This window comes from Streptomyces sp. NRRL S-87 (assembly GCF_000719335.1).
In the GTDB taxonomy this organism is placed as follows: domain Bacteria; phylum Actinomycetota; class Actinomycetes; order Streptomycetales; family Streptomycetaceae; genus Streptomyces.
Genome location: NZ_JOGB01000049.1, coordinates 1 through 56,445, shown reverse-complemented (window position 1 = coordinate 56,445; position 56,445 = coordinate 1). Strand labels below are relative to the sequence as shown.

General features: G+C 75.1%; 49 protein-coding genes and 1 pseudogene (1 of these 50 only partly in view). 11 read left to right on the top strand and 39 right to left on the bottom strand.

Annotated elements, in window-relative coordinates:
• Window positions 1-604, bottom strand: the 5' portion of a protein-coding gene (locus tag IF43_RS0126710) for a sigma factor-like helix-turn-helix DNA-binding protein (RefSeq protein ID WP_030205760.1). 326 nt of this gene lie to the left of the window's left edge; the window shows 604 of its 930 coding nt (coding positions 1-604); it begins with the start codon at window positions 602-604; its stop codon lies beyond the left edge, outside the window.
• Window positions 605-775: 171 nt separating this feature from the next.
• Here IF43_RS0126710 and IF43_RS0126705 point away from each other — a divergent pair, with 171 nt between their 5' ends.
• From IF43_RS0126705 to IF43_RS0126675, 6 genes are all read left to right on the top strand, one after another.
• Complete coding sequence (locus tag IF43_RS0126705) at window positions 776-1,105, top strand: ATP-binding protein (RefSeq protein WP_199922789.1); 330 nt, start codon at window positions 776-778, stop codon at window positions 1,103-1,105.
• A complete protein-coding gene (locus IF43_RS0126700; RefSeq protein WP_051796209.1) occupies window positions 1,102-3,027 on the top strand; it encodes a hypothetical protein in 1,926 nt (641 codons plus the stop codon). Before IF43_RS0126705 ends, IF43_RS0126700 begins: the two co-directional genes overlap by 4 nt.
• A gap of 139 nt (window positions 3,028-3,166) precedes the next feature.
• A complete protein-coding gene (locus IF43_RS0126695; RefSeq protein ID WP_030205753.1) occupies window positions 3,167-4,687 on the top strand; it encodes a glutamine synthetase family protein in 1,521 nt (506 codons plus the stop codon).
• A 115-nt stretch (window positions 4,688-4,802) separates the two neighbouring features.
• Window positions 4,803-6,089 carry an adenylosuccinate lyase gene (gene purB, locus IF43_RS0126690; protein WP_078910479.1) on the top strand — a complete coding sequence of 429 codons (1,287 nt, stop codon included), beginning with the start codon at window positions 4,803-4,805 and terminating at the stop codon, window positions 6,087-6,089.
• Window positions 6,090-6,169: 80 nt separating this feature from the next.
• A complete protein-coding gene (locus IF43_RS0126680; RefSeq protein WP_234332548.1) occupies window positions 6,170-7,672 on the top strand; it encodes a C45 family autoproteolytic acyltransferase/hydolase in 1,503 nt (500 codons plus the stop codon).
• 143 nt (window positions 7,673-7,815) lie between these two features.
• On the top strand, window positions 7,816-8,739 hold the full coding sequence (locus IF43_RS0126675) for a response regulator transcription factor (RefSeq protein ID WP_078910478.1): 924 nt from the start codon (window positions 7,816-7,818) through the stop codon (window positions 8,737-8,739).
• Window positions 8,740-8,894: 155 nt separating this feature from the next.
• Here the strand turns inward: IF43_RS0126675 and pcaB are convergent, their stop codons facing one another.
• From pcaB to IF43_RS0126615, 12 genes are all read right to left on the bottom strand, one after another.
• Window positions 8,895-10,337, bottom strand: a complete 1,443-nt coding sequence (gene pcaB / locus IF43_RS0126670; protein ID WP_051796206.1) for a 3-carboxy-cis,cis-muconate cycloisomerase — start codon at window positions 10,335-10,337, stop codon at window positions 8,895-8,897.
• On the bottom strand, window positions 10,334-12,346 hold the full coding sequence (locus tag IF43_RS0126665) for an FAD/NAD(P)-binding domain-containing protein (RefSeq protein WP_030205739.1): 2,013 nt from the start codon (window positions 12,344-12,346) through the stop codon (window positions 10,334-10,336). The genes pcaB and IF43_RS0126665 overlap by 4 nt, the downstream gene beginning before the upstream one ends.
• A gap of 302 nt (window positions 12,347-12,648) precedes the next feature.
• On the bottom strand, window positions 12,649-14,121 hold the full coding sequence (locus IF43_RS0126660) for an FAD-dependent monooxygenase (RefSeq protein ID WP_030205736.1): 1,473 nt from the start codon (window positions 14,119-14,121) through the stop codon (window positions 12,649-12,651).
• Window positions 14,122-14,275: 154 nt separating this feature from the next.
• Complete coding sequence (locus tag IF43_RS0126655) at window positions 14,276-15,754, bottom strand: FAD-dependent monooxygenase (protein WP_030205733.1); 1,479 nt, start codon at window positions 15,752-15,754, stop codon at window positions 14,276-14,278.
• An 81-nt stretch (window positions 15,755-15,835) separates the two neighbouring features.
• Entirely contained in the window at window positions 15,836-17,329 is a 1,494-nt protein-coding gene (locus IF43_RS0126650; RefSeq protein ID WP_078910477.1) for a nucleotide pyrophosphatase/phosphodiesterase family protein, read from the bottom strand.
• Window positions 17,326-18,495, bottom strand: coding sequence for a metabolite traffic protein EboE (eboE, locus tag IF43_RS0126645; RefSeq protein ID WP_030205729.1), 1,170 nt, complete (start codon window positions 18,493-18,495; stop codon window positions 17,326-17,328). The genes IF43_RS0126650 and eboE overlap by 4 nt, the downstream gene beginning before the upstream one ends.
• Window positions 18,496-18,498: 3 nt before the next feature.
• Window positions 18,499-19,467, bottom strand: coding sequence for a TatD family hydrolase (locus tag IF43_RS0126640; RefSeq protein WP_051796204.1), 969 nt, complete (start codon window positions 19,465-19,467; stop codon window positions 18,499-18,501).
• Between the two features lies 1 nt (window position 19,468).
• Complete coding sequence (locus tag IF43_RS0126635; protein ID WP_030205719.1) at window positions 19,469-20,056, bottom strand: EboA domain-containing protein; 588 nt, start codon at window positions 20,054-20,056, stop codon at window positions 19,469-19,471.
• Window positions 20,053-20,901: a sugar phosphate isomerase/epimerase gene (locus IF43_RS0126630; RefSeq protein WP_030205717.1), complete on the bottom strand. Its 849-nt coding sequence runs from the start codon at window positions 20,899-20,901 to the stop codon at window positions 20,053-20,055. Before IF43_RS0126630 ends, IF43_RS0126635 begins: the two co-directional genes overlap by 4 nt.
• A complete protein-coding gene (locus tag IF43_RS0126625; RefSeq protein WP_078910476.1) occupies window positions 20,898-22,289 on the bottom strand; it encodes an SCO3242 family prenyltransferase in 1,392 nt (463 codons plus the stop codon). Before IF43_RS0126625 ends, IF43_RS0126630 begins: the two co-directional genes overlap by 4 nt.
• Window positions 22,286-23,434, bottom strand: coding sequence for an inositol-3-phosphate synthase (locus IF43_RS0126620; protein WP_030205712.1), 1,149 nt, complete (start codon window positions 23,432-23,434; stop codon window positions 22,286-22,288). The genes IF43_RS0126625 and IF43_RS0126620 overlap by 4 nt, the downstream gene beginning before the upstream one ends.
• Window positions 23,435-23,852: 418 nt before the next feature.
• A complete protein-coding gene (locus IF43_RS0126615; RefSeq protein WP_030205709.1) occupies window positions 23,853-24,938 on the bottom strand; it encodes a ScyD/ScyE family protein in 1,086 nt (361 codons plus the stop codon).
• A 280-nt stretch (window positions 24,939-25,218) separates the two neighbouring features.
• On the opposite strand from IF43_RS0126615, the gene IF43_RS0126610 reads away from it, so the two are divergent.
• Window positions 25,219-26,304 (top strand): methyltransferase, encoded by a 1,086-nt coding sequence (locus tag IF43_RS0126610; RefSeq protein ID WP_078910475.1) that lies wholly within the window; start codon window positions 25,219-25,221, stop codon window positions 26,302-26,304.
• A gap of 266 nt (window positions 26,305-26,570) precedes the next feature.
• Here IF43_RS0126610 and IF43_RS0126605 read toward each other — a convergent pair whose 3' ends face one another.
• From IF43_RS0126605 to IF43_RS0126560, 10 genes are all read right to left on the bottom strand, one after another.
• Window positions 26,571-28,082 carry an FAD-dependent monooxygenase gene (locus IF43_RS0126605; protein WP_030205704.1) on the bottom strand — a complete coding sequence of 504 codons (1,512 nt, stop codon included), beginning with the start codon at window positions 28,080-28,082 and terminating at the stop codon, window positions 26,571-26,573.
• A 240-nt stretch (window positions 28,083-28,322) separates the two neighbouring features.
• A complete protein-coding gene (locus IF43_RS0126600) occupies window positions 28,323-29,849 on the bottom strand; it encodes an FAD-dependent oxidoreductase (protein WP_078910474.1) in 1,527 nt (508 codons plus the stop codon).
• A gap of 2 nt (window positions 29,850-29,851) precedes the next feature.
• Window positions 29,852-30,796 carry an aromatase/cyclase gene (locus IF43_RS0126595; RefSeq protein WP_030205695.1) on the bottom strand — a complete coding sequence of 315 codons (945 nt, stop codon included), beginning with the start codon at window positions 30,794-30,796 and terminating at the stop codon, window positions 29,852-29,854.
• A 50-nt stretch (window positions 30,797-30,846) separates the two neighbouring features.
• On the bottom strand, window positions 30,847-31,635 hold the full coding sequence (gene fabG / locus IF43_RS0126590) for a 3-oxoacyl-ACP reductase FabG (protein WP_030205692.1): 789 nt from the start codon (window positions 31,633-31,635) through the stop codon (window positions 30,847-30,849).
• 12 nt (window positions 31,636-31,647) lie between these two features.
• Complete coding sequence (locus IF43_RS0126585) at window positions 31,648-31,917, bottom strand: acyl carrier protein (protein ID WP_030205690.1); 270 nt, start codon at window positions 31,915-31,917, stop codon at window positions 31,648-31,650.
• Between the two features lie 109 nt (window positions 31,918-32,026).
• Window positions 32,027-33,241, bottom strand: coding sequence for a ketosynthase chain-length factor (locus tag IF43_RS0126580; RefSeq protein WP_030205687.1), 1,215 nt, complete (start codon window positions 33,239-33,241; stop codon window positions 32,027-32,029).
• Complete coding sequence (locus IF43_RS0126575) at window positions 33,238-34,509, bottom strand: beta-ketoacyl synthase (protein WP_030205685.1); 1,272 nt, start codon at window positions 34,507-34,509, stop codon at window positions 33,238-33,240. Before IF43_RS0126575 ends, IF43_RS0126580 begins: the two co-directional genes overlap by 4 nt.
• Window positions 34,506-34,835, bottom strand: coding sequence for a TcmI family type II polyketide cyclase (locus IF43_RS0126570; protein WP_030205682.1), 330 nt, complete (start codon window positions 34,833-34,835; stop codon window positions 34,506-34,508). Before IF43_RS0126570 ends, IF43_RS0126575 begins: the two co-directional genes overlap by 4 nt.
• 343 nt (window positions 34,836-35,178) lie before the next feature.
• On the bottom strand, window positions 35,179-35,877 hold the full coding sequence (locus IF43_RS0126565) for an antibiotic biosynthesis monooxygenase (protein ID WP_030205679.1): 699 nt from the start codon (window positions 35,875-35,877) through the stop codon (window positions 35,179-35,181).
• Between the two features lie 48 nt (window positions 35,878-35,925).
• A complete protein-coding gene (locus IF43_RS0126560) occupies window positions 35,926-37,398 on the bottom strand; it encodes an FAD-dependent monooxygenase (RefSeq protein ID WP_030205673.1) in 1,473 nt (490 codons plus the stop codon).
• A 166-nt stretch (window positions 37,399-37,564) separates the two neighbouring features.
• Here IF43_RS0126560 and IF43_RS0126555 point away from each other — a divergent pair, with 166 nt between their 5' ends.
• A complete protein-coding gene (locus tag IF43_RS0126555) occupies window positions 37,565-38,065 on the top strand; it encodes a nuclear transport factor 2 family protein (RefSeq protein ID WP_037890166.1) in 501 nt (166 codons plus the stop codon).
• Window positions 38,066-38,182: 117 nt separating this feature from the next.
• On the opposite strand, the gene IF43_RS0126550 is transcribed toward IF43_RS0126555, so the two are convergent.
• The 8 genes from IF43_RS0126550 to IF43_RS0126515 all read right to left on the bottom strand — a co-directional run bounded on the left by IF43_RS0126550 (window position 38,183) and on the right by IF43_RS0126515 (window position 46,520).
• A complete protein-coding gene (locus tag IF43_RS0126550) occupies window positions 38,183-38,611 on the bottom strand; it encodes a pyridoxamine 5'-phosphate oxidase family protein (protein ID WP_234332547.1) in 429 nt (142 codons plus the stop codon).
• Between the two features lie 135 nt (window positions 38,612-38,746).
• A complete protein-coding gene (locus IF43_RS0126545) occupies window positions 38,747-39,229 on the bottom strand; it encodes a hypothetical protein (RefSeq protein WP_030205666.1) in 483 nt (160 codons plus the stop codon).
• Between the two features lie 3 nt (window positions 39,230-39,232).
• A complete protein-coding gene (locus tag IF43_RS41810) occupies window positions 39,233-39,382 on the bottom strand; it encodes a hypothetical protein (RefSeq protein WP_158939503.1) in 150 nt (49 codons plus the stop codon).
• Window positions 39,383-39,416: 34 nt separating this feature from the next.
• Complete coding sequence (locus tag IF43_RS0126535; protein ID WP_051796201.1) at window positions 39,417-41,027, bottom strand: condensation domain-containing protein; 1,611 nt, start codon at window positions 41,025-41,027, stop codon at window positions 39,417-39,419.
• 184 nt (window positions 41,028-41,211) lie between these two features.
• Entirely contained in the window at window positions 41,212-42,021 is an 810-nt protein-coding gene (locus IF43_RS0126530; RefSeq protein WP_030205663.1) for a 4'-phosphopantetheinyl transferase superfamily protein, read from the bottom strand.
• 181 nt (window positions 42,022-42,202) lie between these two features.
• Window positions 42,203-44,008 carry an acyl-CoA dehydrogenase gene (locus IF43_RS0126525; RefSeq protein ID WP_051796199.1) on the bottom strand — a complete coding sequence of 602 codons (1,806 nt, stop codon included), beginning with the start codon at window positions 44,006-44,008 and terminating at the stop codon, window positions 42,203-42,205.
• A gap of 26 nt (window positions 44,009-44,034) precedes the next feature.
• On the bottom strand, window positions 44,035-44,988 hold the full coding sequence (locus IF43_RS0126520) for an aromatase/cyclase (RefSeq protein ID WP_030205650.1): 954 nt from the start codon (window positions 44,986-44,988) through the stop codon (window positions 44,035-44,037).
• A 353-nt stretch (window positions 44,989-45,341) separates the two neighbouring features.
• Entirely contained in the window at window positions 45,342-46,520 is a 1,179-nt protein-coding gene (locus IF43_RS0126515) for a hypothetical protein (protein ID WP_030205631.1), read from the bottom strand.
• Between the two features lie 379 nt (window positions 46,521-46,899).
• Between IF43_RS0126515 and IF43_RS0126510 the strand changes: the two genes are divergently transcribed.
• Complete coding sequence (locus tag IF43_RS0126510; protein ID WP_158939501.1) at window positions 46,900-47,133, top strand: DUF6059 family protein; 234 nt, start codon at window positions 46,900-46,902, stop codon at window positions 47,131-47,133.
• Between the two features lie 270 nt (window positions 47,134-47,403).
• Here the strand turns inward: IF43_RS0126510 and IF43_RS0126505 are convergent, their stop codons facing one another.
• From IF43_RS0126505 to IF43_RS0126485, 5 genes are all read right to left on the bottom strand, one after another.
• A complete protein-coding gene (locus IF43_RS0126505; protein ID WP_324605129.1) occupies window positions 47,404-47,718 on the bottom strand; it encodes an acyl carrier protein in 315 nt (104 codons plus the stop codon).
• Between the two features lie 100 nt (window positions 47,719-47,818).
• Window positions 47,819-49,063, bottom strand: coding sequence for a ketosynthase chain-length factor (locus IF43_RS0126500; RefSeq protein ID WP_037890172.1), 1,245 nt, complete (start codon window positions 49,061-49,063; stop codon window positions 47,819-47,821).
• 92 nt (window positions 49,064-49,155) lie between these two features.
• A complete protein-coding gene (locus IF43_RS0126495; RefSeq protein WP_030205618.1) occupies window positions 49,156-50,430 on the bottom strand; it encodes a beta-ketoacyl synthase in 1,275 nt (424 codons plus the stop codon).
• Window positions 50,427-51,245: a thioesterase II family protein gene (locus tag IF43_RS0126490; protein WP_063753400.1), complete on the bottom strand. Its 819-nt coding sequence runs from the start codon at window positions 51,243-51,245 to the stop codon at window positions 50,427-50,429. Before IF43_RS0126490 ends, IF43_RS0126495 begins: the two co-directional genes overlap by 4 nt.
• Window positions 51,246-51,506: 261 nt before the next feature.
• Complete coding sequence (locus IF43_RS0126485) at window positions 51,507-52,328, bottom strand: AfsR/SARP family transcriptional regulator (RefSeq protein WP_030205613.1); 822 nt, start codon at window positions 52,326-52,328, stop codon at window positions 51,507-51,509.
• A 305-nt stretch (window positions 52,329-52,633) separates the two neighbouring features.
• On the opposite strand from IF43_RS0126485, the gene IF43_RS0126480 reads away from it, so the two are divergent.
• On the top strand, window positions 52,634-52,861 hold the full coding sequence (locus IF43_RS0126480) for a hypothetical protein (protein WP_030205588.1): 228 nt from the start codon (window positions 52,634-52,636) through the stop codon (window positions 52,859-52,861).
• 174 nt (window positions 52,862-53,035) lie between these two features.
• Window positions 53,036-53,995 (top strand): AfsR/SARP family transcriptional regulator, encoded by a 960-nt coding sequence (locus tag IF43_RS0126475; RefSeq protein ID WP_030205583.1) that lies wholly within the window; start codon window positions 53,036-53,038, stop codon window positions 53,993-53,995.
• A 173-nt stretch (window positions 53,996-54,168) separates the two neighbouring features.
• Here the strand turns inward: IF43_RS0126475 and IF43_RS0126470 are convergent, their stop codons facing one another.
• From IF43_RS0126470 to IF43_RS39865, 3 genes and pseudogenes are all read right to left on the bottom strand, one after another.
• Window positions 54,169-54,999 carry an AfsR/SARP family transcriptional regulator gene (locus IF43_RS0126470; RefSeq protein ID WP_030205581.1) on the bottom strand — a complete coding sequence of 277 codons (831 nt, stop codon included), beginning with the start codon at window positions 54,997-54,999 and terminating at the stop codon, window positions 54,169-54,171.
• Window positions 55,000-55,528: 529 nt separating this feature from the next.
• Window positions 55,529-56,056: a TetR/AcrR family transcriptional regulator gene (locus tag IF43_RS43075; protein WP_267884802.1), complete on the bottom strand. Its 528-nt coding sequence runs from the start codon at window positions 56,054-56,056 to the stop codon at window positions 55,529-55,531.
• Window positions 56,057-56,111: 55 nt separating this feature from the next.
• Window positions 56,112-56,445 (bottom strand): annotated as a pseudogene (locus tag IF43_RS39865) (carboxyl transferase domain-containing protein); the annotation flags it as partial.

Genomic DNA, 56,445 nt, shown 5'->3' with positions numbered 1-56,445 from the left:
CGGTGAGGAAGGCCTCGACGACCTCGCGGTGCCGGTCGGGATCGGGGGTCGGTACGCCGCCGCGCACCCGCCGGCGGGCCCGGTCGGCCAGCCGCCGGGCGGCGGCGGGCGAGCGGTCGAGGATGCCGGCGAGCTCCTCGTAAGGGGTGCCGAAGACGTCGTGGAGGACGAGGGCGAGGCGTTCCGCGGGGTCGAGGCCATCGAGGACCACGAGCAGCGCCGCACCGACCGCGTCGGCCAGCCGGCCACGCGGACCCGGCCCGTCGGCGGACCCGGCCGGCTCCCCCGGACGAGCGTGCCCGCCCGGGTCCGGGGCCTCCTGCCCGGCCGGCGCGACGGCGTCCCAGGTCCCGCGCGGGGGGCTGTCCGCGGCGGCCGCGCGCCGCCGGTGCAGGGCGTCCAGGCACACCCGGACGACGACCGCGGTGAGCCAGCCCTCGACGTCGTCGGAGCCGCCGTCCGCGCGCGCGTCCGACACCCGCCGCCGCGCCCGCTCGAGGGCCCGGTCCGCCTCCGGCGCCGAGCCCAGCATCCGGTGGGCCGCCTCCCACAGGCGGCCCCGGTGCTTCTCGAAGAGCCCTGCGAGGAACTCCCGCTGGTCCATGTACCCACCTCTCGTTCCCGGTCCTCACCGCAGTGACGGAGCCGCCCGGTCGGATGTGACGCGCTCCAGCACGCCCCGACCGGGGTTCAGGAGTTGGTCGAGAGGACCCCAGGATGCTCGGAGCGTCCGTTCGAGCCGTCATCGACACGACGTCTAAGGGGTCCCATGCCCGTGGAAAACAACGCTTCGTCCGGTGCGCTGTCCGGGCGAGACCTGAGGATCGCCACGCGCAGCCGCGACAGCAACTGGAGCAAGCCCCCGCGCCGCATCGAGAAGTCCGAGTGCATCACCTGCGACACCTGTCTGCGCAGCTGTCCGGAGAAGTTCGGCGCGATCTTCGACCGCGGGCTCGACGTCGTGATCATCCCCGAGCTGTGCTCGGGCTGCCCCGTCTGCGTCCTCGAGTGCCCGGTCGACTGCATCTACGTCGACGAGGACTGGACGCCCACCGACGACGCGATGTGGAGCCACATCGCACTCACCGGGGAAGGTGCCTCATGACCGCGCCCGTAGACCGCGACGGCTCCCGCCGAGCCGCCAACGCCCGCAAGCGCCAGAGCCGGCGGCCCAGCCGCCTGGGCCTGGCGGCCGGCGCCACGCCCAAGCCGGACCGGGTGCGCGAGGAGGACGCCGGGTTCCCCGGGCTGCTGGCCCGGGTGTGGCGCAAGGCCTCGGCCGCCGCCGACCTGCGCTCGGCCCTGGACACCCTGCTCACGCTCGACGGGCACGTGCCCGCGGAGGTCCAGGCGGGCGGCCTGCGCACCGCGGACGCCGCCGCGCTGAAGGTCGTCGCCGGCCTGTCCGGGGACGACCGGGACCCGGCCGGGGCGGTCGCGGACGCCGCGGAGCGCACCGCGTTCCTCGGCGAGATCGGCCTGACCACCGGCGGCCGGGTCGTCGTCCGCGTCCCGTCCCAGCAGCCGCTCGCCAAGCAGCACACGCTGGTCGCCGGCGTCCTGCGGGTTCCGTGGACCCAGGGCCACCTGGAGGCCTACCGGCGCGAGGTGACGGCGGCTCAGGAGCGGTTCGCCCGGTACGCGGCCGACAGCCGCCGCTGGCTGGCGGAGCAGGGCGAGGAGGGCCGCGCGGCGCTGCTGGCGCAGCTGACCGAGGCCGCTCAGCGCACCGCCCCGTTCATGCTCTACATCGAGGACAAGCAGTACACGAACTTCCGCGACACCAACACGGTCGTGGGCAAGACGCTGTGGCCGGGGCACCCGGACTGCGTGTTCGGCAGCCTGTCCGGCCTGCCGCTGGAGCTGTGGTCGGACCACGACGCCCTGCTGGTCGTGGGCATCACCCTGCTCATCCGCTCGGCCGGGTACGGCCGCATCGAGGAGGCCAACGGCTCGCAGCTCACCCCGGACAACGTGGGCCGCCTGCTGGAGCACACCCGCCGCAACTACAACGGCGCGCTGGGCGGGGAGCGGATCCCCGCGGCCGGTCCCGACGCCGGCATCGACGCGCTGATGGACCTGGCCGCGGCCCTGGGCGCGCACCGCCCCGAGGTGGCCCGCACCGTCCAGCTGTACCGCGAGATCCACGGCGCCCTGATCCACAAGGTGGAGAAGGTCGCGGCCCCGTACGGTGAGGTGGCCGCGGACCGGGACCGCCAGGTCACCGAGCACCTGCGCGCCGCGCTGCCCGTGGTCGGCGACCGGCTGGCCGAGCTGCGGCTCGCCGACGACGCCGACCCGGCCTGGCTGGCCCGGCCGTACGGCGGGTTCGGCACCGGTCTGGAGGCGGTGGTGTACGAGGCGGTCGCCGCGACCACCGCCGCGTTCAAGGCCGACTTCTCGATGAGCCGCGGCATCCGGTCGCTGCCCGAGCTGGTCCGCGCACTGCGCGCGGAGGCCTGGGACGAGATCACCACCTGGGGCATCACGGACTTCTTCTGCTGCGTGGTCCCCGCACCGGAGGCCCGGCGGCACTACGGCGACTCGCTCGCCACGCTCGCCGACACCGCCTGGGCGATGTCCTCGCGCATGCAGTACAACTCCTGGCACTTCATCGCCGGCAACCTGCCGCGGACCCAGAAGGTCCTGGAGCGCGACCACTTCGTGCCGCCCACCATCCCCGACATCGCCCACTTCTCCGACCAGCACCACCACGGGCACGTCAACAACATGGTGCGCTTCACGATCCGCAGCCCCCAGGCGGTCGAGGTGTGCGGCCGGCCCTTCAACGGGTTCATGGACCTGCGCATCGTCCGCGCCGACGGCGAGCCGTACACCGAGCAGGAGATGCTCGCGGCGCACCAGGTGGCCGCCTTCATCGCCCGGATGACGCAGCAGGCGGCCGTGCTCGCCGAGCAGGGGGAGCAGGCGGAGGTGACGGCCTTCGACTCCGGCTGGCACTGGACGTCCGTCACCGGCACCCCGGTCGAGCGCGCCGGTACGGAGCCGGCCCGGCCCCGCATCTAGCGGGCGTCCGGCGGGTCAGGTCAGGGCCCGGCCCCGACCCCGCCGGACACCCCCCGGTCGACGCCCCGGCGGCCCGGCCGGCGCGACTCCCCTCCCTGTCGGCCCCCGTCGACCCCCTGACGAAAGGACGCTCCCCGTCATGTACTCCAGGTCATGGTCGACCCCCGCCGCGGAGGGCAGCGTCGGGAGCCCCGCGTTCGTCGCCGAGCACGGGCTCTGGGACGAGGCCCGGCTGGCGGCCGCCGAGCGGATCGAGGCGGGGCTGGACGGGATCGACTTCGTCCGCCTGGTGTGGGGCGACCCGCACGGCCTGGTGCGCTCCAAGACGCTGACCGCCCGCACCTTCCGCGGCGTGCTGCGCAACGGCATGAACTACAGCCCCGGCCCGTTCCTGAAGGACACCGCCTGCACCACCGCGGTGGACTACCGCGGCGAGCACGGCATCGGCGTCGAGGAGATCGCCGGCCTGGGCAACTTCGTGCTGGTGCCCGACCCGCTGACCTTCCTGGAGCTGCCCGGCGAGGGGGCGCGTACCGCCTGGGTGATCGGCGACGAGTACCTGCGCGACGGCAGGCCCCACCCGCTGTCCTCGCGGCACGTGCTGCACCGGGTGCTGGACCGGTACGCCGCCCGCGGTCTGGCGCCCGTACTCGGCCTGGAGGTCGAGTGGTACCTGGCGCGCCGCCTGGACGACGAGCCGGGCAACGAGGGCAACGGCTTCGGCCTGCAGGGCCCGGCCCCGCGGGTGGCCGCGATGAACGCGGGCTACCAGTTCAACCTGGACGCCGCGTACGACACGGTCGCCCCGGTCACCGACCCGCTGGCCCTCGCCCTGCTCGGCCTGGGGCTGCCGGTGCGGTCGATGGAGCACGAGATGGGCCCCGGGCAGGTGGAGACCACGTTCGACCCCATGTCGGCCCTGGACACGGCGGACGCCATGCTGTTCTTCCGCGTCTTCACCAAGCGCTGGTGCGCGGCCCGGGGCCTGCACGCCTCGTTCATGTCGCAGCCGGCGATCGCCGGGGCGGACCCGAGCGGCTGGCACCTGAACCAGTCCGTCCTGGAGACCGCCACCGGCCGCAACGTCTTCAGCGCCGAGGGCCTCTCGGTGGGGCTCTCCCCCACCAGCAAGGCGTACGCCGAGGGCCTGCGGGACTGGCTGCGCGACCTGTTCCTGCTGTCGGTGCCCACGGTCAACGGCTACCAGCGGCTCGGCACGCAGCACGCCCTGTCCCCGACCCGGGTGGACCTGAGCCTGGAGTCGCGTACGGCCATGCTGCGCGTGGTCGGCTCGGGGGCCGGCGCGCACATCGAGAACCGCATCGGCGAGCCGAGCGCGAACCCGTACCTGAACATCGCGGCCCAGTTGTTCGCCGGCCTGGAGGGCCTGGAGGGCCTGGAGGGCTCGGCCGGACCTGGCGCCGGCCCGGCCGGGGGCCGGGAGCCCGGCCGCGACATCGTGCCGCAGTCGCTGCGCGAGGCCCTGGAGGCGTTCACGGCGGGCCGGGCCGCCCGGCTGCTGGGCGAACCGCTGGCCGCCTGCCTGGCCAAGCTCAAGGAGAGCGAGGTGCGCCGGTACGAGGCCTGGGCCCGGCACGCCGCGCCGGTGCCGGGACAGGTCACCGAATGGGAGCAGCGCGAGTACTTCGCGGCCTTCTGACACCCCGCGACCCCCGTCGCGCGGGGTGGGCGCGCGCCGCCGCCCCACCGTCCGCCACCCCGCACGGTGGCCGCCCCGCCGGCCACCACCACCACAAACCGACGAAGGCTGTCCCATGATTCCTCGTTTCACCCTGCCCGAGATGGCGAGCCTCTTCTCGGACGAGTACCGGTACGAGACCTACGTCCGCGTGGAGATCCTCGCGACCGAGGCACAGGTGCGGCTCGACCGCGTACCCGCCGAGGTCCTCGACGACATGCGCGCGGCCAAGACCCCGCTGCCGTCCCGGGTCGTGGAGATCCAGAAGGAGCGGGACCACGAGGTGCTCTCGTTCCTCACCGCCTACACGGAGCAGATGCCGGAGTCCTCGGCCCGCTGGGTGCACCTGGGGATGACCAGCTACGACCTGGTCGACACGGCCCTCGGCTTCACCCTGGCGCAGGCCTGCGACGTCCTCCTCTCCGCCGGGCGGCGGCTGCGCTCGGTGCTGGTCGAGCGGGCCTTCGAGCACTGGGACACCGTCATGGTGGGCCGCACCCACGGCGTGCACGCCGAACCCACCACCTTCGGCCACAAGCTGGGCGGCTACGCGTTCGCCGTCGAGCGGTCCCTGGAGCGGCTGGTGGCCGCCCGCGAGGCGGTCGCGGTGGGCACGGTCTCCGGCGCGGTGGGCACGTACTCGCTCATCGACCCGGCCGTCGAGGAGTACGTGTGCGCGCAGCTGGGCCTGGGCGTGGAGCCCTCCCCCAGCCAGGTCGTCTCCCGCGACCGGCACGCGCAGCTGCTGCAGGCGGTGGCCGCGCTGGGCGCCTGCATCGAGCAGATCGCGCTGGAACTGCGGCTGCTGCAGCGCACCGAGGTGCGCGAGGTGGAGGAGCAGCGGGTGGAGGCGTACCAGGGCTCCAGCGCCATGCCGCACAAGGCCAACCCGACCGGCAGCGAGCTGCTGTGCGGACTGGCGCGGCTGCTGCGCGGGTACGCGAACATGGCGCTGGAGAACGTGGCGCTGTGGCACGAGCGGGACCTGGCCCACCAGGCGGTGGAGAAGGTCCTGCTGCCCGACGCGATGACCGTGGCGCACTTCCAGACGGTCAAGGCCGCCGAGATCCTGGAGAACCTGCGGGTCAACCCGGACCACATGCGCAACTCGCTGGCCGCCACCCACGGCCTGGTGTGCTCCTCGTCGGTGCTGGTGGAGCTCCTGGAGGCGGGCGTCGAGCGCGACCAGGCGTACCGCGCGGTGCAGTCGGCGGCCCGGAAGACCGCCGAGTACGGGCAGAACTTCGGCGAGGCGCTGGCCGAGGAGGGCATCGAGACCAGCCCCCGGACGCCCGAGGACTTCCTCGTCAACCACGGTGTGGTGCACACCCGGTTGGAGCAGCTTCGCAAGCTGGCTGAGTGATCACCGAGTGCTCTTGGAACGGTCTCCCCGGCCGTCCACACTGACCTTCTGTCCGCTACTCGCCCACACGGAGCCCCCCTATGAGCTGGTCCGAGAAAGTCGCCACCACCCTGGAGAACGAGCACGTCCTGCTGACCCCGATCAGCGAGGACGACCGTGAGGGCGTCCGCGCGGTGGCCCTGGACCCGGAGATCTGGCGCTACTTCACGGTGGTCGTCGGCGACGACGCCGACTTCGAGACGTTCTTCGACTCCAACCTCGCCGAGCACGCGGCCGGCCGCCGCGCCGTCTACGTGATCCGGGACCGGCAGAGCGGCCGGATCGCCGGCAGCATGAGCCTGCTGAGCTTCGCCGAGAAGGACCGCCGGCCGCAAGGGGCTGCGCAACATCGGCGCCACCGAGGAGGGCACCCTGCGCTCCTTCAACTACATGCCGGGCGGCCGCCGCCGCGACGCGGTCTTCTACAGCATCCTGCGCGCCGAGTGGCCGCAGGTGCTCGCCGCCCTCTCCCAAGGCCCGAAGAAGGCGGCCACCCCCGCATGAGCGTCGCGTACGTCAAGGCCGTCGGCACCCCCTTCGAGCTGGGGCACGCCCACGGGACGGCCCTCGCCGGCCCGCTGCGGGCGTTCCTCGACGACGGCCTGGCCCGGCTGGCCCACCTCACCGACACGCCGCTGACGTTCACCGGGCTGCTCCCGTCGATCTCCGCGTACCGGGCGGCGATCACGGCGGCGGTCCCGGACCTGGCCGAGGAGGTGGCGGGGCTGGCGGCGGGGGCCGGGATCTCCGAGGACGAGGCGTGGCTGCTGCAGCTGCGCCGCGAGGTGATGGGCTACACCGGGGTGCCCACCGCCGGTGACTGCACGTCCTACGCGCGCACCGGGCCGGCCGCCCGGCCGGTGCTGGCGCAGACGGTGGACCTCAACGCGGACATCGACAGCCACATCGCGGTGCTGTCGCTGGCCCGCGCGGGGGCGCCGCGCCGGGTGACGGTGCTCAGCTTCGCGGGCCTGCTCGGCTACCTGGGCATGAACAGCGACGGGCTGGCCATCGGGCTGAACCTCGTCACCGACGGCCAGTGGCGGCCGGGCGTCACCCCCTACCTGGCCATCCGCCACCTGCTGGACGGTGCCGGGAGCGTGGACGAGGCCCTGGAGATGCTGGCCGGGCTCACCCTGTCCAGCTCGCGCAACCTGGTGCTGTGCGACCGGCGGCGCGCGGTGTACGCCGAGGTGTGCGGGACCGAGCTGCGGGTGACCGAGCCCGCCGCGCGGGAGGCCGTGCACACCAACCACTACCTGCACGAGGACTTCACCCCGCTCGACCGGCAGTCGGCGCCCGACCGGGTCAACTCCGACGAGCGGCTGGAGGCCGTGGCCAAGGGGCTGGCCGGACTCGGCCCGCAGGCCGCCCCGGAGGAGCACTTCGCCGTACTGTCCCGGCCGCCGGTGTGCATCGCCGCCCACGGGGACTTCCGCCTGGAGCGGACCGTGGCCTCCGTGGTCATGCTGCCCGGGGCGGGCGAGCTGCACCTGCGGGCGGGCGACCCCAACCACAGCGCCACCGAGGTGTTCGCGGTGTAGCGCGGGTGCCGGCCGCGGACCGGACCGGCGGACGGCCCGGCACCCGTGGACGGGCGCTGCACCAGGATTCGACCACGTGCCGCTAGCGTCGGGGCGGGAGGCGTCCGGACCGGTCCGGACCCGCCACGACCCCCGGGGGAGGCATGAGTCAGGTTCAGGCGCAGGTACTGCCGGAGCACCAGACGTCCGCTCCGCACCCCGAGCACGAGGGGACGCGGGCCCGCCCGCTGGTCCGGGAGGTGCGGCCGAGCCCCCGATCCCCCGGGCCGTGGCCCCCCGGCCAGCACGTGCTCGGCCAGCGGAGCCCCGTCCCGGGCGCCCCCGTCCCGGGCGCCCCCGGGCCGACGTCGCTGCGCGACGTCCTGGGCGGGGCCGCCCCCCGTCCGGCGCCCGCGGTCTCCGGGCGCCGCATCCTGGTCGTGGGCGCCGACGCCGGGGACGGGCTGTCGAACCAGCTGCGCCGGCACGGCCACACCTGCACCAGGGCGGCCCACGGCGGCGCGGCCCTGCAGGCCTACGGCAGTGCCGACCTCGTCCTGCTCGACCTCGAACTGCCGGACCTGGACGGGCTGGAGGTGTGCCGGGCGATCCGGTCGGTCAGCCGGGTGCCGCTCATCATCGTCACCTCGCGCGAGTCCGAGATCGACTGCGTGCTCGGACTCCAGGCGGGCGCGGACGACTACGTCACCAGGCCCTTCGGGATCCGCGAGCTGATGGCCCGGATCGAGGCCGTCATGCGCCGCGTGCAGTGGCAGCCGGCCGCCACCGCGGGCCCGGTCCAGGAGATCCTCCGGCACGGCCGGCTGCGCATCGACGTGGGCTCCCGCGAGGTGACCGTCGACGGCGCGCCGGTCACCCTCACGCGCAAGGAGTTCGACCTGCTGTGCCTGCTGGCGCAGCATCCCGACGCCGTCGTCCCGCGCCGGCAGCTGCTCCAGCAGGTGTGGGGCGACTCCTGGTCGCGCCGCACCGTGGACACCCACGTGAGCAGCGTGCGCGGCAAGCTGGGCGACCCCGGCTGGATCGTCACCGTCCGCGGCGTCGGCTTCCGCCTCGGCACCGTCTGACACCCTGCCCCAGCCCAAAGTTCCAGCCTAAAGTTTCAGCCCCGGCCCCAGCCCAAGCCCCGGCCCCCCTGCACCGGGTCCCCGATCGGGCACGGCCCCGCCGCCGCGGGCGTCGCCGGTCCCGTGACGGGCCGGCGACGCCCGCGATCGCGTCCTCAGACCACGCAGGCGGTGCGGCCCACCGTCTTCCTGGGCACCGGCGCCGAGCCGGCCAGCGCCCGGTCGACCAGCGGGCCGGCCGTACCGGTGTATCCGGCCGGGTCGAGCAGTCCGGTCAGCTCCGCGGGCGTGAGCACCCCCCGCAGCGCCTCGGACTCCGCCAGTACGGCGGCCAGCGGGCGGGCGGTCTCGGCGGCCCGCAGCGAGGCCCGGGTCAGCAGTTCCTTCGCGGCCGCCTTGCCCAGCCTCGGGGCGAGCACGGCGGAGACCCGCTCGGAGACGAGCTGCCCGCCGGTGGCCGCGAGGTTGCCGGCCATCCGCTCGGGGCACACGGTGAGCCCGCGGACCAGCTCCACGGCGGTGTGCGCGGCCCCGCCGGTCAGCCGCAGCGCCTCGCGCAGCGGCTGCCACTCGGCGTGCCAGACCCCCGCCGACCGCTCGTCCTCGTGCGGCAGGCACTGCGCGAGGACGGCGGCCAGCGCCGGCACCTGGAGGGCGGCGGAGCGGATCAGCGTCGACAGCACCGGGTTGCGCTTGTGCGGCATCGCCGAGGAGGCGCCCCGCCCGGCCACCGCCGGCTCGGCCACCTCCCCGATCTCGGTGCGGGCCAGCACCAGCACGTCGGCGGCGATCTTCCCCAGCGCCCCTGCGGTGTGCGCGAGGGCCGCGCCCAGGTCGGCGACCGGCGTGCGCAGCGCGTGCCAGGGGAGCACCGGTGCGGCCAGCCCGGTCTCGTCCGCGAAGGCGGCCACGAGGTCGGCGAGCACGGCCGCCGGGTCGGCGTCGTCGCCCGCGTACTGGAGGTAGCCGGCCAGCGTGCCGGCCGCGCCGCCCAGGGAGACCGGCAGGCCGCCCCGGGCCAGGCGCTCCAGCCGCTCGGCGGACTCCAGGACCAGCTGGCGCCAGCCCGCCGCCTTCAGCCCGAAGGTGGTGGGGACGGCGTGCAGGGCGAGGGTGCGTCCCGCCATCACCGTGTCCCGGTGCTCGGCCGCCAGGACGGCGAGGGCCTCGGCCACCGCCCTGAGGTCCGCGACGATCAGCCGCAGGGCCCGGGTCGCCACCAGCATCGCGCCGGTGTCGAAGACGTCCTGGCTGGTGGAGCCGCGGTGCACGTACTCGGCCGCCTCCGGGGAGCGGGCCGCGACCCGGGCGGTGAGCGCCGCGACCAGTCCCACCACCGGATTGGCGGTCTCCCGCGAGGCCAGCGCCAGCGCCCTGGTGTCGAAGTCCGAGGCCCGGGCGGCGGCGGTGATCGCGGCGGCCGCCGCGGGCGGGACCGTGCCGCACCGCGCCTGGGCGCGGGCCAGCGCGGCCTCGGCGTCGAGCATCGCCTGCACCCATGCGTCGTCCGCGACGGCGGCCTCGACGGGGGTGCCGGCCCGGACCGGGGACAGCAGCCCCGTGTCCGGGCCCGCGGGGCGGTCGGCGGCCCGGCTCACGCGATCGCCCCCGCGCCCGCGTTGCCGGACAGCGCCCGCCCCGCCGCGACCGCCGGCGCCCCGGGCAGCCGCAGCGCGGGGCGCAGCTCCGGCAGTTCCAGCACCGCCGCCGCGATGGCGTCGGAGTCCTCCAGCGTCACCGAGCCCACGCCCGGCCGGATGCCGGCCGCGGTCACCCAGTGCACGGCCTCGGTGGGCACCCCGTACGCGAACCGCCTGGGGTGCGGCACCCCCTGGCCGTCGAGCAGGTGGTACGGGCGTTCCGACACGGCCAGGCCGCCGGTCTCGTACGACGAGCCGTCCGCGCCCGCGACGCGGTGGGTCCGGGCCTGACCGGTGCTCAGCAGCCGGGCCATCAGCGGATCGGCGGTGCGCCGCAGGTCGATCTCCGGCAGCCGGGCCTCGATCAGCACCGTGGCCCGCACCCGCAGTTCGGCGATGTCCGGTGAGGTGCCGACGAAGGCCGGGCCCGCGGGGTCGAGGGCGTCGGCAGCCACGTGCAGCCCCGGACCGGTCACGTCGAGGACGCCCGCGTCGATCAGGGCGGCCATCTCCTCGATGCGGGAGGCCGGCGGACCGATCGACAGGTAGGCGTTGAGCGGCGTGTACCAGCGGTCGAGCTCGTCGCGGTGGGAGTCGGCGTCGAGGCCGCCGTGGTCGATCGCCAGGCGCAGCTCGTTGCGCAGGTCCCGCAGCAGGTCCAGGGCGGCCTTGAACGGGCCGCTGACGTTGCCCTCCCGGGCCCGGCGCACGTCCTCGTCGAGGTAGCCGCGCAGCCAGCCGCGGAAGGAGGCCAGGTCCCTGAAGGTCCGTTCGCCGTACGGCCGGGCGACCGTGTCCCAGTCCCAGCGCTCGTCGTCGCCGATACCGGCCGCGGTGAGCAGCGCGTCCTCGGCGCCGCCCTCACCGGCCCGCAGGAACGCCTCCGCGAAGGCGGCCACCGCGGCCGGTTCGGCGCGCCGCGCGAGCAGCGTCTCGTAGTAGACGGTGCGCACTTCCTTGGAGACCAGGGGCCACAGTTCGGTGCCGAAGCGGATCGGCTCCCCGTCCCGCACCCGGGCGCGCAGTGCCGCCACGAAGTCGGTGGTCAGCAGCCGCGGGTGGTAGCGGCCGTGCGCGCCCTTCTCGTTCTCGCCGCGCGCCTGGTACGGCACGCCGCGGCGGGAGCCCGCGTACAGCCGCGGCTCGCGGCCCGAGGGGCGGTAGACCAGACGGCCGTCGACGCGCTCGAACAGCCCGCCGCGGGCGTGCGTGAACAGCGCCATGTAGTCGAAGAAGTTCAGGCCGAGGCCGCGCAGCAGCACCGTCTCGCCGGGGGCGACGCCTGACAGGTCGACGTCCGCCGGGTTGCTCGGCGCGACGTAGGTCAGCCCGTGCCGGTCGGCGTACGCGGCGAACTCCCGCTCCGTGTGGGTCGGCCGCACCTGCACGTGGCCCTGCGCGAGCACCACCGCGCCCAGGCCCGTCAGCCGGGTGCCGTCCTCCAGGAGCACGGTCTGCGCCCCGCCGGGGCCCGCACCCGGCTCGGCGTCCTCGAGGGCCACGGCGCGCGAGGCGTGCACGCGGACGGTGGTGTGCGCGGCCGCGCTGGCGGTCACCCGGCCGAACACCCAGGTCAGGTACTGGCCGTACAGGGCGCGGGTGGGGTACGTGTCCGGGCCCAGGTCCCGGGCCTCGGCGAGGGTCTCGTCGTCGTACGGCAGGCCCGCGCCGGGCGTCAGCGCGCTGGGGCCCAGCGCCTTGGCCCACTGGTACAGGCTCGGGCCCTCCTCCAGCGGCCCTTCGATGGCGACGCTGGCATCGGTGTAGACCGTGACCTGACAGGCGACGGTGTTCATCAGGAGGTGCCGGGACTGGGAAGGCCGCCAGACCCGGCCGGAGCCCGGTGGGTCCGGTTCCACGACGTGCACGGTCAGCTGGTCCCAACGGGGGGACTTCCGCTCCTGCGCACAGAGCCGTTCCAGTACGGACAGCCCGCGGGGTCCGGCGCCGACAAGGCACACTTCCATACGTCCGCTGCTCACGAAGCACTCCGCTCAGGAGACGGGGGACGGCTGGACCGCGGCGCCGCCGCGTCGGCCCCGCCGGTGTGCCGGCCCGGCCTGCTCCCCGGGGGTCAGGGTGGTGTCCGCCCACGGTCGGTCCCGCCGCTCAACCAGGGCTCGGATCTGGGTGGAAGACCCGTCCTGGACCGGTGTGGGGCGCCTTCCCGGCCGCTCGGACACGTGTACGGCCCCGGAACGCGCGCGAGCACCCCCCGCGGGGCGCGGGGGGTGCTCGCGGGCCGGGCCCGGCGGAGTCGTCGGACGTCTCAGACGGCGCCGAACCAGCGCTCCAGCGCCTCCTGCAGGCCGGCCTCGTCCGGGGCGGCCCAGGCGATGTAGCCGTCGGGGCGGACCAGCAGCGCGTGCGGGGCGTCCTGCGCCTCCGCCTCGCCCTCGGCCCAGTCGCCGGTGACGGTGTCCACCCGGTCGCTCCAGCGCGCCGCGGTGGCGCGCAACGCGTCGGAGTCGGCCGCCGCGGGGGTCACGAACAGCACGCCGCGGGCCGGCTTGAGCAGGTCCCGCACGGTGGCGGGGCTGCCGTCGGTGAGCTTGAGCGGGGTGTCGGGGCGCAGCCGCAGGCCGAGCCGCGGGTGGCTGCCGGAGCCCATGTCGTAGCGGACGTCGAGGCCGGAGACCTGGCCGGCCAGGTGGCGGGCCACCGGGACGTCCTGGACGAGCTCCTGGATGACCGCGCGCAGCGGCTCCATCTCCTCGCCGGAGAGGTAGAGCTTGGTCTGGGCGCGGGTGTTGCGCATGAGCAGCTCCCCGACCGGGTGCCGCTCGGACTGGAAGGTGTCGAGCAGGCCCTCGGGCGCCCAGCCGTTGACGGCGGCCGCCAGCTTCCAGCCGAGGTTGACCGCGTCCTGCACGCCCACGCTCATGCCCTGCGCGCCGGCCGGCATGTGGATGTGGGTGGCGTCGCCGGCCAGGAAGATGCGGCCCTTGCGGTACTGGGCGGCCTGGCGGGTGGTGTCGGTGAAGGAGCTGATCCAGCGGACCTCGGCGTCGTGCAGGCGCTCGCCGGTCATGTCCTGCCAGGCGTCGGCGATGGTCTCGAACGTCAGGCCGCTCTTGTCCTCCGGCGGGCGCAGCGACTCGTTGTGGATGACGATCCGGTGGACGCCGTCCTCCAGGTTGAAGGCCATGACCATGCCGCCGGGCACGCGCTCGCCGATCGGGCGCTGGCGTACGTTCGCGCCGACGATGTCGGCCATGTACATCCCGCGGGTGGGCTCCCAGCCGGGGAAGTCGATGCCGGCGAGGCGGCGGACGATGCTGCGGGCCCCGTCACAGCCGATCAGGTAGCCCGCGCTCTCCTCGCCGCGGCCGGCGGGGCCCTCGTACTCGACGACGACGCCGTCCTCGGTCTCGCGGAAGCCGAGCACCTCGTGCTCGCGGCGGATCTCGACGCCCAGCTCCGTCAGCCAGCCCTCGAGGATCTCCTCGGTGCGGTACTGCGGGATGCCGCGGACGCTGAAGTGGTTGTCGTCCAGCTTCGAGAAGTCGATGTGGACGCCGCCGAAGTGGCCCTGGGCCCATTCGACGTCGCCGAAGCGCTCCAGCAGGCCGCGCTGGTCGAAGACCTCGGCCGCGCGCCGGGTGAAGCCCACGCCGCGGGACTCGCCGCTGGGCGCGGGGAGCTTCTCGAAGACGACGACGTCCACGCCGCCCAGTTTCAGTTCGCCGGCGAGCATCAGCCCGACCGGCCCGGCGCCGACGATGATCGCGCCCTTTGCCATGTCCTACTCCTCAAACATCAAAGCCGCCGCGCATGGGCAGCGCCGGGTCGGCGGTGGTCGCGTACGTGTGGCGGGACCCGAGCCCGGCAGGGGGACGGTCGCGTCGGCGACCGTCCCCCTGCCGGGTGGGGCGGGGGTGTCGTGCGGCGGGCCGTCAGGCGGCCGCGGGCGTCCCGAACCAGCGGGTGAGGGCGGCTTCGAGGTCGCCGCCGGCCGGCGCCGCCCAGGCGATGTAGCCGTCGGGGCGGACCAGCACCGCCTGCGGGGCGTCCTGGTGGTCGGCCTCCTGGTCGGCCCAGGCGCCGGTGACGACGTCCACGCGGCCGGCCCAGCGGGCGGCGAGCTCGGCCGGGCCGCCGTCGCCGTCCGTGACGACGAGCAGGCCGCGGCCTCCGTGCAGCAGCTCGGCGACCCTGGTGCGGGTGCCGTCGGCGAGCTCGAGGGCCCGGTGCGGGGCCAGGCGCAGGCCCAGCGAGGGGTGCCCCTCGGCGCCCATGTCGTACCTGATGTGCAGGCCGGAGACGCGGCCGGCGAGCCGCCGGGCGGCCTCGGGCAGGGTGACGAGTTCGCGCACGACGGCGCGCAGCGGTTCCATCTCCTCGCCGGCGAGGTACAGCATCGACATGGCGTGCACGTCGCGCATCAGCTGCTCGCCGATCGGGTGGCGCTCGGCGTGGTAGGTGTCGAGCAGGGACTCGGGGGCCCGGTCCCCGAGCACGGCGGCGAGCTTCCACCCGAGGTTGACGGCGTCCTGGAGGCCGACGCTGACGCCCTGGGCGCCGAGCGGGGCGTGGTCGTGGGCGGCGTCGCCGGCGAGGAAGACGCGGCCCTTGCGGTACTGGGCGGCCAGGCCGGTGGCGTTGGTCAGGGCGCACATCCAGGAGGCGGAGGCGCCGTGGATGTCCTCGCCGGTCAGGCGCTGCCAGGCGTCGGCGAGCTCCGAGAACTCCAGCTCGCCCTCGCCGTGGTGCGGGCGGACGCCGGCCTCGTGGATGACGATGCGGTCCACACCCGGCTCCAGGGTGACGGACAGCACCATGCCGCCGCCCTCGATGCGCTCGCCGATGGGCCGCATGCGCACGTTCGCGCCGACGACGTCGGCCAGGTACATGCCGCGGGTGGCCTCGTCGCCGGGGAAGTCGATGTCGGCCAGGGTGCGCACGGTGGACTTGCCGCCGTCGCAGCCGACGACGTACGTGGCGGTGGCCTCGGTGTACCCGTCGGGGCCCTGGAAGCCGAGGACGACGCCGTCCTCGGTCTCGGCCAGGGTGGTCAGCTGGTAGCCGCGGCGCACCTCGACGCCGAGCTCGGCGACCCAGTTGCCGAGCGCCTCCTCGGTGACGGACTGGGCCAGGCCCATGACGCCGAAGTGGCTCTCCTCCAGGAGCGAGAAGTCGATGCGGACACCGCCGTAGTGGCCCTGCTTGCCCCAGCGGATGTCGCCGAGCCTTTCGAGCAGTCCGCGCTGGTCGAGGACCTCCGCGGTACGGCTGGTGAACCCGAGGCCGCGCGACTCGCCGCTGGGGGCGGGCAGCTTGTCGTAGACGACGACGTCCGCGCCGCCGAGCCGCAGCTCACCCGCGAGCATCAGACCGACCGGTCCGGCGCCCACGATGATCGCGCTCTTTGCCATGTCGATTCCTCCATACAGACGATTGGTCACCAGGGAAGAGCAGGGGGGTCGAAGGGCGGTGCAGCGGGACCGCAGGATCGCTCAAGCGATCCTTGAGGTCCGCCCCTCTCCGCGCGCCGGCCGCCCGTGCGCGGCGGGTGCCGGGCCCGCCGCGGCGAGGTCGAGCAGCAGCGTCTTGACGTCGGTGGCCGCGACCGTGCCGGCGATGGCGCCGGGGGCGGAGCACAGCAGCACCGGCCCGTCGGCGGGGTCGGCGGGCAGCAGGCCGTGGCTGCCGCGCACCGGTGCCGGGTCCAGCGGCACCACGGCCATGCGGTAGCGCATGCCGAGCTTCTTGCGCGCCAGCGCCGTGGCGGCGGTCAGGCGTACGTACGGGTCCTCGGGGTCCGTGAACAGCTCGGCGGGGTCGTACCCGGGCTTGCGGTGGATCTCGACGAGCCGGGCGAAGTCGGGGGCGCGGTCGTCGTCGAGCCAGTAGTAGTACGTGAACCAGGCGTCGGGCTCGGCGAGTGCGACGAGTTCCCCGGAGCGGGGGTGGTCCAGGCCGTGGCTCCGCTTGCCCTCCTCGTCGAGCAGCCGCGCCAGGCCCGGCAGTCCGGTGAGGGCCTCGCGGACGGCGGGCAGGTCCTCGGGGCGGCGCACGTAGACGTGGGCGATCTGGTGGTCGGCGACGGCGAAGGCGCGCGAGGCGTGCGGGTCGAGGTACTCCATGCCGTCCTGGGTGTGGACCTCCAGGAGGCCGGCCCGGCGCAGCGCCCGGTTGACGTCGACGGGGCGGCGGGCGTTCGTGATGCCGTACTCGGAGAGGGCGACCACGGTGCGGCCCTGCGCGCGGGCGTCGGCCAGCAGCGGCGCCAGGGCGGCGTCGAGGTCCGCCGCGGCGCGGTGGGAGCGCGGGTCGTCGGGGCCGAAGCGCTGGAGGTCGTAGTCCAGGTGGGGCAGGTAGGCGAGGGTGAGGTCGGGGTCGCGGGTGGCCATGACGAGCCGGGTGGCGTCGATGATCCACCGCGAGGACGGCAGGCCGGCCCCGGGTCCCCAGTAGGTGAAGAGGGGGAAGGTGCCCAGGCGTTCGGTCAGTTCGCCGTGCAGGGCGGCGGGGCGGGTGTAGCAGTCGGGTTCCTTGCGGCCGTCGGCGTAGTAGACGGGGCGGGGCGTGACGGTCCAGTCCACGTCGGCGCCCATCGCGTACCACCAGCAGATGTTGGCGACGGTGTAGCCGGGGTGGCGGCGGCGGGCGGCGTCCCAGACCCGCTCCCCCTCGATGAGCCGGTGGCTCTGCCGCCACAGCAGCACCTCGCCGAGCTCGCGGAAGTACCAGCCGTTGCCGACGATGCCGTGCTCGGCGGGGGTGGTGCCGGTCAGGAACGTGGCCTGGACGGAGCAGGTGACGGCGGGCAGCACGGTCGAGAGGGCCGCCCGGGAGCCGTCCGCGGCGAGGGCGGCGAGGTGCGGCATGTGCGCCAGCAGGCGGGGCGTGAGGCCGACGACGTCCAGGACGAGGAGCGGGACGGGCCGCTCGGGCGCGGGGGCCGTCGGGGTGCCGGTGTCCGCCGGGGCGGCAGGGGCGGTGGTCATGGCAGCTCTTTCAGGCCGTGGGCCGTCAGCAGGTCGCGGGCGACGGCGAGTTCGGCGGCGATGCCGTCGGCGAGGTCGTCCGCGGTGTGCGGGCGCAGCGCGGGCGGCAGGGCCTGCCAGGTGTAGGTCTCCACCTCCAGGTGCCGGGTGAGCGGGCGCTCGCCGCCGACCAGGTGCTCCAGCGCCTCGTCCAGGACGGGCAGGGTGGCGGTCAGGGGCGCGGCGGGGGCCGCGTGCAGCGGTACGTGGAAGTGGGCGCGCCAGGGCCCGGTCTCGGGCAGCACCCCGCCGGCCAGCACGGGCCCGAGGTCGTCGGTGCCCCACAGCCCGTCGGCGGCGCGGGTGCGGGTCTGGTGCAGGAACCGGGGCTCGTCGAAGCCCGCGAGGGCCTCGCGCACCTCGGGCCGGTCGGGGTGCTCGGCGTGCAGGGCGGCCGACAGCTGGCTCTTGACGACCGGGACGCCGGCGGCGGCCAGGGCGGCGAGCGCGGGGCCCGGCTCCTCGAAGGAGGTGGCCAGGTGGCAGGTGTCCACGCAGACGCCGATCCGGTCGTGGCCGATCGCGCGCAGCGGCGCGATGGCGTCCGCGGTGGTCTCGACGGCGCAGCCGGGTTCGGGCTCCAGGGCGATGCGCACGGAGCGGCCGGTGGCCTCGGCGAGGTCGTCGAGGCGGTGGCCGAGCTCGGTCAGGGCGGCCCGGGCGCGGGCAGCGCGTTCGTCGTCGTACACGGTGCGCCAGGCCAGCGGGAGGGTGGAGACGGTGCCCTCGTCGGCGTCCTCCGGCAACAGGGCGGCGAGGATCCGGGCGAGGGCGAGGGTGTACGCGTACCGGTCGGGGTGGGCCCAGTCGGGGTGGTAGACGCGGTACTTGACCTGCTCGGCCCCGAAGCCCTGGTACGGGAAGCCGTTGAGGGTGACGACCTCCAGGCCCCGGCGGTCGAGCTCGGCGCGCAGGGCGGCGAGGGCGCGGGGGTCGGCGTCGAGGCTGCGGGCGGCGTCCACCGCCAGCCACAGCCCGATGCCGAGCCGCTCCCGGCCCAGCCGGCGGCGTACCGGCTCGCAGTACGCGCGCAGCTGGGCGAGGACGCCGTCGAGGGTCTCGGCGGGGTGCACGTTGGTGCAGTACGCGAGGTGGACGGTGGTGCCGTCGTGATGGCGGAAGCGCATGGGCTACACCCGGGCCGGGGCGGGGGCGGGCCGGCCGGCGGCGGACCCGGCCGCCTCGCGCGGGGGCGCGGCGGACGCGGCTCCCGCGGTGGCCTCCGGGGCGTCCTCCGGGGCGTCCTTCGGCGCGCCGCGCAGGATCGAGTTGCCCTCGTGGGTGGCGTCCGGGGCGGCCACCGGGGTGCCCGGCCCGAGCCGGCCGCTGAGCGCGTAGAAGGCCACGGGGTTGCGCCACAGCACCCGGTCCACGGTGTCCTCGTCGAATCCGGCCGCCAGCATCGCCTCGCCGACCTTCCGGGTCTTCAGCGGGTCGCTCCTGCCCCAGTCGGCGGCCGAGTTCACGAGCACCTTCTCCGGGCCGTACTCCTTCAGGACGGCGACCATGCGCTCCTCGTCCATCTTGGTGTCGGGGTAGACGGAGAAGCCGAGCCAGGCGCCGCTGTCCTTCGCCTCCTTGACGGTGGCCTCGTTCAGGTGGTCCAGCAGGGCGTGCCCGACGTCGAGGGCGGAGGCGCGCACCACGTCGATCGTGCGGCGCAGCCCCGCGAGCTTGTCGCGGTGCGGGGTGTGCACGAGGGCGGGCAGGCCGTGGTCGGCGGCGAGCTGGAGCTGGCGCTCCATGGCCGTGTCCTCGGCGGCCGTCATCGAGTCGTACCCGATCTCGCCGACCGCGACGACCTGGTCCTTGACGAGGAAGCGGTCCAGCTCGTCGAGGACCGGGGTGCACCGCGGGTCGTTGGCCTCCTTGGGGTTGAGCGCGATGGTGCAGTAGTGGGCGATGCCGTACTGGGCGGCGCGGAACGGCTCCCAGCCGAGGAGCGCGTCGAAGTAGTCGTAGAAGGACTCGGGCGACGTGCGGGGCTGGCCCAGCCAGAAGGACGGCTCGACGACGGCGCGCACCCCGGCGGCGGACATGGCCTCGTAGTCGTCGGTGGTGCGCGAGGTCATGTGGATGTGTGGGTCGAAGATGCGCACGTTACTGCTCCTCGGTCAGGGCAAGGGCGCGGCGCAGGTCGGCGGGGACCGTGCGGCCGGCGGCGGTGCGTTCGGCGGCGTAGTCGGTGAGCATGCGGGCCAGTTCGGCGTCGCCGCGGGCCCGGTCCGCCAGGGCGGCGACGGCGGCGAGGGGGACGCCGGTGAAGAGGCACTTGAGGACGGCGTGCCGCCAGGCGTGGGCCGTCAGGTGGCGGGCGGCGTACGGGCCGACGGCGGCGGCCACCAGACGGGTGTCGTTGGCGCGCAGCGCGTCCTCCACCAGCGGCACCCCGTGGGCGGGGTCGAGGTCGAGGTGCGGCAGGGCGCGCAGGACGGCGCGCCGCTCGGCGGCGGTGCCCTGGCGGTAGAGGCGGACGACGGTGTCGTCGGCGGGTCCGACGGCCAGCAGGAGCAGGATGCGGGCCTCGTCGGGGGCGCCGGTGCGGCGGCCGGCCTCGGCGAAGCGCCGCTCCCAGGCCGCGTCGGCGCGGGCGGCCGCCAGCCAGGCGCGGCCGTCGGCGTCGAGGGCGGCGGCGAGCGTTTCGGGCTCGGGGTGGCCGGCGCCGGTCGTGGGAGCGGGGGCGGTCATCGGGTGCCTCCGTTTCGCAGGAACCGCACCGAGCGCGCGGCGAGTTCGGGGCCGGCGTGGGAGTGGCGGGGCAGCTCGACCACGGTCAGCCCCTGGTAGCCGCAGTCGGCCAGGGCCGCCAGGACCGGCGGGAAGTCGATCTCGCCCTCGCCGAAGGGCAGGTGCTCGTGGACGCCGCGGCGCATGTCCTCGATCTGCACGTGCCGCAGCCAGGGCGCGGCCTCGCGCACGCAGTCGGCGGGGGACGCCGGCTCCAGGCACTGGCAGTGCCCGATGTCGAGGGTCAGGCCGAGCGGCGCCGGGCCGCCGAGGTCGGCGCGCAGCCGGTGGAAGTCGGCGAGGCTTTCGAGGAGGTGGCCGGGCTCGGGCTCGACGGCGAGCGGGACGCCGGCCTCCTCGGCGGCGTCGAGGACCACGCCGAGGCCGTCCGCGAGCCGCTTCCAGCCGTCGTCGGCGCTCTCGCCCGCCGGCAGGATCCCGCTGAAGCAGTGCACCGCGTGCGCACCGAGGTCGGCGGCGATCCGCACCGCCCGCACCAGCATCCGGATCCGGGACCAGCGGTCGTCGGCGTCGGCCTCGAGCAGGGTCGGGCCGTGCTTGCGGCGCGGGTCGAGCACGTAGCGGGCACCCGTCTCGACGGTGACCGCGAGCCCGAGTTCGCCGAGGCGGCGGGCGACGCGGGAGGTACGGGCGGCGACGTCGGGGGCGCAGGGGTCGAGGTGCATGTGGTCGAGGGTCAGCCCGACGCCGTCGTAGCCGAGGTCGGCGAGGAGGGCGAGGGCGTCCTCGAGGCGCAGGTCGGTGAGCCCGTTGGTGCCGTACCCGAGGCGGAGTCCGTGGGTCACGTGGTGCTCACCTTCCGCGCGAGCCGCGCGGCGACGGGCGCGAGCGCGACGGTGGCGACCCCGGCGAGGGGCGCCCCGGCGCCCGCCATGAGCGCCGCCTGGAGCGGGATCATCGCCCGGATGCCGCCTCCGACGGCCCGCTGGGTGAGCACGGGCGACGGGTTGAGCACGGCGTGCCCGAGCGGCTTCGCGAACCCGCGCCAGTACCCGGCCGCCATCCCGACCCGTACCAGGTCGCCGAGCCCGTAGCGGTCCGGCCGCCCGATGCCCCCGGACACCGGGGCGGCCACCGCCGGGCGGACCGCCGCACCCGGCCGACCGGCTCCGGCTCCGGCTCCGGCTCCGGCTCCGGCTCCGACGGACGGGGACGCGGCCGGCTCGGAGGCGGCCGGGGTCCGGCGCCCGTGCGGACCGCGGCCGAGGAGGGCGGCCAGCAGCGTGGTGGCGGCCAGCGCGGCGAGCGGGGCGGCGGTGGAGCCGCCCTCGGCCTCGCGGCGGGAGACCTGGGTGACGGCGTACGTGTGCCCGCCGAGCAGCAGCGCCGGGCGCAGGGCCGGACGTACGGTGCCCGCCGAGGCCGCCGCGCCGAGCAGCAGGTCCAGGGAGCGGGCGGCGGCCATGGCCGCGGGGCCCGCCGGGGTGTGCTTGAGCCTGACGTCGTAGGCCCACACGGTGACGGCCAGCGGCGCTGCGACGGCCAGCGCGGGCCTGCCGGCCCGGGCCGCCAGGGCGAGGCCCGCCGCGGTGAGCGCGCCGGCAGCGGCGAGGGCGGCGCCGGGCCGGACGCGCCCCGAGGGCAGCGGGCGGTGCGGGCGGGCGACGGCGTCCTCGTCGCGGTCGGCCCAGTCGTTGAGGGCCATCCCCGCCTCGTACAGGCACAGGGAGGCGGCGACGGCCAGACCGGTGCGGCGGCCGGGCCGTACCCCGGCGGCCGCCGCACCGGCGAGTGCGTCCCCGGGCACGGTGAACACGGCCGGCAGGCGGAGCAGTTCCGCCCACGCCCGCAGCCGGCCCGTCGGGGAGGGGCGGCCCGCCGGGGCGGCCGCCGGCCGGAACGCGGCCGCGGGTACGGCGGCCCGCCGGGTGCCGGCGTCCTCGGCGTCCGCCGGGACCGGGGCGGGCCGACCGCGGCGGACGGGAGCGGTCCCAGCGCCGCCCCCGTCCGCCGCGGCCGGCCCGAACCCCAGCCGCTCGGCCCACACCCGCACGTCGGCCGGGGCCGCGGCGGGGGCCGGGGCGGGGGCCGGGGCGGCCGCGGGGCCGGGGGCCGCCCAGGACCGCAGGCGCGCCCGGGCGGCCGCGCCGAGCCGGTCCGCCCAGGCGCGCGGCGCCGGGTGGAGGGCCCGGGGCCGGTGGCGGGCCGGGGCGGGGACGGTGGGGGCGGTCATCGCCGGGCCGCCGCGGATACGCCCGCCAGACGCCCGGCGAAGCCGAGCAGGGCCGCGTACTGCTCCGCCAGGGCGGCCGCGGAGTCGCCGTCCGGGTCCTTGAAGTAGAAGCCGAGTTCGGGGCGCGGGCCCGACAGCCCGAGCTCGTGGGCGCGGGCCACCAGCCGGGCCAGGTCCAGCACCAGCGGCGCGGCGAGCGCCGAGTCGCAGCCCTGCCAGATCGTCTGCAGCACCATCCGGGTGCCGAGGAACCCGTCGAAGGCCACGTGGTCCCAGGCCGTCTTCCAGTCGCCCAGCGCGGGCACGTCGTCGATGTGCACCTCGCCCTCCGGCGCGGTGCCGAGGTTGTCGGCGAGCACCCGCTCCTTGCCGGCGTTCTTCGCGGCCGCCGCGGCCGGGTCGGCCAGCGCCGCCCCGTCGCCGCCGCCCAGCAGGTTCGTACCGGACCAGGCCCGGACCTCCAGGGCCCGCTGGTGGAACATCGGCGCGAGCACGGCCCGCAGCAGCGTCTGCCCGGTCTTGCCGTCGCGCCCGGTGTACGGCAGGCCGGAGGAGCGCGCGGCCTCGGCGAGCACCCGGTGGTGCATGCCCACCGAGGGCGTGAAGTTCACGTAGCCGCAGCCGGCCTGCAGGGCGGCGGCCGCGTACTTGGTGCTGGCCGGCAGGACCTCCTCGTCCGCGACCGGCTCGGTGGTGGCGACGTTCACCACGACGACCCGGGCGACCCCCGTCTCGCGGGCGAACGCGCGGATGTCCCGGGCGAAGGACTTGATCAGCGTCTCGCAGTCGCGCTCCTCGCCCGGCACCGGCCCGCCGGGGCGGATCCGCTCGTCGGCGGCGGCCAGTTCGGCGCGCACCGCGTCGGGCAGCCAGTGCGGCAGCACGCCCTGCCCGGCGAGCTCCTCCGCGCGCTTGGGCAGCGGGGTGGTCACGACGTCGTGGCCGCCGAACACCAGGGAGGACAGCGGCGGCAGGCCGGTCCCGGCGAAGGCCTCGGTCTCGGTGACCAGGCCGGTGGGGGCCACCAGCCCGGCGGAGACGGCGGCGCAGCCCGCCACGACCGTGGTGGCGACAGAGCCGCGGGCCCCGACCAGCCACACACCGGTCCGGGCACCGGCAACGGGGGTCTCGGTGTGAAGGGACACGGACAGCCTCCAGGGACGGACGTCGTACTGCGCACGGGGATGCCAGGCCAAGGATGCCGAGTGCTCCGTCCCGAACGGCCCCCGCTCCGGCCCGAGTCGAGCGGCCGCCGAGCCGCTCCCAGCCGGAGGCCGACCCGCACGGCGCACGGCATCCGTGCGACGCCCCCGGTGCGTACGACGTCCTGCACGACCGCCCTGCGACGGCCCGCACCGTCCCCGTACGAAGGCCCGCACCGTCCCCGTACGAAGATCCGCACCGTCCCCGTGCGACGGGCGCGCGCCCCCCCCGGCAACGGCCCGCACGGTCCCCGTACGAGCCCGCGCGGGCGGCCCGGGACGGCCGACGGCCCCGCCGGTCCGGGGACCGGCGGGGCCGTCGGGCCGCGTGCCGGACGGCGGCGGCTCCGGCGCGCAGGCGTCAGTAGCGCACGCGCACCAGCTTGCCGTCGCCGCTCACGGAGTTGATGGTCACGTAGGTGCGGCCCCACGGGTCGACCTCGAGCCCGGTCGGCGTGGTGAGCTGGTCACCCGTGTTGATCTCGGTGACCTGCTTGGTGTCCGTGTCGATCTTGGCGAGGTAGCCCGGCGTCGGCCCGGTCGGCCCGAAGCCGCGGGTGTAGGACAGCGCGAGCAGGTTGCCGTCCGGCGTGACCTCGAGGTCGATCAGGTTGGTCAGCCCGGTGACGAGCAGCTCCGGCTTCCGGCCCGGCTCGATCTTGAAGATGCGGGCGGCACCCGGGCGCATGCCGGGCATGTCGGCGACGTAGACCGTGCCGGTCCACCGGTCCTTGGCGATGCCGGTCGGGACGCCCTCGACGCTCTGGCCGTTGACCTCGGCCTTCGGCCACACGGCCACGGTGGAGGTGGTGCCGTCCTGCCTGGCGCGCACGACCGTGTTGGCGCCGGCGTCGGTGAAGAGGTAGTCCGAGCCGCTGCGGACGAAGGCCCACGGGTTGGCGTGGATCTCGGCGCCGTCGGGGTTCAGCCGGGTCTCGTGGTCGACGAGGTCGACGAGGACCTTGCCGTCGCGCGTGCGGAAGAGGGTGCCCAGGGTGTTCGAGCCGGCGCCGAGCGCGGCGCGGGACTCGTTGGTGCCGCCGAGGTTGCTCAGGACGGTGTAGCCGCCGGCCGGGTCCGGCACGGCCTGGACCGGACCGGAGGCGATGACGGGCGTGCCGGGGGCGGCGCCGACGGCGGTGGAGGCGAGGCCCGACACGACGCGGCCCTTGAAGCCGCCCTTGACCTTGTAGATGGCGCCGGTGGTGCCCAGGCACTTCTCGCCCGCGGCGCAGCCCGGCTTGCCCGCGCCGGACTCGGCGACGAGCAGGGAGCCGTCCCAGGTGTAGGTGATGTCGCGCGGGTTGGCCAGGCCGGTGGCGATGACCTCGAGGGTCGCCTCGGGGGTGCCCTCCGCGTGCGCCGGCGCGGCGATCAGCGGGGCGGCGGCGACGGCCGCGGCGGCCGCCGCCAGGGCCGCCTTCTTCCAGTTCTTGCCTGACGTCATTTCTCTCCCTCGCCGTGTGTCGCGCGCTCCCCCCTTTTTCTCGGGAGCAGGCTCGAAACCTGCGCCACAGTAAGCGAGAAATTCGGGCCGCAGAACCGTGGAATTCCCGGGGGGACGGAAAGGCGAGCAGAACTCCAGGGGCGCACGAGCGGCGGATCCCGGCTCCAGGTATGCCCGAGTCGCGTTCCAGGGCCGGTCCATCGGATTTCCTTACCGTGGCGGGACGGGTCCCTTCCGGCGGTTGGGACAGAATTCGCGCTTTCTGCCATGGAGGAAAGACATGCCCGCTTTGCCGCCCCCCGAAGTCGTCCGCGCCGCGGAGAAGACCCGGGCGGATCTGCAGAAGCAGGTCCGGGAGCTGGCCCCGCCCCCGTTCGCGCTGCTCGAGCTGGCCATGGGCTCCATGGTGACCCAGGCCCTGTACGCCGCCGCCGAACTGCGTGTGGCCGAGGCCCTGCAGGCCGGTCCGCGGGCGATCGAGGACCTGGCGGCGGAGGTGGGCGCGGACGCCGAGGCGCTCGGCCGGGTGCTGCGCCTGCTCGCCTCCCAGGGCGTGTTCACCCGCCAGGACGACGGCCTGTGGGCGCTGACGCCGATGGCCGACGCGCTGCGCGCCGACCACCCCGTGACGATGCGCGACATCTGTGTGCTGATGGGCCACCCGACGCACTGGGACGACTGGAACGGCTTCCTGGACGCGGTGCGGACCGGCGAGCCGAGCCTGCCGAAGCGGCGCGGCATGGGCGCCTTCGAATACCTCATGCAGAACCCGGAATACGGTGCGGTGTTCATCGGCGGAATGGGGAACATGTCCGCCACCGAGACCGCGCCGGTCGTGGCCGCGTACGACTTCTCGCAGTTCGGCACGGTCCTGGACTTCTGTGGCGCCAACGGCGCGCTGCTGGCCGGCATCCTCAACAGCGCGCCGGAGACCAGGGGCATCCTCTCGGACCCGCGCGTCGCCGGGAACGGCGCCGCGGAGTTCCTGGCGTCGCAGGGCGTCGCGGACCGCGTGACCCTGGCCGACGGCGACCTGTTCGAGCCGATGCCGTCGGGCGCGGACGCCTACGTCCTCAAGCACATCGTGCACGACTGGCCGGAGGAGCAGGCGCTGCAGATCCTCCGGAACGTGCGCGCCGCGATCAAGCCGGGCGGCAAGCTGCTGCTGGTCGAGATGGTGGTCCCGGAGGAGGGCGACGCGCCGCACTCCGGCAAGCTCGTCGACCTGTGGCTGCTGCTGCTCGTGGGCGGCAAGGAGCGCACCCGGTCGCAGTACGCGGAGCTGGTGGCGAAGGCCGGCTTCAAGCTGGAGCGGGTCGTGGAGACCGCCGCGGCCGTGTCGGTCGTCGAGGCCGTCGCGGTCTGACGCACCGCCCCCGAGCGGCCCCGGTTCCGTGTTTCCCCCGACGCGGAGCCGGGGCTTTCCGCGTGCCCGCCCCGGGTACGTCGCCCCCGCCCGCCCCGGGTACGTCGCCCCGCGCGCCCCGTGTACGCCGCCGCGCCCGCCCCGCGCCCGCGCCCCGCGCCGCGCGCCCCGCGGTGGGACGGAATGCCGGTGCCGCGGCCGCGCACGCCGCAGCCCCCGCCCCGCCGTCCGTCGGCGGGGCGGGGGCTGCGGTGCCCCTGAGGAGGTCAGGCGGAAGCCGCTCCCAGCCACCGCTCCAGCGCGGCCGCGAGTCCCCGCTCGGGCTCCCCCGCCCAGGCCACGTACCCGTCGGGGCGGACCAGCAGCGCGGGCACGCCGGCCAGTACGTCCGGGCCGTCGACCGGCTTGGCGGCCACGGTGTGCACGTCGAGGCGGCCCTGCCAGCCGGCCGCCGTACGGCGCACGTCGGCGTCGTCGGCGAAGTCGAGCAGCACCGCCCGGCCCGGGTGCAGCAGCCGCGCGATGCGCTGCTCGCCGTCGGCGCCGACCAGCAGCCGCGGCGGCATCCGGCGGCCGACCAGCGGGTGGGCGTCCTCGCCGGTGCCGAAGTCGTAGCGGATGTCGAGGTGGCTGACCGCGCCGGCCAGGTGCCGCTTGACGTCGTCGTACCGGACCAGCTCGGCGAACAGCTCGCGCAGCGGGTCCGACTCCGCGCCGCCGAGGAAGACGATCCCCTGGGCACGGGTGTTGGCCAGCAGGCGGCGGCCGACGGGCCACCGCTCGGCGTGGTAGGTGTCCAGCAGCGCCTCCGGGGCGTCGCCGCGGACCACGGCCGCCAGCTTCCAGCCGAGGTTGGCCGCGTCCTGCACGCCGGTGCTCAGGCCCTGGCCGCCGGCCGGCAGGTGGATGTGCGCCGCGTCGCCGGCCACGAACACCCGGCCCCGCCGGTACTCGGAGGCCTGCCGGGTGGCGTTGGTGAAGGAGGACACCCAGTCGGCGCCGCCGTGCGAGATGTCCTCGCCGGTGATGGACTTCCAGGCCTCCGCGACCTCCTCGAAGGTGACGGTCCGCTCGCGGTCGTGGGCGGGGGTGCCGTCGGGGCAGACGATGATCCGGTCCACGCCCTCGGCGAGCGGGGCGGCCATCACCATGCCGTTGTTGAGGCGCTCGCCGAGGAACCGCGGCCGCAGGGAGCAGCCGGTGACGTCGGCGAGGTACATGCCCTGGGTGGCGTCGGTGCCGGGGAACTCGAAGCCGGCCGCCCTGCGGACGCGGCTGGCGCCGCCGTCGGCACCCACCAGGTAGGCGGCGCGCAGCCGCTGCTCCTCGCCCTCGGGCGTACGGACGGTGATCTCGGCGTGGTCCCCGTCGAGGAAGCCGTCGGCGAGGGAGACGAACTCCCAGCCGCGCCGGATGTCGGCGCCGAGCTCGACGGCCCAGCCCTCCAGCACGGCCTCGGTCTCCCCCTGCGGGATGCCGCGGGCGCCGAAGTGGGCGTCCTCGAGGACGGTGAAGTCGAACTGGGCCCCGCCGAAGTGCCCCACGGGGCTGGTGGCGAGGGTCTCGCCCTGGCCGAACCGGGGCAGCAGCCCGCGCTCGTCGAACACCTCCATGGCACGGGCGGTGAAGCCCAGGCCACGGGACTGACCGGTCGGCGCCGCCAGCTTCTCGATCACGACGACGCGGGCTCCGCCCAGGCGCAGCTCGCCGGCGAGCATCAGGCCGGTCGGGCCGGCGCCGACGACGATGACGTCGGTGTCCGCCGCTGTCCCTTCCATGGGTTGTCCTTCCTGGCAGTGGGGATCACTGGGGACTGGCTTGTGTGTGGGTGTGCGGGGGGGTGTGGAGGTAGGGGTGCGGACGTACGCGTGGGCACGCACGGGTGGGACGCGCTCGTGGGGGTACGTGGGGCTGTACGCGTGAGGGCGTGCTCGTGGGACGCGTACGCGTCCCCGGTCCGGGTGGGCGCCCGGCCGGCGTCCGGTGAACGGCCGGGCGCCCGGACCCGGACCCGGCCCTCAGGGGGTCGGTTGGCGGGCCGGTCCGAACCAGCGCTCGAGTGCTTCGACCAGCCCGCCCTCGTCCCGGCCCACCCAGGCCACGTGGCCGTCGGGCCGTACGAGCAGGGCCCCCGGCTCACCGGGGAGCGAGCCGGGCTCGGGGTCGCCGGCGACCGCGGTGACCCGGTCGGTCCAGCCGTCGGGCACCCGTACGCCGGTCCCGGCCAGGTCGAGCAGCAGGCCGCCGCGGGCCCGCAGCAGCACGGCGGTGCTGCCGCGCTCGCGCCCGCCGGACCGCACGACGGTGTGCGGCAGCCGGGCACCGAGCAGCGGGTGGGCGGGGCCGGGCACCGGGTAGCGCACGTCGAGCGCGCTGATCATCCCGGCCAGGTGGGCCCGTGCCTCCTCCAGCCCGATGAGCTCGACCACGAGCGCGCGCAGCGGCTCCACCTCGGGGCCGCCGAGCAGCAGCAGGGCCTGGGCCTGGATGTTCGCCAGGACCCGGCGGCCGACCGCGTGCCGCTCCTCGTGGTAGGTGTCGAGGAGGCTCTCGGGAGCCAGCCCGCGCACGGTGAGCGCGAGCTTCCAGCCGAGGTTGAAGGCGTCCTGGAGGCCGAGGTTGAGGGCCTGGCCGCCGACCGGCATCTGCCGGTGGGCGGCGTCCCCCGCGAACAGGACGCGCCCGTGCCGGTAGGAGGCGAGCTGCCGGGAGGTGTCGCCGAAGGAGTTCACCCACAGCGGGGTACCGCCGCTGATGTCCTCTCCGGTGACCCGCTTCCAGACGGTGGCGACCTCCTCGAACGAGGCGTCCGCGGTGCGCGGGCGGGCCGTCGAGCCGAACTCGTGGACCATGACGCGGGTGATGCCCTTGTCGTTGCGCCACGCGATGGCCAGCCCCCGCTCCAGGCGCTGGAAGCGCCGGTCGGGGATGTCGATGCCCTCGACGTCGGCCCGCAGCAGCTCCCGGCCGGCGTCGTGGCCGGGGAAGTCCACCCCGGTCAGCCGCCGTACGGTGCTGTCCTCGCCGTCGCAGGCGACGAGGTAGCGGGCGCGCAGCCGCAGGACTCCGTCCCGTCCGACGGCCTCGGCCTCGACGTGCTCGCCGACCTCGCCGACGGCGACCAGTTCGTGGCCGCACCGGATGTCGACGCCGCGCGAGATCGCCCACTCCTCCAGGACCGCCTCGGTCTTGGTCTGCGGCACCTTCCACTGGCCCGGGTGGGTGCTGGGCAGGCTGAGGTCGAGCGGGAGACCGCCGAAGTGGCCGCGCGGCTCGTTGGGCGGCGTGCCGATGTCGGGCAGCAGCTCCCGCGCGTCGAGGATCTCCATGGTGCGGGCGTGCAGCGTGGAGGCCCGGGACTCGGTGGAGGGGGCCCTGCGCTTCTCGACCACGACCACGTCCACGCCGCCGCGGGCGAGTTCGGCGGCGAGCATCAGGCCGACGGGGCCGGCCCCGACGACCAGGACCTCGGTGTCGAGCCGGTCCGGGCGGCCCGCGCCGCCCGGTGCCGGTCCGCCACCGCCCGCTGCAAGGTCGGGCGCCATGTTCAGGAGGCCTTCGACTCGGCGTAGGCCTTCGCGTGCGCGAGGGTGGCGCAGCTGTTGGTGGACAGCGCCGTGTGCACGTACGCGCGGGCGTCGGCCACGGTGGCCTCGTCCCCGAGGATGCGCGCGATGTTCTCCGTGTTGAGGGTGACGGTGTGCTGCGAGGAGGCGGCGACACCCTCCTCGTTCTCGACGAAGGTCCACTCGCCGGTGTGCAGGGTCATCAGCGCCGGCAGGGTGACCTGCTTGTAGGCGATCTTGTCGTGGGGGAAGACGACCCGGTACGACTTGGTGGTGTGCACCGAGCCGTCCTTGGCGCGGGTGTCCATCTCCAGCTCCTGCAGGCCCGGGGTGTCCTCCGCGAGGCGCACCACGGCCACGTGCGGGAGCCGCTCGGCCCACAGCTGGGCCTCGTTGATGAAGTCGAACACGTCCTTGGCGGAGCCCGCGACCTGGACGGTGTCGGTGAACGAGAAGGTCAGCTCCTCGGTCTCCGCGGCGTGCGCCGCCTCGACGTTGACCTTGAGGGCGGCCAGCTCGGAGGTGCTGTTCTTGTCCACCGCCCGCTCGATCCACAGCAGGTCGTGCGGGTCGTCGTTGATGGCGCTGTAGTCGTGCAGCAGCCGGACGCGGGACTCCGCCTCGCCGAGCGGCTCGATGATCCAGGTGCCGCCCATGTGCTTGACGGGCTCCGCCGGGACCTCCTGGCGGAAGGTGATGCGCAGGCCCTCCTGGTCCAGGGTGCGGCGCGAGGTCCAGTTCTTCGGCTGGCCGTTGGCGGTCGCCCAGATCCGGATCTTCTCCTCGGCGCCCTCGGCCTCGACCCGGTCCACGTGGATGGTGGGCGGGAAGATGCGCGGCCAGTTGGTCACGTCCGCGAGCAACTGGTACACGGCGGCGGCCGGGGCCCCGATGGTGATCTCGTGCTCGACCTCACGCGTGGTCATGGCGGGTTCTCCTCAAGTGGTGTTCGGTGGGCGCGTGGGGGCGGGCCCTGCTAGAAGTTGCCGAGGCCGCCGCAGACGTTGAGCGCCTGGGACGTGATGGAGGCGGCGGTGTCCGAAGCCAGGTAGCCGACCAGTCCGGCGACCTCCTCCGGGGTGGAGTAGCGGCCGAGCGGGATCTTCGCCTGGAACTTCTCGAGGATGGCGTCCTCGGAGGTGTCGTAGGCGGCCGCGTAGCCCTGGCGCACGCGCTGGGCCATCGGCGTCTCGACGTAGCCGGGGCAGACCGCGTTGACGGTGATGCCGGTCGGGGCCAGCTCGTTGCCGAGGGCCTTGGTGAAGCCGACGACGCCGTGCTTGGAGGCCGAGTACGGGGCGCCGAGGACCACGCCCTGCTTGCCCGCGGTGGAGGCGATGTTGATGATCCGGCCGCGGTCCTTGGCACGCATCCCGCCGACCGTCAGGGCGGCGCGGGTGACGCGGAAGACGCTGTTGAGGTTGGTGTCGATCACGTCGTCCCACAGCTCGTCCGCGATGTCGGCGGTGGGGCCGCCGCCGGAGCGGCCGGCGTTGTTGACGACGACGTCGACGGAGCCGAAGCGGTCGACCGCGCCCTGGACCCAGGCGTCGACGGACGCGGTGTCGCGGACGTCGACGACCCCGCCGTCCACGTCCAGGCCCTCGGCCTGGAGCTCCTTGACGGTCTCGGCGATGTTGTCGGCGTTGCGGGCGCCGACGTACACCTGGTGGCCCTGCTGGGCCAGCAGTCGCGCCGAGGCGAGGCCGATGCCGCTGGTGCCGCCCGTGACGAGGGCGACCCGGGTGGTGGTGTGCTGCGTCATGTCCGGATCTCCTCAGGCGGCCGGGGCCGGAACGAGCTGGGTGTTGACGACCTCTATGAAGGCCCGCGGGGTGTTGGCGTCGTTGACGGCCTCCTCGTCGAGGGAGATGCCGTACTCGCGCTCGATGAGGCTGCCGGCCTCCAGCAGCGCGAGGGACTCGTAGCCGAGCACGTCGAACTCGGTGTCGAGGATGTCGCCGTCCAGGTCGACGCCCTCGGCCACACCCGCGGCCTCCTGCAGGATGCGCTTGAGGTCGTCGAGCGTGAACGCCTTGGTGGCCATGGTGGAAGTCCTTTTCATCCGTGAGCTGGTGTGGGTTCGGTGGGCGCGTGCGGCGCCGCGCCGCCGGCCGCGCGGGCGACGGGACCCGGGCGGCCGGTCGGCGGCACGGCTAGTCGGCGGCGCGGACGACCATGGCGGAGTTGAAGCCGCCGCTGCCGCGGGCCAGGACGAGGGCGGTGCGCACCTCGGCCTTGCGCGGCTGGCCGAGGACCAGGTCCAGCGGGTAGTCCGGACACGGGTCGACGTGCACGGTCGGCGGGATGACCCCGTCGCGGATCGAGAAGAACGCTGCGGCCAGGTCCAGCGGCGAGGCTCCCGAGTACAGGCGGCCCGTCATGGTCTTGGGCACGGTCACCGGGACGGCGCGCGGTCCGAAGACGGCGCTGATCGCCTCGGCCTCGATCCGGTCCAGGGTCGGGTCTCCGGCACCGTCGGCGAAGACCACGTCCACGTCGCTGGAGGGCACCCCGGCGTCGGCCAGCGCGATCTGGATCGCCTTGCGCAGGCCCGGCTCGCGGCCGCTGCCCGGCTTGGGGTCGATCGTCGCGCCGTAGCCTGCGATCTCGCCGTAGATGTGCGCGCCGCGGGCGCGGGCCGCGTCGGCGTCCTCGGCGATGAGGATCGCGCCGCCCTCGCCGGGGACGTAGCCGCGGGCCTCGCGGTCGAAGGGCAGGTAGGCGCGGGTGGGCTCGTCGCTGGTGCTGAGCTTGCCCGTGGACAGCTGCGCCACCCAGCCCCAGGTGCAGACCGAGGCGTCGATGCCGCCGGTGACGATCAGCGAGGTGCCCTTGCGGATCTGGCGGCGGGCCTGGGCGACCGCGTCGAGACCGCCGGCACCCTCGCTGACGACGACGCCGGCGGGGCCCTTCATCCCGTTGCGGATCGAGATCTGGCCGCTGTTGACGGCGTAGAACCAGGCGAAGGACTGGTACGCCGAGACGTACTGGCTGCCGCGGGCCCACAGGCTCTGCAGCTCGCCCTGGCCGAACTCGAAGCCGCCGGCCGCGGACGCCGTGATGACGCCCATGTCGAACTCGGGCTGCTCCTTGGGGTCGACGCCCGCGTCCGCCAGTGCCCAGTCCGTGGCCACCAGCGCGAGCCGGGTGACCCGGTCGGTCTGCGGCAGCAGGCGGCTGGGCAGGTGGTCCTCGGCGACGAAGCCGGGGATCTCGCCGGCCAGCTTGGCCGGGTAGCCGGCCGGGTCGAAGCGGGTGATCCGGCCGATGCCGTTCTTCGCGCCCAGGGTCGCGTTCCAGTAGTCCTCGGCACCGAGCCCGTTGGGGGAGGCGATGCCCAGGCCGGTGACCACCACCGACGTGGTCATACGAGGCTCCTTTCGGGACTGGCCAGCACCATGGCGCTCTGGAAGCCGCCGAATCCGCTGCCGACCGTGAGGACCGCGTCGACGAGCTGGTCGCGCGCGGTGACGGGGACGTAGTCGAGGTCGCACTCGGGGTCGGGCGTGGTGAGGTTGGCCGTCGGGGGCACGACGTCGTACTCCATGGCCAGCGCCGACGCGGCGATCTCGATGGAACCGATGGCGCCGAGCGAGTGCCCGACCATCGACTTGATGGAGCTGACCGGCGTGCGGTACGCGTGGTCGCCGAGGCTCCGCTTGAACGCGGCCGTCTCGTGGCGGTCGTTCTGCTTGGTCCCCGAGCCGTGCGCGTTGATGTAGTCGATGGCCTCGGGGTTGAGCCGGGCCTCGGCGAGCGCGAGGTTGATCGCCTCGGACATCTCGACGCCGTCGGGCCGCAGGCCCGTCATGTGGTACGCGTTGGAGCGGGTGGCGTAGCCGGCGATCTCCGCGTAGATGTGGGCGCCGCGCTTCTTGGCGCTCTCCAGCTCCTCCAGGACGAAGAAGGCGGTGCCCTCGCCCAGGACGAAGCCGTTGCGGGTGCCGTCGAAGGGCCGGGAGGCGCGCTCGGGCTCGTCGAACCGCGGGGTGGTCGCCTTGATCGCGTCGAAGCAGGCCATGGTGATCGGCGAGATCGGCGCGTCGGACGAACCGGCGATCACCACGTCGGCGGTGCCCTCGCGCACCAGCTCGATGGCGTAGCCCACCGAGTCGATGCCGGAGGTGCAGCCGGTGGAGACCACGGTGGAGGGGCCCTCGGCACCGACGGCCCAGGCGACCTCGGCCGCGAAGGAGCTCGGCACCATGTAGTCGTACAGGTGCGGCACCGCGTAGGCGTGGTCGACCAGGTCGAGCCGGCCGCCGTCGGAGACGACCCGGTACTCCTGGTCGAGGCCCATCGTGGCGCCGACGGCGCTGCCGACGGTGACGCCGATGCGGTGCGGGTCGTACCCGGCGAGGTCGATGCCGCTGTCGGCGACCGCACCGCGCGAGGCGACGACCGCGAACTGCGCGGCCCGGTCCAGGCGGCGCACCTCCTGCGGGGTCAGGCCGTGCGCGTGCGGGTCGAAGTCGACCTCGGCGGCCACCCGGGAGCGGAACTGCGCCGGGTCGAAGAACGTGATGCCGCGCGTGGCCGTACGGCCCTCGCTCAGCAGGTTCCAGAACTTCTCCTTGCCGACACCGCCGGGCGCGATCACCTCGATTCCGGTGATGACTACGCGTCGCCGGTTCACGCCTTCGCCTCCCAGTTGTAGAAGCGCTGCGCCATGGCGTCGGCCGGCGAGCGCCAGGTCTTGGGGTCGTAGGCCTCGATGAAGGGCTTGAGGTCCTCGCTGATCTGGACGAAGCGCGAATCGGACTTCGCCTGCTCGATCAGCTCGCCCCCGTTGTCCTCGTCGAAGTCCTGGAGGTGGAAGTACAGGCCCCGGTACGAGAACAGCTGGCGGCGGCGCGTCCCCATCCTGTGAGGCATTTCCGTCGCGTCGAAGTCGGAGAACAGCTTGGCCACATCGGTGGCGGATGCCGCTGCCATCCGGGCGACAATCAGCGTGCTGTGCATACGGTGTAGCTCCTCAGCGGTTGCGTGGGAGGGGATCGCGGTCAGGCCGAGGCCTTGGGATTCCGTGGCCGAAAGTGCATTCGCCAGCCACCTCGACGGTCCCGCATGCCGATAGGGCCACGCCCGGAGGATTCTCGAATTCCACCGGAGCGGGACGGCGCGGCGCCCGCCGAACGCTTCGGCGGAAGGGTTCGTGCACGCGGCCGGGCCCCGGGGCGTACGCGGTACGCGGCGGCGCGGGCGGGTGCGCGGGACGCCCGGCCCCCGAAGCGGGGAGCCGGGCGTCCGGGGCGTGTGCGGCAGCGGCGTGTGCCGGCGGTCGCGCCGTGGCCGGCGCGCCGGATCACTCGCCGGCAGCGCGGGTGTGCACCACCTTGTAGGTGTTGGTGGTCGGGGCGCCCTCGATCACGGCGCGGAGCCGGCCCACGGCGGCCTTGCGGGCCTCGGAGTGCTGCTCCGGGTCCTGGTCGCGGAAGGCCTCGAAGGCCTCCTTGCTGTCCCACTGCGAGTACGTGACGACGAAGGTGCCGTCGAGGCCGCGGGCCCGCAGGCCCTTGAGCACGACGTTCGACCGGAAGCCCGGGAAGTCCTTGATGAACTCCTGGCCGGCGCCCAGGGCGTCGACGGCCTCGTCCTGCCCGTCGGCGGTGACCGTGAAGACGGTGATGCTGGTGTAGTCGTCGCGGTGCGGGCCGATCTCGACCTTGCCGCCGAGCTCGTCGGAGGTCAGCACGTAGACGACCTCGTTCTGCAGGAGCCGGATCGAGGTGGTGATCTCGGAGAAGACCGGCATGGTGCGGTGCTTGAACTCGTCGCCCTCGTAGCGCTTCTCCAGGTCCTCGCCGCTGCGCCACTGGATGAAGTTCGCGGTGCCCGGCGCGTCGACGCCGGCGTGGACGGTCGAGGACATCCAGCCCTCGTACGTCGCCGCGTTGACGATCTTCGTCATCTCCTCGATCAGCTTGTCCTGGTTCTCGGGCTTGTCGGTCGTGAAGAGGTTGAGGACGGTGAGGTGGTTGTCCTCGACGGAGATGAAAGGCATTCTTCTTCGCTTCCTTTGAAAAGTGGGACGAGACCGGACGGAGCGCGCTTACTTGGCGGGACCGAACCAGTGGGAGAGGGCGTCGGTGAGGCCTTCGGAGCCGGTGCCGAGGGGCGCGACCCAGGCCACGTAGCCGTCGGGGCGGACGAGGATGGCGTCCACCGGTGCGGCGCAGTCGGGGTGGTCGGCGCGGAGCACGTCGACGCGGTCGGCCCAGCCGGCGGCCGCGTCGCGCAGGCCGAGGCCGTCGCCGAGTTCCAGGACCACGGCCCGCCCCGCCGCCAGCAGCGCGAAGGCGGAGGTCTTCTCCCCGTCGACGACCAGCTCGCGGTCGGGCAGGCGGCGGCCGAGCAGGGGGTGTTCGCCCGGGACCGTCGCGTGGCGGATGTCCAGGCCGGTCACCATGCCGACCAGGTGGCGGCGGACCGACTCGTGGTTCTCGACCAGTTCGGTGAAGACCTCGCGCAGCGGGGTGATGTCGTCCCCGCCGAGGTAGAGGATGCGCTGGGCGAGCGTGTTGGTCAGGATGCGGGCGCCGACCGGGTGGCGCTCGGCGTGGTAGGTGTCGAGCAGGCCCTCGGGGGCCTGGCCCTTGACGTCCAGGGCCAGCTTCCAGCCGAGGTTGACCGCGTCCTGGACGCCCGCGCTCATGCCCTGCGCGCCGATGGGCAGGTGGATGTGCGCGGCGTCGCCGGCCAGGAAGATCCGGCCGCGCCGGTACTCGGCCGCCTGGCGGGAGTTGTCGGTGGTGGAGCTGACCCACAGCGGGGTGGCGCCGGAGATGTCCTCGCCGGTCAGGCGCTGCCAGGCCTCGACGACCTCGTCGAAGGTGATCGGTCCGTCGGCGGTGCGCAGCGGCTGGGCACTGTCGAAGTAGATGACGCGGGCGCGGTCCGGCCCCATGGGGATGACCATGACCATGCCGCCGGGGACGCGCTCGCCGCTGAAGCGCGGGCGCAGCTGGACACCGGCGACGTCCGCGAAGCGCAGCTCGATGGCCGGCTCGGTACCGGGGAAGTCGATGCCGGCGAGCTTGCGCACGGCGCTGCGGGCCCCGTCGGCGCCCACGACGTGGCGGGCGCGCAGGGTCACGGTGCCGTCCGGGGTCACGCCGGTCACGGTGACGCCGTCCGCGTCCTGCTCCAGACCGACGACGTCGACACCGCGGCGGACCTCGGCGCCCAGCTCCCGGGCCCAGCCGCCGAGGACGCCCTCGGTACGGGCCTGCGGGATGCCGCGGGCGCCGTACGACCCGCCCTCCAGCACCTGGTAGTCGAGCGGAACGCCGCCGAAGTGGCCGACGGGAATGACACCGACCTCACCGAAACGGGATATCAGGCCGCGCTGAGCGAATTCCTCGATGGTACGCGCCGAGAATCCGAGGGCGCGGGATTCTCGAATGGGCTCCGCGAGCTTGTCAAGGACCACGACGGAGACTCCGTTGAGCCTCAATTCGCCCGCGAGCATGAGTCCGGTGGGACCGGCTCCCACGACAACGACGTCCGTATCAAAGGTGCTCATCTGCCCTCTTCCCACTGGTGTGCGCCCAGTATCGCGAGGGCCGGATCAGGGCGTAAATAGCGAGCTGTACAGGCCTTTGAAAAGCAATGACAGAAAAAGGTCCGCTACGTCAGATCTTTGTCAGGCGGGGTTGCCCGCACGGGTACGCGCGGGCGCATTCTCGGGCATGACCTCCACTCACACCCCCGCCGGTTCCGCCACCGGCGCCGCGGCGGAGACCGCGGCGGAGTCCCGGGCCCTCGTCGCGTCCCTGTTCGACCGCTACCTGCTCTCGCTCGACGACGAGGAACTCGACGACGCCTGGGCCGCGGAGCTCTTCACCCCGGACGCCGTCGTCGCCTTCCCGCCGATGAGCCGCCACCAGGGCGCCGAGGGCATGGCGGAGTTCCACCGCACCGCCCTCTCGGCCTTCGCCGCCACCCAGCACCTGGGCTCCCCCGCCCTGGTCGTCCTCGACGGCGACCGGGCGACGCTGCGGGCCAACATGCTGTCCACGCACGTGCACCACCCCTACCACGCCCGCCCGCAGGGCGACCTGCCCCCGCTGTTCGCCACCGGCACGTTCGTCGACGGCGAGGCCCGGCTGACCCCCGAGGGCTGGCGGCTGACGCTGCTGTCCTTCCGCCTGCTGTGGGCGGACGGCACCCCGCCCCCGAAGGGCGCGTGAGGCCCGGGGGCCGGGGCGCCCGGGGAGGGGACGGAACGCGACGCGCGCGGCGGCGCCGGGAGGAGGCTCCCGGCGCCGCCGCGCGCGTGCTGTCCGCGGGCCGCGTCCGGGACCCGGTCAGGCGTTGAGGCTGAGCACCCGGTCCACCTCGATCTCGATGACCACCCGGCCGGGCGGGTTCGGCGGCGCCGACCAGTACCGCTCGGTGTACCGCCGGACGCCCTCGGCCACCCGCGCCGGGTCCGACACGACGGTGCCGGTGCCCTCCAGCGTGACCCAGGTGAACCCGTGCACCTGGCACAGCGCGACCCGGCCGCCCGGGGCCGCGAGCAGGTTCCTGGCCTTGCGCGAGGACGCCACCGTCATGACCCGGACGAGGCCGGCGGCCGCGTCCCAGGTGAACCGTACGGGCGCCATGTGGAGCGTCCCGTCGGGCCGGACGGTGGTGAGCGCGGCCACGTGCTGGGGGGCGGCGAGGAACTCCTCGACCGAGGCGGACACCTCGGGTCCGCGGCCCTGCTTCGACAGCGACATCGTGCGGGTCATCCTTTCCTCTGAGCTCATCGGGGCCTGGGGGTGTCCGGCCGCCTTGGGGGGTGTCCGGCCGGTCAGGGCCGGGCCCGGCTCGTCGCGCCCCACGCCGAGGACCGCCCGGGCCTCACGGCGAGGACCGCCCGGGCCTCACGGCGAAGACCAGGAGAAGGGCGACCAGGCCGAGGCGGGCACCCGGGAGGACGCGTCGTGGTGGGCGGCCCCCGCCACCGCGGTGACGGCGCCGGCCCCCTCGGCGGCGCCCGACCGGGCGGCGACCACGGCCGGCGGCGCAGCCGTCGGAGTCCGGCCCCGCACGATGCGCCACGCGACCCGGCGCAGCCGGGCGGTGGCCACGCGCAGGGCCACGACGGCCTGTTCCACCGGCGGGAGGGCCGGGTACGCGCCGCCCGCCGGGTACGCCCCGCCGACCGGATGCCCGGTCCCGGACGGCCGGTCCGCAGCGCCCGGGTGCGCCGCACGGGCCTGGAAGGCCGGGTACGCCCTGCCCGCCTGGAACGCCGCGTACGCCGGCCGGGTCACCGGCCCGCGTCCGGCGCCGTGCAGCGCCTCCCGCGGCAGGAAGACGAGGTGGCCGACGAACGCCTCCGCCGGCGGGGACAGCTGGGACATCGGCTAGTCGATGCCGCGGACGAAGGTGAAGGACTCGGCGTTGTCCTCGTCGTCCGCCCCGGCCAGCCACAGCGGCGGGGCCGTGCCCACGGGGACCAGCCCGAAAACGGCCGTCTCGATCTCGCGATGCTCCTCGGTGTACATGGGACACATGGGCGACTCCTTCACGGTGTGGTCGCCCACGCTGTCAAGATCTGCTCGACATCGGCTCGACAGCGGCTCGCCCGCCGATCGAGTGCGTCCGCAGGCGGGCGCCCGTCTCGGCGGCCGGGCGGCGCCGCACGGCGATCCGCGGCAGCGCGTGGCCGGCGAGCTCGGCGAGCACCTCGGCGACCGTGGTCCGCTCGTCCGTGCGCGGCAGCACCGTCAGCAGGCGCACGCAGTGCCCGACCAGCCGACGCGCGTCGGCGGCCGAGATCCGGGCCCGGTCGTGCAGCGCGCTCAGGGTCAGCCCGCCGTCCGGCTCGCGGTGCGCGAACAGGGCCACCGGGAACGCGGTGTGCACCCCGCTCGCCCTCGGCGGGTCCACCCGTACGCCGCCGGCGGCCAGCTCGGTACGCGCCTCCGGCTCCCGGTGCGGCGCGCTCTCGACCGCGACGATGCTCTCCAGCAGCCGGCCGCCGCGGGTGGCGCGGCCGGTCCACTCGTGGATCTGGCCGGCCGAGACCCACTCGTACGCGGCCATGTCGAGGGCCCGGTCGCGCAGCCCGGTCAGCAGCTGCAGGAACCGCACCCCCGGATCGACCTGCACCGACATCGGCAGGCAGTTGCGCAGCGGGCCCGGCAGCCGCTCGACGGCGTCCAGGGCGATCCCGCGCCCCGAGACGGTCACGCCGAAGCCGACCTGCGCGGGACCGGACGCCCCCGTGGCGCGGTAGAGCAGCAGCGCCCACACGGCCTGCAGCGCGGTGGAGTCGGGCAGCGCCTGGGCGGCGGCCCAGCGGTGCAGCCGGTCGGCCTCGACGGCGGTCAGGCGCGCCTCGGCGCGCCCGCAGCCGCTCTCGAGGGTGTCGGGTCCCGGCGCGGCGGGCAGCACGGCGGGGGTCCCGGCCGGCACGGTCCGGGTCCAGAACTCCCGGGCGGGGCCCGGGTCCTGGCGGCTGAGCCACAGGGACCAGTCCCGCAGGTCGGGGCGCCGCTCCTGGCCCGGCAGGGCGCCGCCGGCCAGGTACGCCCGGTAGAACTCGTCGATGAGGACGAACACGCTCCAGGCGTCGAGCAGCCCGTGGTGGAAGGTGATCAGCACCCGGGTGACGCCCGCGTCCGGCTCCCGGTCCGCGCCGCGGGGCAGACCGGGGCCCTCGGCGGGGGCGCCGGGCCCGGCGGGCCCGCCGTCGGCCGGCTCGTCCAGCAGCGTGACGCGCAGCGGGCCGGGGCGGCGCAGGTCGAACCCGCGCAGCCGGTCGCGTTCGACGAGCTCGTCCCAGCCGACGCTGCCGGCCGGGTGCCGCACGACCTCCGCGGCGGCCCGCTCGTGCAGCACCACGTGCGGCTCGGGGTCCCAGGCGAACGCGGCACGCAGGACCGTCTCCCGGTCGACCACCGACTGCCAGGCGGCCGTGAACCGCTCCGCGTCCAGCGGCCCGCGCCAGCGCCAGGAGACCTGCTCGACGTGCCGGCCGGTGCCGCGGTGCTCGAACGAGTCCAGCAGCAGGTCGTGCTGCTGCCAGGTCACCGACAGGCCGGGCGGCTGCACGGGGCGGCCGGCCCGCGGAGGCGGGGAGGCGGCGGCCCCGGCGGCGGAGGCACCGTGGCCGTCTCGTCCCTGCTCCGCGCCCGGGCGGCTGGGCATCGCCATGTCCGCCTCCTCTGGCGCTCGTCCCGTACGGGCCGAGCCGGCCGTTCGACCGGGGCCCGGGGAGCAGCCGGCCCCGGAGGGCGCGGAACTCCCGGGCCTACCGTGGCGCACCCCGCTGCCGGACCGCTGACGGATCGCTGACACGGCTAGGACTTCGCCGCAGAACCGCCGGAGACCCGCCGGATCAGCGCCCGTTCAGGCTCATCGCCGACAGGAACCCCTGGTCGAGCATCGTGCCGGCGGACGTGTCGTCCGCGGTGCACAGTCCCGCGTCGTGGCAGGCGGTGCTCACCAGGTAGCGTCCCATCACCTCGTGCGTGGCGAAGCCCCACTCGCCCCGGGTGGCGGCACTGCCGTCCGGGGCGTGCAGCTTCAGGCCCCGCCCGAAGCCGAACTCCTTGAAGCCCAGCCGCAGCCCCTGCCCCAGCGCCTTGGTGTACGCCTCCTTCAGCGTCCACAGCCTCAGCGCGTGCGGCACCCGCTGCTCCTCCGGCAGCCCCGCGATCTCCGCCGCCTCGGTGGCGGTCAGGATCTGCGCCTCCAGGAGGTCCAGCCGGACCGTGCGCCCGGTCGGCTCCACGTCCACCCCGATCCGGCCGGTGCGGCTGAGTCCCACGGCCATCAGGTCCCCGGTGTGCGACAGGCTCAGCTCGATCTGGTCGAAGCCGCGCAGGTACGGGCGCCCGCCCAGCCGGTACGCCAGGTCCAGGTACTCGGGCTCGATCCCGAGGGCCTCCCCGGCCGTGCACTTGATGAGCAGCCGGGCGGCGGCGAAGCGGTAGCGGACGGTGGGGTCGGGGGTGCGGCGGTAGCGCTCCCAGTCCGAGCCCAGCAGTTCACGCAGCCGGGGGGCCGTCAGGACGCTCGGCAGCCATTCGGTCCACGTCGTGTAGACCACCGCGTTGCCGAGCTCCGCCAGGCTCTCCCGTACTCCGCGCCACGGCCCGTCCGGCCGTGGCACGTGCACCGGTACGGCACACGTCACCTGGTTCATCGTCGCCTCCCATCTCATGCCGGCCGCCCCGTCCCGCGGCGGCGGCCGGCGTCGGGCCGAGGCGCTCGTCCGACGCCCCGGCGGAGCCCCGCGTGGCGGGGCACGTCCGTGCGCGGTGGCAGGGCGGAGGGGCGGCCGCGCGTGCGGCCGGCACCCGTCGGGCCGCGGGCCCGACGTCCCGTCAGCCCGCGAGCGGCGTCCCGTACAGGTCGAGGCTGCGCCGCTGCCGGCAGCGGTGCAGCGCCTCGCCCAGCACCTCCTCGACGACCCCGTCGGGCAGGTCCGCCACCGGGACGCCCAGCCGGCGTCCGATGCGGCTGAGGGAGAGCACCGCCCAGGCCGGGTTCCCGAGGAACGGGTCGCCCACCCCCGCCTGCCCCTCCCAGACCCCCAGCACCGCGGCTGCGGACAGCACCAGCGCGTAGCGGTCGGCCAGCGCGCAGGCCTGCGGGTCGAAGGCCCCGCTGAGGGCGGCGCACCGGGCGCGCAGCACCCGCAGCTCCGCCACGAAGGCGCGCGCGAGGTCGGCCAGCGCCGCCTCCGTCGGCCCCTGCCCGGGCCGGCCCTCCAGGCGGCCCGCGACCCCCACGAGCGTGGCGGTGAGCAGGTCGTCCGTGCCGGAGTGGGCCAGCCGCCGGTGGTCGAACGGGGGCAGCGGCGCGCCGGGCCGGAACAGTTCGGCGGGCGGCTCCGGGGTACGGAACCAGGCCGACCGGGCCAGCGCCGGCAGCTGCGGCACGATCACCGCCTGGCAGACGGCGGTGCCCGCGTGCCCGAGGCCGGCCACCGGCAGGTCGCGCACGAGCTTCTGGTAGCCGCCGTACCGCGGACCACGGTCGTATCCGCGGCCGCCGAGCACCGTGGCCAGCTCCTCCAGGTCCTCGCGGAGCAGGTCCGGCATGGTGTACTTCACGGCCGCGCCCAGCAGGTACGACTCCTCGGGCATCAGGCTCATCGCCCGCATCCCGGTGACCGCCATGGCGTCGCAGGCCAGCACGTCGGCGAAGACCCCGGCGAGCACCTTCTGCCAGCGGCGGGACGGGCGTCCGTCGGGCCGGTTCTCGGTGGCCGCGCGCACGGCCGACCGCAGCACGCTGTCGACGCCCGCGAGGACGGTGCCGGGGATCAGGCAGTGGCTGGTCTGGAAGCTGCGCAGGGCCAGCGACACCCCGTCGCCGACCGCGCCGACCAGCGCGTCGTCCGGCAGAGCCACGCCCGCGAGTTCGAGGCCGGAGAAGTGCGCCCCGCGCATGCCGGGCATCTCCACCCGGCCGAGCCGGCGCACCTCGCCGGCCGCCGGCTCACCGGGTCCGAGCACCAGCACGGAGTGGCTGCGGGGCCCGTCCTCGCGGGAGGTGCGGGCGTACATGACGAACGCGTCGGCGCGGTGGGCGTTGATGACCACGTCCTTGCGGCCGTCGACCAGCCATCCGCCGCCGGGGCGCCGGTCGGCGCCCATCTCGTTGCGCAGGATCGCGTTGGCGTGCGCCACCTCGCGGTGCACGATCGTCACGCGGCCGCCGCCGAGGAGCACGTCGGCCAGGGAGCGCTGCTGGCCCGCGTCCCCGGCGGTCCACACCGAGGAGGCCGCGAACAGGGACGTGATGCCGAAGCCGTAGCCCAGGGCCAGGTCGCGGCGGAACAGCGGCCGCAGGACGCGGGCCAGTTCCTCCAGGTCGGCGAGCCGGCCGCCGAGGTCCCGGGGTACGAACTCGGCGGCCATCCCGGCCTCCGCGAGCAGTTCCTCGGTGGCCCCGGGCGTCTCGCGGGCCTCGTCGGCACGGAGCAGGGCGAGGTGCCCGTGCGGGTTCGCGGGGTCGAACGGGTCGCCGAGCGCGGCCTCCAGCCGGGCCGCCCGCAGCGGCTCGGTGGCCCGCAGCGGGCCCGCGGCGGTACCGGTCCCCGGCGCCGCGGCCCGTACCCGGGCGGCGGCGCCGGCTGCCGTACCGGAAGGGGTGTCCCGTGCGGGGGCGTGGGTGTCCCGCACGGGGGCTTGGTCGGTCCCGGCCGCGCTCACAGGACGCGGACCGCGCCGAGGGCGTACTGCGTGGCGTACCGCAGTACGGACAGCCCGGCCTGGCCGAGCGCGTCGCGCAGGTGGTGGCCGGCGGCGACGGCGTCGGTGCCCTCGCCGAGCACCCGCTCGATGCTGTCCTGGTCGAGCAGCACGTGATGGCGGGCCGTCAGGTTCACGCCCGTCTCGTCGGGCTCGATGGCCCACTCGCCCGCGTGCGCGGCGAGCAGCGGCGAGGTGCGGGTCTGCTTGTAGACGATCCGCTGGGCGGCGGGGAAGCAGATGCGCACGGACTCGGTGCTGTGCGCGCCGCCGTCGATGGACATGCTGCCCATGGACACCAGCTGCACGCCGGGCTCGTCCTCGACCAGGTCGAGGCGGGTGACGTGGGGCAGTTCGGCGGGCCAGTCCTCCGCCTGGTACAGGAACTCGAAGATCAGCTCGGCGGGGGCGTTGACGCGGATGGTGTCCTCGAAGGACCACACCAGGTCGTCCAGCCGGGTCCAGGACCGGGCGATCTCCGCCAGCCGGTCGAGCTGGGAGCTGCTGTTGGCGGCGGTGACGTCCTCGATCCAGGCGACGGAGGCGGGATCGTCGCCGTCGACGGTGAAGGAGTGCTCCAGGGTCACCCGGGAGCGGTCGCCGAGCGGCTCCACGGTCCACACCCCGCCCATGGTCCGGGCGGGGGCGGCGGGCACGTCCATGGTGAACTCCACGCGCAGTCGCTGCACGTCCAGACGGCGGCTGGAGATCCAGGACTTGACGGTGTCGCCCGCCGTGGCCCACATGCGCAGCCGCTCCCGCGTCCCGTCGAAGTCGAGCTGTTCGACGTGGACACAGGGCGGGAAGAACAGCGGCCACCGTGTCGCGTCCGCGATCAGCCCGTACAGCACACCGGCCGGGGCCTCCGCGATCACTTCGTGGACCGTGCGGTGCACTCGTGCATCCGACATCCTCCACACCCTCCTCGTTCAGTACTCCGGCCGGCTGCGACCACCGCGTGCGGGCGGGGCGCCGTGGCCGTGCCGGTCGGGCTCCGACCCCCGGCCGGCACGGATCCACCTGTGCCGGTGACCTCACACCGGCACGCCCGTCCGCCGCGCGTCGAGGCCCACGGCAGGTACTGCCGGACTCCGCCTCGGCCGGCGGGCGTGTCAACGACCCTGTCCGGAACCGCTCGTGGCCGGCCTGGGTCCTGGTCGAGTCCGCACCGGGCCCGGCTCGGGCGGGCGGGGAGGACGACCCCGTCCGGCCCGGGGCTTGAGCATTCCTCCAGCCGGGGCCCGCAGACTCGTCCGGCGGGCGCTCAGGCGGCGTCACCCTGACGGGCGCCGCCGACGCCGTCCCGGAGCCGATCACGGTCTCCGGCCGTGCCCGCTGCCCCGGCCGCCCACCCGGCCTCCCCCGTCCCGGTGGGCGGCACCGGGCGCCCTTCCCCCGCGCCGACCGCCCCGGCCGGCGCCGGAGCGCCCGCCCGGCGGGCCGCGGGGACCAGGTCCGCCCGGGCGGGCGGGCCCGCGACGGCGGCCACGTCCAGGGCCAGCGCCCGGTGGCAGTCATCGGCCCGGGGTTCCCGCGCCATCGCCCTCCGCAGCAGCGCCCACGCCTGCGCGTGCCGCCACCAGTGGGCCCCGAAGCCGCCGGCCAGTACGGCCCGCACCGCGTCCCGCCACTCGTACGCCGCCGCCCGGAGCGCCCCGTCCGCCGAGCCGGCCTCCTGGTCGGCCCGCGCCTGCCGCTCCGCCTCCCGCTCGCAGGCGCGCAGCCAGCCCGCCACCGCCTCGGCGTCGTCCCGGACCGGCCCCAGCCGCCCGAGCAGCTCCGGCTCCTGGACGAGCAGGCCGAGCAGCAGCTCCCAGCCCCGGGCCCGCACCGGGTCGAACTCCCAGCGCGCGGCGAGCGGTTCGCCGGCCGGGCGGAGGGCGTGCTCGGCGAGCCGGGCCACCGCGTGCTGGACGTACCGCACGGACTCCGGCCCGACCTCCGTCGGCAGGGACAGCACCGAGAACCCGGGCAGCCGCACCGGGGTGACCGCCGGGTCCAGCCCCGGCCGCCGCAGCAGCTTGACCTTGTGGGCGGGCGGCAGCAGACCGTACCCGCGGGCCTGGCCGACGAGCCCGGTGAGCAGGTCCCCGAGCCGCGGCAGCGCCACCTCGGGCGGGGCCGGGAAGCCGGCCCCGGAACCCGGCCCGCCGGACCGCGCGGCGAGCCGGTCCAACGCGTCCTGCGGGCCGCCCGGCGGCGTCCGCACCAGCCGGGCCACCAGCCGGCCCAGCCCCAGGAACGCGATCTCGTCGGCGAACCGCTCCGCCCGCAGCGCCGCCCGGCCGGCGTCGGCACCCGCCACGCCCGCCCGGGCCAGCTGGAGTTCGGCGACCAGGTCCTCGATGTCCTCCACCGTCACGTCGTCGGCGCAGCCGCGCCACCCCGCGTCCGCGGGCACGAGCCGCGCGGGCCGGGCCTCTTCGAAGCCGTCGATGGTCATGCGGTGTCCTCCTCGTCCTCCCACGGGTCGCGACCCGACCGGCCACGCGGCCGGGGCGCCCGTCTGCCCCTCAGCGTCCGCACGCCGGTTCAGCTCGGCTGGAGCCCCGCTGGCCCCGCACCCGTGTCCGGTCCCGCTCCACCGCGCCTGGTCCGGGCCTCGAGCACACGGGCGGACCGTGGCCGCACGCGGCTCGTCGCGGCACCGCGCCCCACGGCCCGGCTGCCGTCGCCCGGCCGACGGCGCGCCGCGGCCCGCCGTTCCCCGGCGACCGCGCCGCACCCGCCGCGCAGACCCCGCCGCGCAGACCCCGCCGCGCAGACCCTGCCGCGCCGCAGCTCCTCCCCGCCCCGCCGACCGGCGGCCGACCCCACTGGAAGTGAGTGCCGTGAACCCGATCGGCATCGTCCGCGCCCTGTGGGACGGGTTCGCCGTCCTCGGGCTCCTGCACACCCTCGGCGAGAGCGCGCCCGAGCCCTGCCCGGACCGCGGCCCCGCGGTCGGCGGACCGCCGCTCGGCCACCCCGAACGGCTGTGCCCCGAGGTGCCGTTGAGCCCCCTGGAACGCCGACTGCGGCGCGAGCTGCGGCGCACTCCCCGGGCCGGCGGCTGAGCCGGCCGGACCGACGGGCCGGACGCCCCGCCCGGCGCCCCCGCCATGCGCCCCCGCCAGACGCGCCGCCTGACGCCCCGGCGGACGCCCCGCCAGACGCGCCGCCTGACGCCCCGCCAGACGCCCCGCCAGACGCGCCGCCGACCGCCTACCGGACGCTTCCCGGACGCCTCTGGGGCCCTTCGGAGCCCCGGGGGTCGTCGGACCGCCGGTCGCCCACCGCGCCACCGCCGCCCGTGGTGGGCGGGGCGGGTCCCCCTTGCCGCCGCGCTATGCCGGAGCGGCGGCCGCGGCCCCGGGGTTCCGGGCCGGCCCGGCCCGGTGCCCGGCGAGCGCGCGCCCCACGAGGCCGACGTATCCCCGGGGCGTCTCGGCCTCGTCCACGCCCTCCTCGTCGAGCGTGATCCCGTACCGCGCCTCGACCTCTCCGGTCAGCTGCAGGATCGCGAGGGAGTCGTACCCCAGCTCCAGGAACGGCACGTCCAGCACCTCCTCGGCGGACTCCTCCAGGCCGTCGAGGCCCTCGTCCGCGCCCGCGCAGCTCCGCAGCATGGCGAAGAGCTGATCCGGTCCGAAGTGCTCCACTGGTCCTCCCGTCGTCGGAGTCCCCCGACGGGACCCGGTCCTCCCCCGGGTCCGCCGCGGGACCCGGACGCCACCATCCGGTCCCGTGCGGGACCGCCCGTCAGGCCGCCACGGCCCGCACCACGGCGGCGGAGTTGAAGCCGCCCCGCCCGCGGGCGAGCACCAGCGCCGTACGCAGCCCGGGCAGCTGCCGCGGCGCCCCGGTCACCAGGTCCAGCCGGTAGTCCGCGGCGGCCCGTACGGTCCCGGTCGTCGGCGGCACGACCCCCTCGCGCAGCGCGAACAGCGCCGCCGCCACGTCGAGCGAGGAGCCGCCCGCGCCCAGCCGCCCCGTCATCGACTTCGGCGCCGTCACGGGCACCCCGTAGGGGCCGAACAGCGCCTCCAGCGCCGCCGCCTCGACGCGGTCGGCGGCCGGCTCGCCGGCCGCGTCCGCGAACACGACGTCCACCTCGTGCGGTGCCAGCCGCGCGTCGGCGAGCGCCAGCTCGGCCGCCTCGCGCAGCCGCGGCAGGTCCGGTCCGCCGTCGAAGGTGGCGGCGCAGCCGGCCACCACCCCGTATCCGGTCGCCCCGCGCGCCGCGGCGGCGGCCGCGTCCTCCAGGACCAGCAGCGCCCCGCCCTCGCCCACGACATGGCCGCCCGCGGCCTCGTCGAAGGGGAGGTAGGCGCGGTCCGGGTCGGGGACCGTGGTCATCCGGCCGTCGGCCAGGTGGGCCGCCCAGCCCCACGGGCAGAGCGCCGAGTCGATCCCTCCGGTCACCATCAGGCTCACGCCCTTGCGGATCTCCCGACGGGCCCGGGCGATGGCGTCGATACCGCCGGCCTGCTCGCTGACGAGCGCGGTGCCCGGTCCGCGCAGCGCGTGCCGGATGGAGATCTGGGCCGTGTTGGCGGCGTGGAACCAGGCGAAGGACTGGTACGCGCTCACGTACTTGGTGCCCTTGCCCCACAGCGCCTCCAACCCGCGCTGCCCGAACTCGGTGCCGCCGGCGGCACTGGCGGTGATGACGCCCGCGCCGTAGCCGGACAGGGCGGCCGGGTCGGCACCGGAGTCCTCCAGCGCCTCCTTCGCCGCGACCAGGCCCAGGCGCGTGACCCGGTCGGTGGAGGGCAGCAGCCGGCTGGGGATGTGGTCCTCGTCGACGAACCCGGTGATCTCGCCCGCGATCCGCACCGGATAGCCGGAGGCGTCGAACCGGTTGATCGGGCGGATGCCGTTGGCCCCCGCCAGCAGCGCGCGCCACCACGCCCCCGCGTCCAGCCCGTTGGGGGCGACCACGCCGATGCCGGTGACGACCACCTCGGCGGCCGGCCGTCCGGCGGCCGCGTCGAACCGCTCCAGTTCCGCGGGGACCGGCCCGTCCGCACCCCCCGGACCGGGCCGACCGTTAACGCCGTTAACGCTACTGCCACCCCACACGCCACTCCCGTCCCTCACGCCGCCTCCCGCAACCGCGGCCGGGTCAGCACCGTCGCCGCGTGGAAGCCTCCGAAGCCGCTGGCCACGCTCAGCACCGTGCTGGTGCGCTGCTCGCGCGCGAACAGCGGCGTGTAGTCCAGGTCGCAGGTCGGGTCCGGCTCACGCAGGTTCGCCGTCGGCGGCACCGTGCTGTGCTGGATGGTCAGCACGCTGGCCACCACGTCCAGGGCGCCCGCCGCTCCCAGCGCGTGTCCGATCATCGACTTGATGGAGCTGACCGGGACCCGCCGGGCGTGGTCGCCGAGGCCCAGCTTGAAGGCGTGCGTCTCATGCCGGTCGTTGTGCCGCGTGCCCGCGCCGTGCGCGTTGACGTAGTCCACGTCCACCGGGTTCAACCGCGCCTCGTCGAGCGCCGCCCGGATGGCGTCGGCCATCTCCTCGCCGCCCGGCCGCAGCCCCGTCATGTGGTGGGCGCTGCTGTACGAGGCGAAGCCGGACAGCTCCGCGTACACGCGGGCCCCGCGCCGCCGGGCGTGCTCGAGCTCCTCCAGGACCACCACCGCCGAGCCCTCGCCGAGGACGAACCCGTCCCGGGTCCGGTCGAAGGGCCGGCAGGCGGTCGCCGGGTCCTCCTTGCGCGGGCTGGTGAGCTGGATCCGGTCGAAGCAGGCCATGGCGATCGGGGAGATCGGCGCCTCCGCCCCACCCGCGACCATCACGTCCACGCTGCCCTCGCGGATCAGCTCGGCGGCGTGGCCGATGGCGTCCAGACCCGAGGTGCATCCGCTGGAGACCACGCCCACCGGACCCTGCGCCCCGCTGTCCCTCGCCACCACCGCCGCGAGCGAGCTGGGCACGAGGTAGTCGTAGAGCTGCTCGGCGGCCTTGGAGTGGTCCACCGTCCAGGTCGCACCGAAGTCGCTGAGCAGCGCGTACTGGGTGGCCAGCCCCGTGGTGCAGCCGGCCGCGCTGCCCAGGCTGACCCCGGTGCGCAGTGGGTTCCCGGTCGCCAGCACCTCGGCCAGGCCGCTGTCACCCACCGCCTCGCGGGCGCTGACCAGCGCGAACTGCGCGGCCCGGTCCAGGCGCTCGGTGTCGGCGAGGGTGAAGCCGTGCGCGGTGGCGTCGAAGTCCACCTCGGCCGCCACCTGCGAGCGGTGCCCGGACGCGTCGAAGAGGGTGACGCCGCGCGTGGCCGTACGCCCGGACGTGAGCAGCGACCAGAAGTCCCCGCTGCCGATGGCGCCGGGGGCCACCACGCCCACACCGGTGATGACGACGCGCTTCACCGGACACCGCCCGCGGTGCGGACCGCGACCGGCCCGGGTCCGGGCGTGCCGGGTGCGGCGGCCACGTGCTCCCGGCAGGCGGCCCCGATCAGCGCCGGCAGTGCCTCGTCCCCCGCGAAGAAGTGGTCGCCGACCAGGGTGCGCACCGTGATGGGACCGGTGGTCCACTCCCGCCACTCCTGCAGGGCGGTGGGGACGGCCAGCGGGTCGTCGCTGCCCGCGAAGACGAGCACGGGTACGTTCACGGGTCCTCCGGTGGCGGGGTCCATCGCCGCCTGCCGCAGGGCCTTGGCCAGCCGCAGGTCGTCGCGCAGGACGGGAAGGACGGAGCGGTGCCACAGCCCGCCGGGACGGGCGGCCTCCCCCTTCGGCAGCGAGCCGAGGTCTCCGAGGAGCGGCAGCAGCTGCTCGTCCGGGGCTTCCGCCGCGCTCATCAGGGCGGCCGTGGCGTGCGGCGGCAGGCAGGCTCCGACCGCGAGGAACAGGGGCGGCGGCGCCCCTTCGTCGGCCAGGGCGCGGGTCAGGGTGTAGGCGACGAGCGCGCCCAGGCTGTGGCCGTACAGCGCGTACGGGCCGGCGTGCGCCGCCTCCAGCAGCGGGCCGAGCAGGTCGGCCAGGAGACCGGAGCGGTCGGTGACGCGCGGTTCGCGCCGGCGGTTGTCGCGGCCGGGCAGCAGCAGGGCCGCCACGTCCACCGCGGGGCCGGCCGCGACGGGCCAGCGGCGGTAGCTGGCCACGCCCGCCCCCGCGTGGGCGAGGCAGTGGAGCCGGACCCTCTGCTCCACCGCCTCGTCGGCCGTGGTCAGGGAAGCCATGCGTCGCCCTCCTCCGGGAAGCTGTTCCGGCGTACCGCCGGGCAGCGCGCCGGCTGCGGGCCGAGTCTCGCCATCACGGCTGGAGCGGGACTCGACTCCCGCCGGGTACGGCGCCCCGGCCGGGGCGGCGCGGAATGACGGTCCACATCCCGCACGCACCCGCGGCCGGCGCCCTGCTGCACCCGGGACCGGCATCCCTCCCGCCGCCCGCGGCTCACCCCGCGGGCGCGGGCACCGCCCGTCCCCCGCCCGGACGTCCGCTCACGCCGCGTACAGGTCGAAGGTGGAGCTGTGGCGCGGTCCGGCGACCACGTCCAGGCGCGGGTCGACCGCGAGCATCGCCTGGTGCAGCCGCTGGAGCTGCGGCGACGGCTCGACGCCGAGCTCGTCGATCAGCCGCTGGCGCAGCCGGCGGTAGACGTCGAGCGCGGACGCCTGCCGGCCGGACCGGTAGAGCGCGACCATCGCCTGCGAGTGCAGCCCCTCGTGCTGGGGGTGACGGGCGATCAGGTCGGTGAGCTCGGCGATCAGTTCGACGTGGCGGCCCAGGCGCAGGTCCGCGTCGATCCTGCGCTCGCGCGTCACCAGCCGGCTCTCCTCCAGGCGCATGACCTCGATGTCGAGGATCGGGCCCACGCGCACGTCGACCAGCGCGGGCCCCTCCCACAGGTCGAGGGCCTCGCGCAGGCACTTGGAGGACCGCCCGTCCTCACCGTTCTCGAAGGCCTGCTGGCCCTCGGCCACCAGCCGCTCGTACGCGTGCACGTCGACGGATTCGGCCGGCACCTGGAGCAGGTAGCCGCCGTAGCGGGTGGCCAGGACGTCCTTGGCGGAGCCCGGGACGTCCGGACCCATCGCGGTGCCCAGGCGGCGGCGCAGTTGGAGGATGTACGTCTGGAGCGTGGTGAGCGCGCTCTGGGGCAGGTCGGCGCCCCAGATCTCCTCCATCAGGGTGGGCACGGGCACGACCCTGCCCGGGTAGAGGGCGAGCAGCGCCAGGATCTGGCGAGGCTTGCCGGCCGTCGGGACGATGGACACCCCGTTGACTTCGGCATCCAATGGGCCCAGAACTTTAATCTTCATGATTCCCCTCCCAGCCTTGTCAGGCCGCCATCACTTTCCGGCCGGTAGTAAACCTTTCGACACTGCCGCATTCCGGCCTTTTCTGTCATGGGCGTGGACCTAAGGCCAGGGGCACCATATCCTTCGACAACCCGCCCCCCTCCGATGGTCAAGCACGGCTCTAGCCCCTCTCCAAGAAATGCCGAGACGCGTCGACGACGCATCGCTGACAAGGCACTGACAAACCGCTGACGAGCACTCCACGCGCAGCTGTCGGGTTTTCCGGCACCTTTCCGCGCACCGTGCGCGCTGTTAGCTTTCCGGCCATGGCGACCGATACGACGGCGCGCTGCGCCGACCCGCTGACCCGAGGCCTGTTCGGCCCGGCCGGCCCGGGCGTTACCGCGGGACTGCCGGCTCTGCCGGGGCTGCCCGCGCCGCAGGTCCTGCTGGGCATGTTGGGCACCTGGCACGGCCGGGGGGTCCAGGTGGGCTTCCCCGATCTGACGGCCGAACATTTCCGGCCTCGCCTCCCTGCCCCGCCCGCGGCCTGAAAGGGGCTCGAGAAACCCTCCACGATTCCCGACGGGGGCGACGGGCATCGGGCATCGCCCCGCGAAAGCACCTACCCTCCGATAGGAGAGGAAGGGCCCGCGGCTATTCCGAAGGGAATATCGACGGCAGTTCTCCGGCAGCAGACCTCTCAAGCCTTCCCGTGTGAGGATGAGATGAAGTTTCGGATCCTGGGGCCCGTCCAGGCCTTCGACGAACGCACCGGCGTTCTGGTCGTGCCGGCGGGAGCCAAACAGCGCGCACTGCTCGGAGCCCTCGTCGTAAAGGCGGGCCAGGTCGTCTCCGCCGACCGGCTCGTCGACGAGCTGTGGGCCGAGCACCCGCCGGCCAACGCCGCCAACGCCCTCCAGGCCCATGTGGCCCGGCTCCGCCGACTGCTGTCCGTCCCGCCCCCCGCCGCCGGGGAGCCGCCCCGCGAGTGGCTGGTGACCCGGCCGCTCGGCTACGTCCTGCGGCTGGGGGACGCCGACACCGACGCCCGGCACTTCCAGCGGCTCGCCGCCGAGGGGCGCGACCTCGCCCGCACCGACCCCGGCCGCTCGGCCGACGTACTGCGCCGGGCCCTGGCGCTGTGGCGCGGCCCCGCGCTGGAGGGCAGCGGCCGCGGCGCCATCTGCTCCGTCGAGGCCTCGTTGCTGGAGGAGAGCCGGATCGTCGCCCTGGAGTCGCTGTACGACGCGTCCCTGCGGGCCGGTCGGGCCGGCGAGATCACGGGCGAGCTGGAGGAGCTCATCGCCTCCCATCCGTTGCGCGAGCGCTTCTACGAGCTGCTGATGACCGCGCTGTACCGGTGCGGGCGCCAGGCGGAGGCGCTGCGGGTGTACGAGCGCGCGCGCCGTCGGCTCGTCCACGACCTGGGAGTCGAGCCGGGCCCGGCCCTGCGCGGCCGCATGGAGGCGGTCCTGCACCACCAGGACCCGGCCGCGGCCCGGCCCGTCGGCTCCCCGGCCGCGGGGCCGGCGCCGGAGGCCGCGGGGGGCGACGGGCCGAGCGTGAGCCGGCTGCACACGGAACTCGCCAGCCTGCGCCGCCACGTCGAGCGCCTCACCCGCGAACAGCGGGACCTGGTGTGCCGCCTGGAGGCCCTCACCGCGGCCCACGCGCCCGGGTCCTGACGCCGCCCGCCCTGCGGGCGCCCGGCGGCACGAGACCGCCCGGAAACACCGGAGCCCTTCCTCCGACCCGCGGTAGGCGGGTCGGAGGAAGGGCTCCGGAGGTTGCAGGGCGCCGGGCGCCGGTGGGCAGGACGGCCACCGCACCGTTCCGCGCCCGCCGCCGCACCGTCGGTTCACCGGGCCACGAGCCGCCCCCCGGCAGCCCCGGCCGCCGCGGCGGGCGACGACACGGTCTCCGGGTTCGCCGTGAGGATGAACCGCTGCAGCCGGCTCAGGGCGGCGGAGGGCTCCAGGCCCAGCTCCGACACGAGCGTCGTGCGCAGCCGCTGGTAGACGTTGAGCGCCTCACCGCGCCGCCCGGAGCGGTGCAGGGCCAGCATGAACTGGCCGTGCAGGCTCTCGTGCATCCGGTACTGGTTGACCAGGACGGTGAGCTCGGACAGCAGCTCGCGGTGCCGGCCCAGCCGGAGGTCGGCCTCGATGCGCTGGTCGAGCGCGCACAGCCGGGCCTCCTCCAGGCGCTGGACCTCCATCTGGATCTGGCTGCCGACCTGGACGTCGGTGAGGGCGGGGCCGGTCCACAGCGAGAGGGCGTCCGCCAGCCGGCGCGAGGCGCCCTGGTGGTCGTCGGCGTCCATCGCCCGGTAGCCGGCGCCCGCCCGGCGCTCGAACTCCCGGTAGTCCACGGTCCCGCCGCGGGACTCCAGCCGGTAGCCGCCCGGGAGGGTGGCCAGGACGTCCTTGGCCGTGCAGCGCTCGTTCTCGCCGTGTCTGAGCGCCTCGCCGATCAGCTCGCGCAGCTGGAGCACGTAGGTCTGCAGCGTCGTACGGGCGCTGCGCGGCGGGTTCTTGCCCCACAGCTCCTCGATCAGCGTGGAGACCGGGACCATCTGGTCCGCGTGGAGCGCGAGCAGGGCCAGGACCTGACGCGGCTTCGGAGCGGTCGGCGTGACGGAAACGCCGTTCTCGGTGACCGACAGCGCTCCGAGCAGGTTGATGTCCACGTACTCCCCCAAAGGTCGCCTGGCGGCCGATGCCCGGCCCGCCGCGTTTCCCGTCCTGCGGTGCCCGCTCTGTCGGGGTCCGGTCGCGATGGCACGACCCGACCACTTGATAAAAAAACAGCGCAGTTGGTTTGTCAATCCCGCCGACTTCACGCCAGGATCACGGCCTCCATATCCAGCCATTCTCTGATCGCATACGACCGGATCTATACCCACTGAAACCGGGCATTTCGGCGGCACATACCGTTCCTTTACCGCCACGAAACGCCCGTCACCCAACGAAAGTAAGCCAGCACGACGTGGCCGGAACAGCCGTTGCGGCTTCACGCAAAAGCCCCGAGGCCCGCGCAGCGCGCAGATCTCGGGGCAATCGGCCCAACTCCCCCTGGGAAACGGCCTCTTGGCAGCTAACAGGCCCCCAAGGGGGGATCGTCGAGGGGTGCAATTAAGAGACCGTACGGTCTCTTAGAGGGTCCCACAGGGTCCCCACGGGCCCCGAAGGGACCGTCTCATGACGCCAGGGACCTCCTCACGCTCCCTCCGCTCCCTTCGCGTTCAGCACCGCGAGCAGCTCCGGCGACGCCAGCGTCGGCAGCAGCAGCTCCCAGAACTGCGTGATCGTGCGGGGGGCCAGCCAGGCCGCGTCCCGGGCCCCGAGCACCTCGAAGCCCACGGTCGCCCCCACCACCGTCGTCACGATCCCTTCCGACTCGGCGACGGAGCGCAGCTCGCCCACCTCACCGGCCTCCCGGACGAGGGCCTCGACCCACCGCTGCCAGGAGGTGCGCGGGTCGGCCGCGGGCACCCAGGCCGCGTCGCTGCACAGCACGAACCCGGCCCGCAGCACCACGTCCGACGTCAGCCCGCGCGCCAGGGCGTGCGTGACGTCGACGAGGCGCTGCAGCCGGCTCCCGGCCCCCGGCGGCGCCTCGCCGATCAGCGCTTCCAGCCGCTGCACCGCGGCCGCCTCGACGGCCTCCGCCAGGGCCACCTTGCTGCCGAAGTGGAAGTGCAGCGCACCGTTGCTCACCCCGGCCCGCGTGCTGATCTCGGTCAGCGACGCGACCGCGAAGCCGTCCCGGTCGACGACCTCGGCCGCGGACCTGATCAGGCACCTCGCGGGTCTCGGCGGGGTCGATGACGTCGTCGACGAGGCCGCGCTCGGCCGCGTAGTACGGGTGCATCAGCTCGGCCTTGTACTCCTTGACCATCTGCGCCCGGGTGGCCTCAGGGTCGTCCGACTCGGCTATCTGCCGGCGGAAGATGACGTTGGCGGCGCCCTCGGCACCCATGACCGCGATCTCGTTGGTCGGCCACGCGTAGGTGAGGTCCGCGCCGATGGACTGCGAGTCCATGACGATGTACGCGCCGCCGTAGGCCTTGCGCAGGATCAGCGAGATCCGCGGCACGGTCGCGTTGCAGTACGCGTACAGGAGCTTGGCTCCG

Bases quoted from the DNA above. Each gene is read 5' to 3' on its own strand.
- IF43_RS0126700 (WP_051796209.1), top strand. From the start codon at position 1,102: ATGACCGCGCCCGTAGACCGCGACGGCTCCCGCCGAGCCGCCAACGCC.
- IF43_RS0126695 (WP_030205753.1), top strand. From the start codon at position 3,167: ATGTACTCCAGGTCATGGTCGACCCCCGCCGCGGAGGGCAGCGTCGGG.
- purB (WP_078910479.1), top strand. From the start codon at position 4,803: ATGATTCCTCGTTTCACCCTGCCCGAGATGGCGAGCCTCTTCTCGGAC.
- IF43_RS0126680 (WP_234332548.1), top strand. From the start codon at position 6,170: ATGAGCTGGTCCGAGAAAGTCGCCACCACCCTGGAGAACGAGCACGTC.
- IF43_RS0126675 (WP_078910478.1), top strand. From the start codon at position 7,816: ATGAGTCAGGTTCAGGCGCAGGTACTGCCGGAGCACCAGACGTCCGCT.
- IF43_RS0126665 (WP_030205739.1), bottom strand. From the start codon at position 12,346: ATGGAAGTGTGCCTTGTCGGCGCCGGACCCCGCGGGCTGTCCGTACTG.
- IF43_RS0126660 (WP_030205736.1), bottom strand. From the start codon at position 14,121: ATGGCAAAGGGCGCGATCATCGTCGGCGCCGGGCCGGTCGGGCTGATG.
- IF43_RS0126655 (WP_030205733.1), bottom strand. From the start codon at position 15,754: ATGGCAAAGAGCGCGATCATCGTGGGCGCCGGACCGGTCGGTCTGATG.
- IF43_RS0126650 (WP_078910477.1), bottom strand. From the start codon at position 17,329: ATGACCACCGCCCCTGCCGCCCCGGCGGACACCGGCACCCCGACGGCC.
- eboE (WP_030205729.1), bottom strand. From the start codon at position 18,495: ATGCGCTTCCGCCATCACGACGGCACCACCGTCCACCTCGCGTACTGC.
- IF43_RS0126635 (WP_030205719.1), bottom strand. From the start codon at position 20,056: ATGACCGCCCCCGCTCCCACGACCGGCGCCGGCCACCCCGAGCCCGAA.
- IF43_RS0126625 (WP_078910476.1), bottom strand. From the start codon at position 22,289: ATGACCGCCCCCACCGTCCCCGCCCCGGCCCGCCACCGGCCCCGGGCC.
- IF43_RS0126615 (WP_030205709.1), bottom strand. From the start codon at position 24,938: ATGACGTCAGGCAAGAACTGGAAGAAGGCGGCCCTGGCGGCGGCCGCC.
- IF43_RS0126610 (WP_078910475.1), top strand. From the start codon at position 25,219: ATGCCCGCTTTGCCGCCCCCCGAAGTCGTCCGCGCCGCGGAGAAGACC.
- IF43_RS0126605 (WP_030205704.1), bottom strand. From the start codon at position 28,082: ATGGAAGGGACAGCGGCGGACACCGACGTCATCGTCGTCGGCGCCGGC.
- IF43_RS0126600 (WP_078910474.1), bottom strand. From the start codon at position 29,849: ATGGCGCCCGACCTTGCAGCGGGCGGTGGCGGACCGGCACCGGGCGGC.
- IF43_RS0126595 (WP_030205695.1), bottom strand. From the start codon at position 30,796: ATGACCACGCGTGAGGTCGAGCACGAGATCACCATCGGGGCCCCGGCC.
- fabG (WP_030205692.1), bottom strand. From the start codon at position 31,635: ATGACGCAGCACACCACCACCCGGGTCGCCCTCGTCACGGGCGGCACC.
- IF43_RS0126585 (WP_030205690.1), bottom strand. From the start codon at position 31,917: ATGGCCACCAAGGCGTTCACGCTCGACGACCTCAAGCGCATCCTGCAG.
- IF43_RS0126580 (WP_030205687.1), bottom strand. From the start codon at position 33,241: ATGACCACGTCGGTGGTGGTCACCGGCCTGGGCATCGCCTCCCCCAAC.
- IF43_RS0126570 (WP_030205682.1), bottom strand. From the start codon at position 34,835: ATGCACAGCACGCTGATTGTCGCCCGGATGGCAGCGGCATCCGCCACC.
- IF43_RS0126565 (WP_030205679.1), bottom strand. From the start codon at position 35,877: ATGCCTTTCATCTCCGTCGAGGACAACCACCTCACCGTCCTCAACCTC.
- IF43_RS0126560 (WP_030205673.1), bottom strand. From the start codon at position 37,398: ATGAGCACCTTTGATACGGACGTCGTTGTCGTGGGAGCCGGTCCCACC.
- IF43_RS0126555 (WP_037890166.1), top strand. From the start codon at position 37,565: ATGACCTCCACTCACACCCCCGCCGGTTCCGCCACCGGCGCCGCGGCG.
- IF43_RS0126550 (WP_234332547.1), bottom strand. From the start codon at position 38,611: ATGACCCGCACGATGTCGCTGTCGAAGCAGGGCCGCGGACCCGAGGTG.
- IF43_RS0126545 (WP_030205666.1), bottom strand. From the start codon at position 39,229: ATGTCCCAGCTGTCCCCGCCGGCGGAGGCGTTCGTCGGCCACCTCGTC.
- IF43_RS41810 (WP_158939503.1), bottom strand. From the start codon at position 39,382: ATGTGTCCCATGTACACCGAGGAGCATCGCGAGATCGAGACGGCCGTT.
- IF43_RS0126535 (WP_051796201.1), bottom strand. From the start codon at position 41,027: ATGGCGATGCCCAGCCGCCCGGGCGCGGAGCAGGGACGAGACGGCCAC.
- IF43_RS0126530 (WP_030205663.1), bottom strand. From the start codon at position 42,021: ATGAACCAGGTGACGTGTGCCGTACCGGTGCACGTGCCACGGCCGGAC.
- IF43_RS0126520 (WP_030205650.1), bottom strand. From the start codon at position 44,988: ATGTCGGATGCACGAGTGCACCGCACGGTCCACGAAGTGATCGCGGAG.
- IF43_RS0126515 (WP_030205631.1), bottom strand. From the start codon at position 46,520: ATGACCATCGACGGCTTCGAAGAGGCCCGGCCCGCGCGGCTCGTGCCC.
- IF43_RS0126490 (WP_063753400.1), bottom strand. From the start codon at position 51,245: ATGGCTTCCCTGACCACGGCCGACGAGGCGGTGGAGCAGAGGGTCCGG.
- IF43_RS0126485 (WP_030205613.1), bottom strand. From the start codon at position 52,328: ATGAAGATTAAAGTTCTGGGCCCATTGGATGCCGAAGTCAACGGGGTG.
- IF43_RS0126480 (WP_030205588.1), top strand. From the start codon at position 52,634: ATGGCGACCGATACGACGGCGCGCTGCGCCGACCCGCTGACCCGAGGC.
- IF43_RS0126475 (WP_030205583.1), top strand. From the start codon at position 53,036: ATGAAGTTTCGGATCCTGGGGCCCGTCCAGGCCTTCGACGAACGCACC.